This window comes from Hymenobacter negativus, assembly GCF_017571495.1.
GTDB lineage: Bacteria > Bacteroidota > Bacteroidia > Cytophagales > Hymenobacteraceae > Hymenobacter > Hymenobacter negativus.
Genome location: NZ_JAGETZ010000008.1, coordinates 171,415 through 228,946, shown reverse-complemented (window position 1 = coordinate 228,946; position 57,532 = coordinate 171,415). Strand labels below are relative to the sequence as shown.

General features: G+C 61.3%; 50 protein-coding genes, 1 tRNA gene and 1 pseudogene (2 of these 52 running past the window's edge). 31 read left to right on the top strand and 21 right to left on the bottom strand.

The window, feature by feature from the left end; all coding sequences use genetic code 11:
- From J4E00_RS17490 to J4E00_RS17480, 3 genes are all read right to left on the bottom strand, one after another.
- Window positions 1–282, bottom strand: the 5' portion of a protein-coding gene (locus J4E00_RS17490; RefSeq protein WP_208176489.1) for a lipocalin family protein. The gene continues 144 nt to the left of window position 1, outside the view; the window shows 282 of its 426 coding nt (coding positions 1–282); its start codon is at window positions 280–282; the stop codon falls past the left edge of the window.
- A 79-nt stretch (window positions 283–361) separates the two neighbouring features.
- Window positions 362–751, bottom strand: coding sequence for a hypothetical protein (locus J4E00_RS17485; RefSeq protein ID WP_208176487.1), 390 nt, complete (start codon window positions 749–751; stop codon window positions 362–364).
- A gap of 12 nt (window positions 752–763) precedes the next feature.
- Window positions 764–940 carry a hypothetical protein gene (locus tag J4E00_RS17480; RefSeq protein WP_208176485.1) on the bottom strand — a complete coding sequence of 59 codons (177 nt, stop codon included), beginning with the start codon at window positions 938–940 and terminating at the stop codon, window positions 764–766.
- 113 nt (window positions 941–1,053) lie between these two features.
- Here J4E00_RS17480 and J4E00_RS17475 point away from each other — a divergent pair, with 113 nt between their 5' ends.
- The 12 genes from J4E00_RS17475 to J4E00_RS17420 all read left to right on the top strand — a co-directional run bounded on the left by J4E00_RS17475 (window position 1,054) and on the right by J4E00_RS17420 (window position 10,117).
- On the top strand, window positions 1,054–2,352 hold the full coding sequence (locus J4E00_RS17475; RefSeq protein WP_208176482.1) for a Clp protease ClpP: 1,299 nt from the start codon (window positions 1,054–1,056) through the stop codon (window positions 2,350–2,352).
- 67 nt (window positions 2,353–2,419) lie between these two features.
- Window positions 2,420–3,454: a hypothetical protein gene (locus J4E00_RS17470; RefSeq protein ID WP_208176480.1), complete on the top strand. Its 1,035-nt coding sequence runs from the start codon at window positions 2,420–2,422 to the stop codon at window positions 3,452–3,454.
- Window positions 3,455–3,527: 73 nt separating this feature from the next.
- A complete protein-coding gene (locus tag J4E00_RS17465) occupies window positions 3,528–4,109 on the top strand; it encodes a hypothetical protein (RefSeq protein WP_208176478.1) in 582 nt (193 codons plus the stop codon).
- A gap of 1 nt (window position 4,110) precedes the next feature.
- Complete coding sequence (locus J4E00_RS17460; protein WP_208176476.1) at window positions 4,111–4,776, top strand: hypothetical protein; 666 nt, start codon at window positions 4,111–4,113, stop codon at window positions 4,774–4,776.
- A gap of 83 nt (window positions 4,777–4,859) precedes the next feature.
- Entirely contained in the window at window positions 4,860–6,284 is a 1,425-nt protein-coding gene (locus J4E00_RS17455) for a hypothetical protein (protein ID WP_208176473.1), read from the top strand.
- Window positions 6,281–6,883 (top strand): hypothetical protein, encoded by a 603-nt coding sequence (locus J4E00_RS17450; RefSeq protein WP_208176472.1) that lies wholly within the window; start codon window positions 6,281–6,283, stop codon window positions 6,881–6,883. Before J4E00_RS17455 ends, J4E00_RS17450 begins: the two co-directional genes overlap by 4 nt.
- Complete coding sequence (locus tag J4E00_RS17445; protein WP_208176471.1) at window positions 6,880–7,536, top strand: hypothetical protein; 657 nt, start codon at window positions 6,880–6,882, stop codon at window positions 7,534–7,536. The genes J4E00_RS17450 and J4E00_RS17445 overlap by 4 nt, the downstream gene beginning before the upstream one ends.
- Before the next feature lie 3 nt (window positions 7,537–7,539).
- Entirely contained in the window at window positions 7,540–7,971 is a 432-nt protein-coding gene (locus J4E00_RS17440) for a hypothetical protein (protein WP_208176470.1), read from the top strand.
- A gap of 112 nt (window positions 7,972–8,083) precedes the next feature.
- Window positions 8,084–8,392, top strand: a complete 309-nt coding sequence (locus J4E00_RS17435; protein ID WP_208176469.1) for a hypothetical protein — start codon at window positions 8,084–8,086, stop codon at window positions 8,390–8,392.
- A 32-nt stretch (window positions 8,393–8,424) separates the two neighbouring features.
- Entirely contained in the window at window positions 8,425–9,102 is a 678-nt protein-coding gene (locus tag J4E00_RS17430; RefSeq protein WP_208176468.1) for a hypothetical protein, read from the top strand.
- Window positions 9,103–9,122: 20 nt separating this feature from the next.
- On the top strand, window positions 9,123–9,617 hold the full coding sequence (locus J4E00_RS17425; protein WP_208176467.1) for a hypothetical protein: 495 nt from the start codon (window positions 9,123–9,125) through the stop codon (window positions 9,615–9,617).
- Complete coding sequence (locus tag J4E00_RS17420) at window positions 9,521–10,117, top strand: CHAP domain-containing protein (RefSeq protein WP_208176466.1); 597 nt, start codon at window positions 9,521–9,523, stop codon at window positions 10,115–10,117. Before J4E00_RS17425 ends, J4E00_RS17420 begins: the two co-directional genes overlap by 97 nt.
- A gap of 255 nt (window positions 10,118–10,372) precedes the next feature.
- Here the strand turns inward: J4E00_RS17420 and J4E00_RS17415 are convergent.
- A tRNA-Ile gene (locus tag J4E00_RS17415) sits at window positions 10,373–10,446 on the bottom strand.
- Between the two features lie 98 nt (window positions 10,447–10,544).
- On the opposite strand from J4E00_RS17415, the gene J4E00_RS17410 reads away from it, so the two are divergent.
- The 4 genes from J4E00_RS17410 to J4E00_RS17395 all read left to right on the top strand — a co-directional run bounded on the left by J4E00_RS17410 (window position 10,545) and on the right by J4E00_RS17395 (window position 14,137).
- The gene (locus J4E00_RS17410; protein WP_208176465.1) at window positions 10,545–11,204 is read left to right on the top strand and encodes an HAD family hydrolase; all 660 of its coding nucleotides are present in this window, start codon (window positions 10,545–10,547) and stop codon (window positions 11,202–11,204) included.
- Window positions 11,167–12,432 (top strand): site-2 protease family protein, encoded by a 1,266-nt coding sequence (locus tag J4E00_RS17405; RefSeq protein ID WP_317196641.1) that lies wholly within the window; start codon window positions 11,167–11,169, stop codon window positions 12,430–12,432. The genes J4E00_RS17410 and J4E00_RS17405 overlap by 38 nt, the downstream gene beginning before the upstream one ends.
- 288 nt (window positions 12,433–12,720) lie before the next feature.
- The gene (locus J4E00_RS17400) at window positions 12,721–13,359 is read left to right on the top strand and encodes a hypothetical protein (RefSeq protein ID WP_208176464.1); all 639 of its coding nucleotides are present in this window, start codon (window positions 12,721–12,723) and stop codon (window positions 13,357–13,359) included.
- 52 nt (window positions 13,360–13,411) lie between these two features.
- Window positions 13,412–14,137: a TIGR04283 family arsenosugar biosynthesis glycosyltransferase gene (locus tag J4E00_RS17395; protein ID WP_208176463.1), complete on the top strand. Its 726-nt coding sequence runs from the start codon at window positions 13,412–13,414 to the stop codon at window positions 14,135–14,137.
- A 141-nt stretch (window positions 14,138–14,278) separates the two neighbouring features.
- Here J4E00_RS17395 and J4E00_RS17390 read toward each other — a convergent pair whose 3' ends face one another.
- Together J4E00_RS17390 and J4E00_RS30295 are read right to left on the bottom strand one after the other, a co-directional pair.
- The gene (locus J4E00_RS17390) at window positions 14,279–18,280 is read right to left on the bottom strand and encodes a M4 family metallopeptidase (protein ID WP_410779761.1); all 4,002 of its coding nucleotides are present in this window, start codon (window positions 18,278–18,280) and stop codon (window positions 14,279–14,281) included.
- A 342-nt stretch (window positions 18,281–18,622) separates the two neighbouring features.
- Window positions 18,623–18,925, bottom strand: a pseudogene (locus tag J4E00_RS30295) (hypothetical protein); the annotation flags it as partial.
- 260 nt (window positions 18,926–19,185) lie between these two features.
- Here J4E00_RS30295 and J4E00_RS17385 point away from each other — a divergent pair.
- The 7 genes from J4E00_RS17385 to J4E00_RS17355 all read left to right on the top strand — a co-directional run bounded on the left by J4E00_RS17385 (window position 19,186) and on the right by J4E00_RS17355 (window position 24,661).
- Entirely contained in the window at window positions 19,186–19,566 is a 381-nt protein-coding gene (locus tag J4E00_RS17385; protein WP_208176461.1) for a hypothetical protein, read from the top strand.
- A gap of 245 nt (window positions 19,567–19,811) precedes the next feature.
- The gene (locus J4E00_RS17380) at window positions 19,812–20,594 is read left to right on the top strand and encodes an MbnP family protein (protein WP_208176460.1); all 783 of its coding nucleotides are present in this window, start codon (window positions 19,812–19,814) and stop codon (window positions 20,592–20,594) included.
- Window positions 20,595–20,641: 47 nt separating this feature from the next.
- Entirely contained in the window at window positions 20,642–21,655 is a 1,014-nt protein-coding gene (locus J4E00_RS17375) for a hypothetical protein (protein WP_208176459.1), read from the top strand.
- A 194-nt stretch (window positions 21,656–21,849) separates the two neighbouring features.
- Window positions 21,850–22,230: a hypothetical protein gene (locus J4E00_RS17370; RefSeq protein WP_208176458.1), complete on the top strand. Its 381-nt coding sequence runs from the start codon at window positions 21,850–21,852 to the stop codon at window positions 22,228–22,230.
- A 96-nt stretch (window positions 22,231–22,326) separates the two neighbouring features.
- Window positions 22,327–23,121, top strand: a complete 795-nt coding sequence (locus J4E00_RS17365; protein ID WP_208176457.1) for an MbnP family protein — start codon at window positions 22,327–22,329, stop codon at window positions 23,119–23,121.
- 7 nt (window positions 23,122–23,128) lie between these two features.
- Window positions 23,129–24,187 carry a cytochrome-c peroxidase gene (locus J4E00_RS17360; protein WP_208176456.1) on the top strand — a complete coding sequence of 353 codons (1,059 nt, stop codon included), beginning with the start codon at window positions 23,129–23,131 and terminating at the stop codon, window positions 24,185–24,187.
- A 123-nt stretch (window positions 24,188–24,310) separates the two neighbouring features.
- Window positions 24,311–24,661 carry a hypothetical protein gene (locus J4E00_RS17355; protein ID WP_208176455.1) on the top strand — a complete coding sequence of 117 codons (351 nt, stop codon included), beginning with the start codon at window positions 24,311–24,313 and terminating at the stop codon, window positions 24,659–24,661.
- Between the two features lie 80 nt (window positions 24,662–24,741).
- Here J4E00_RS17355 and J4E00_RS17350 read toward each other — a convergent pair whose 3' ends face one another.
- The 4 genes from J4E00_RS17350 to J4E00_RS17335 form a co-directional block, all read right to left on the bottom strand.
- On the bottom strand, window positions 24,742–25,155 hold the full coding sequence (locus J4E00_RS17350; RefSeq protein ID WP_208176454.1) for a hypothetical protein: 414 nt from the start codon (window positions 25,153–25,155) through the stop codon (window positions 24,742–24,744).
- Window positions 25,156–25,316: 161 nt separating this feature from the next.
- On the bottom strand, window positions 25,317–32,537 hold the full coding sequence (locus J4E00_RS17345; RefSeq protein ID WP_208176453.1) for an FG-GAP-like repeat-containing protein: 7,221 nt from the start codon (window positions 32,535–32,537) through the stop codon (window positions 25,317–25,319).
- A 364-nt stretch (window positions 32,538–32,901) separates the two neighbouring features.
- Window positions 32,902–34,092, bottom strand: coding sequence for a phosphoglycerate kinase (locus J4E00_RS17340; RefSeq protein WP_208176452.1), 1,191 nt, complete (start codon window positions 34,090–34,092; stop codon window positions 32,902–32,904).
- Between the two features lie 174 nt (window positions 34,093–34,266).
- Complete coding sequence (locus J4E00_RS17335; RefSeq protein WP_208176451.1) at window positions 34,267–35,121, bottom strand: N-acetylglucosamine kinase; 855 nt, start codon at window positions 35,119–35,121, stop codon at window positions 34,267–34,269.
- 200 nt (window positions 35,122–35,321) lie between these two features.
- Here J4E00_RS17335 and J4E00_RS17330 point away from each other — a divergent pair, with 200 nt between their 5' ends.
- From J4E00_RS17330 to J4E00_RS17310, 5 genes are all read left to right on the top strand, one after another.
- The gene (locus J4E00_RS17330; protein ID WP_208176450.1) at window positions 35,322–36,341 is read left to right on the top strand and encodes a N(4)-(beta-N-acetylglucosaminyl)-L-asparaginase; all 1,020 of its coding nucleotides are present in this window, start codon (window positions 35,322–35,324) and stop codon (window positions 36,339–36,341) included.
- A 56-nt stretch (window positions 36,342–36,397) separates the two neighbouring features.
- Window positions 36,398–37,117, top strand: a complete 720-nt coding sequence (locus J4E00_RS17325; RefSeq protein WP_208176449.1) for a copper homeostasis protein CutC — start codon at window positions 36,398–36,400, stop codon at window positions 37,115–37,117.
- Between the two features lie 297 nt (window positions 37,118–37,414).
- On the top strand, window positions 37,415–40,159 hold the full coding sequence (locus J4E00_RS17320; RefSeq protein WP_208176448.1) for a D-alanine--D-alanine ligase: 2,745 nt from the start codon (window positions 37,415–37,417) through the stop codon (window positions 40,157–40,159).
- Window positions 40,160–40,299: 140 nt separating this feature from the next.
- Window positions 40,300–41,061: a PASTA domain-containing protein gene (locus tag J4E00_RS17315; RefSeq protein ID WP_208176447.1), complete on the top strand. Its 762-nt coding sequence runs from the start codon at window positions 40,300–40,302 to the stop codon at window positions 41,059–41,061.
- Window positions 41,062–41,196: 135 nt separating this feature from the next.
- Complete coding sequence (locus J4E00_RS17310; protein WP_208176446.1) at window positions 41,197–43,125, top strand: T9SS type A sorting domain-containing protein; 1,929 nt, start codon at window positions 41,197–41,199, stop codon at window positions 43,123–43,125.
- A 137-nt stretch (window positions 43,126–43,262) separates the two neighbouring features.
- Here J4E00_RS17310 and J4E00_RS17305 read toward each other — a convergent pair whose 3' ends face one another.
- Window positions 43,263–43,778 (bottom strand): fasciclin domain-containing protein, encoded by a 516-nt coding sequence (locus tag J4E00_RS17305; protein WP_410779760.1) that lies wholly within the window; start codon window positions 43,776–43,778, stop codon window positions 43,263–43,265.
- Window positions 43,779–44,765: 987 nt separating this feature from the next.
- On the opposite strand from J4E00_RS17305, the gene J4E00_RS17300 reads away from it, so the two are divergent.
- From J4E00_RS17300 to J4E00_RS30290, 3 genes are all read left to right on the top strand, one after another.
- Window positions 44,766–45,368 carry a flavin monoamine oxidase family protein gene (locus J4E00_RS17300; protein WP_208176445.1) on the top strand — a complete coding sequence of 201 codons (603 nt, stop codon included), beginning with the start codon at window positions 44,766–44,768 and terminating at the stop codon, window positions 45,366–45,368.
- Window positions 45,369–45,419: 51 nt separating this feature from the next.
- Complete coding sequence (locus J4E00_RS17295) at window positions 45,420–46,301, top strand: flavin monoamine oxidase family protein (protein WP_208176444.1); 882 nt, start codon at window positions 45,420–45,422, stop codon at window positions 46,299–46,301.
- A 170-nt stretch (window positions 46,302–46,471) separates the two neighbouring features.
- Window positions 46,472–46,735 carry an ATP-dependent Clp protease proteolytic subunit gene (locus J4E00_RS30290; RefSeq protein WP_410779759.1) on the top strand — a complete coding sequence of 88 codons (264 nt, stop codon included), beginning with the start codon at window positions 46,472–46,474 and terminating at the stop codon, window positions 46,733–46,735.
- On the opposite strand, the gene J4E00_RS17285 is transcribed toward J4E00_RS30290, so the two are convergent.
- The 10 genes from J4E00_RS17285 to J4E00_RS17240 form a co-directional block, all read right to left on the bottom strand.
- A complete protein-coding gene (locus tag J4E00_RS17285) occupies window positions 46,708–48,879 on the bottom strand; it encodes a prolyl oligopeptidase family serine peptidase (protein ID WP_208176443.1) in 2,172 nt (723 codons plus the stop codon). The genes J4E00_RS30290 and J4E00_RS17285 overlap by 28 nt on opposite strands.
- Window positions 48,880–48,942: 63 nt before the next feature.
- Window positions 48,943–50,031, bottom strand: a complete 1,089-nt coding sequence (locus tag J4E00_RS17280) for an OmpA family protein (RefSeq protein ID WP_208176442.1) — start codon at window positions 50,029–50,031, stop codon at window positions 48,943–48,945.
- Between the two features lie 153 nt (window positions 50,032–50,184).
- Complete coding sequence (locus J4E00_RS17275) at window positions 50,185–50,343, bottom strand: hypothetical protein (RefSeq protein WP_208176441.1); 159 nt, start codon at window positions 50,341–50,343, stop codon at window positions 50,185–50,187.
- The gene (locus tag J4E00_RS17270; RefSeq protein ID WP_208176440.1) at window positions 50,324–52,060 is read right to left on the bottom strand and encodes a beta strand repeat-containing protein; all 1,737 of its coding nucleotides are present in this window, start codon (window positions 52,058–52,060) and stop codon (window positions 50,324–50,326) included. The genes J4E00_RS17275 and J4E00_RS17270 overlap by 20 nt, the downstream gene beginning before the upstream one ends.
- 39 nt (window positions 52,061–52,099) lie before the next feature.
- On the bottom strand, window positions 52,100–52,696 hold the full coding sequence (locus J4E00_RS17265; RefSeq protein WP_208176439.1) for a DUF6252 family protein: 597 nt from the start codon (window positions 52,694–52,696) through the stop codon (window positions 52,100–52,102).
- Between the two features lie 96 nt (window positions 52,697–52,792).
- Window positions 52,793–53,602 carry a hypothetical protein gene (locus J4E00_RS17260; RefSeq protein ID WP_208176438.1) on the bottom strand — a complete coding sequence of 270 codons (810 nt, stop codon included), beginning with the start codon at window positions 53,600–53,602 and terminating at the stop codon, window positions 52,793–52,795.
- Window positions 53,603–53,709: 107 nt separating this feature from the next.
- Complete coding sequence (locus J4E00_RS17255) at window positions 53,710–55,401, bottom strand: hypothetical protein (RefSeq protein ID WP_208176437.1); 1,692 nt, start codon at window positions 55,399–55,401, stop codon at window positions 53,710–53,712.
- Window positions 55,402–55,449: 48 nt separating this feature from the next.
- Window positions 55,450–56,310 carry a prolyl oligopeptidase family serine peptidase gene (locus J4E00_RS17250; protein WP_208176436.1) on the bottom strand — a complete coding sequence of 287 codons (861 nt, stop codon included), beginning with the start codon at window positions 56,308–56,310 and terminating at the stop codon, window positions 55,450–55,452.
- A gap of 50 nt (window positions 56,311–56,360) precedes the next feature.
- Complete coding sequence (locus J4E00_RS17245) at window positions 56,361–56,867, bottom strand: DUF6252 family protein (RefSeq protein ID WP_208176435.1); 507 nt, start codon at window positions 56,865–56,867, stop codon at window positions 56,361–56,363.
- 183 nt (window positions 56,868–57,050) lie between these two features.
- A protein-coding gene (locus tag J4E00_RS17240; RefSeq protein WP_208176434.1) for a lipocalin family protein crosses the window boundary here: on the bottom strand, window positions 57,051–57,532 show its 3' portion. 49 nt of this gene lie beyond the right edge of the window; only the last 482 of its 531 coding nucleotides appear in the window; its start codon lies beyond the right edge, outside the window; it ends in the stop codon at window positions 57,051–57,053.

Genomic DNA, 57,532 nt, shown 5'->3' with positions numbered 1-57,532 from the left:
GTTGTTGGCGAAGGTATAGGTACCGCCCTCCGTTGTGATTCTTCGGGGGTAGTGATTCTTGACGATGAACACACCATTAGCCAAATACTCGACCGTAATCGGGCTGGTAATCTGCACGTTATTCGTAGTGGCAGGCGCACCATTACGTGTAGTCACGATGGTTTCGCTTTGAAGGTTCCAAGTGCCTAGCAGCGGCGTAGCCGCTGGCTGCCCGTCATTCGATTTCGAGCAGTTGCCAAACATCAGGCTGGCAACCAGTAAGACGGGTAGAATCTTTTTCATGACGCCAAGCTACGAAAAAGCCCCGACTAGGTAGCCGGGGCTTTTGCTATAGTTCATTCTGTAGCGGCGCTCCTAGCCCTTAGCTATGTCGGATATTGCCTGACATGGTTTTCACGCGCCCAGCTACGGGGCCACAGTGCACGCTTCCAGACATTGACTCTACGTCTCCATTCACCGAGCCATCCACCTGAATGCTGCCCGAAGTCGATTCTACTTTACCGCCCACCATGCCGCCGACTCGAACACTCCCCGACTGTGTTTTTACGTGCTGACAGTCGCCGGTGATTTGTACCTGGTTGCAGGCATCGACGCTGAGGGATTCGACGCTGCCATTTACGCTGATGTTAATTTCCTTTTGTTCGGCTGCCTCACCAGTGACTTCCTTCCCGTCGATGAAGACGCGGTTATTGATAACTGAAATGCTACGGCCGCCGCTGTATGTCTTGCCGTTGATAGTAACACTGTTCATGCTAAAGGAATTTTATGCCGCCTTGCCAGGCTGCGGTTTGGGTGGGGGAAAGTGTGGCACCATCACCAAGGTGCGGTCAGCAATGGCTTTCAGAAACGGAGCCAGTAAGTGCGAGTAGGGCACGCCCTGCTCTGCCGCCAGCTTCCGGATGTCTTCTTCGATTTTCGAGGCGCAATATACTTTTAGCATAAGGTTTGGGCCCTAGTTGGGCCTTGACAGGGACTAAGTTGGGACCAAAACTAGGAGGGCCCCAAACCCAGCGAAAACCTTTGTTGCACAGCGCCCCAACGGCGCTTTGCAACATGCCCGAACTCCTCATTCCCGTAGGCGAAAACATCGGTCCCGGCTTCATTGACTGGGAGGAATACGAGTACGTGCCCGGCTTCACCGTCGACGACATCCGCATGCGGCTGGAGTACGCCGCCTACCAGGGCCAGGCAGTGGATAGCATCACGCTGCAGATGGGCATCAACTACGGCGGCTCGGTGCGGCACGCCATCGAAATCTACAACTACGTGCGGGCCCTGGGCATTCCGGTCACCTGCCACGTCATGAGCATGACGGCCAGCGCCGGCACCATCGTGGCCCTGGCCGCCGATGAGGTGATTCTGGAGCAGACCGCGCAGTGGATGGTGCACCGCCCCCTCTACACGGACGGCACCAGCTCGCAGCGCTCGGAAGAGCTGCGGGCCGATGCCGACCGCCTCGACCGCGACACCCAGAACATGGTCGACATCTACGTGGCCCGCAGCGGCCAGAACGAAGCCGCCGTGCGCCAGCTCGTGAGCGTGGACCGCTTCATGACGGCGCAGGAAGCGGCCGACTTCGGCTTCGTCACCACCGTCAAGCCCCTGGCCAGCAAAGCCCCCTCCTCGGCCCAGACCCAGGCCCGCCTGCGCTCCTACAAAATGGCCGTGGCCCGCGCCGACAAGCGCCGCAGCAAGGCCCGCACCGCGCCCACTCCCAACGCAAAACCGGCTTCGGCCTCTTCTAAATCCCCCCGCCCCATGGCTAAAAAAGTAATTCCGATTGCCAAGGCAGTCGCTAAAACCGCTGTGCCCACTGCGCAGCAGAAAGCCAATGCGGCCGCTGTCGCGGCCCTGGCCAAGTCCCTTGGCGTGAAAGCCACTATTGAAGGCGTTGAGGCCGCCGACGACGAACCCGATGCCGCAGTAGAAAGCACCGAAACCGACCAGGACGGGGCCCTGCTCTACCACGATGGCCCACTCGCAGAGGGCTCGGCCGTGTTCTACGACGAGGCCTTGACCGAGGTAGCCGAAGACGGCGAGTATGGCCTGGCCGATGGCCGCACCATTGTCGTCACCGATGGCGTGGTGGAGAGCATCACCGAAGCCTCGGCCGAAGAGCAGGAGGACGATGCCCCCGCCAGTACGGCGGCCATCACGGCGGCAGTGCAGGCAGCAATGGCTCCCGTGATGAAGAAAGTGGAGGACCTGACGGCCACCGTCGACCGCTTCAAAAAGCTGGTACCGGAAACGCCCACGCCCCGGGCGCGCGCTGCTTCCAGCTCGCAGACCGACCCCAAAGGCGGCAAGGCTGGCGGCAACAAACCGCACCCGATGGATAAGGCCAAGACCTAAGCCACACGCGCCTACCCAACCAATCATTGCCGCCCGCCGGCCCCACTCATTTCCCTACCCCTAGACGATGGCTTATTTCGCGAACCCTATTACCTACGGCGGCAAGCAACCCACGGCCGAAGACCTCAAGGCCAAGATGCTGCTGGAGCCGCCCACCGAGCAGCTCGACCTCAAAACCCTGGGCTTCCAGATTCAGGAGGGCATCAAGTCCAGCACCACCGACTACTCGCTCACGGCCGCCCGCAAGGTGACGCGCCGTGACACGGGCTGCGGCAGTTGGACCCCGACCGGCGACTTGCTCACGATGGGCAGCAACACCATCGTGGTGTGGCCGCTAAAAATCGAGCTGGAGGAATGTGCCGACCGCTACGACGGCACCATCCTGGAACTGGCCAAGAAGAAAGGCCACGCCACCGACAACGACCTGACGGGCACCGTGCTCGAAGAAATCGTGCGCGAGGCCTTGAGCCCGGTGGTGTACGAGGACATGCTGCGCATCCTCTTCCTGGGTGACCGCACGGCGGCCAGTGCCGACTACAACCAAATTGACGGCTTGCGCAAGCAGCTGCTGGCCAAAGCCACCGCTGGCAAAGTGACCAAGGGCGCGGCCATCGTCGCCGCGGACATTGAGGACGACGACAGTGGCCCCACCGCGGCCATCAAGGTGCTGGAAGACCTGCACAAAAAGCAATCGAAAAAGCTCAAAAACGTGGCCCGCGCCAACAAGGCGTACTACGTGGACGAGAACTTGTACGACCAGGTGGAGATGGCCTACATCAACTACGGCAAGGGCACCACGGTGCTGGAGTCGGGCAAGGTCCAGCTCTTCAGCGGCGTGGATGATATCCGCTACCGCGGCATCATCGTCAAAAAACTACCGACCTACTTCCAGTACGCCAGCGAAGACCTGCCGGCTGGCCAGTCCCCGCACCTGGCGTTCCTGACGGTGCCCACGAACATCATCGTGGCCATGGACCAGGAAAGCGACTTGAGCGAAATCACGATGTGGTACGGCATCAAGGAGCGGCTCAACTACACCCGCGTACTCTACCGCCTCGGTACTGGCTTCGCGTTCGATGCCATGATTGTCTTCGCCATTTAAGCGCGGCTATCCTATCCCATATGTCACCCGCCCCGGCCGCTAGGTCGGGGCCATTTTTAAGGAGAACCCAGCCATGGCAGACATCTGCAACCGCATCAGCAAAAATATCAGCTCCCGTAGCTGCGCCACCGCCGGCGGCACGGCGCGCAACAGCTGGACGTTTCAGGCCGACCAGTTCACCGGGGCCTTTACTAAGAGCGGCACCACCGGCGCGATTTCGGGCTTCACCCTGAAGCCCGATGAATTGGGCATCAAGGGCATCGGCCGCCCGAAGAAAGGCAGCGGTAGCTCCAAAGGCACGCAGGCCGACACCGGCAGCACCGAGGTCGAGCAAACGCTTATCCAGGAGTACAAGTTCGGCAACCAGCTGGAGCTCGACGCCCTGGAGGAATTCTTCAAGGGCGAAGCCAAGGTGACGTTCCAGGAACTGGCCAACGGCGCCATCCGCATTTTCTTTAAGGAATTCGGCAACGAAAGCGGCACGGCCGAGGAAGGCACCGGCGTGCTGTTGCCCGACGAAAGTCAGGTGATGAAGGTCACCCTGGTAGGCAAGGAGCCCAGCTTCCCGGTGTTCTTCGAGGCCCCCATCAGCGGCCAGCTCTCGCAGCTGGCCAGCAGCCGCGCCTACCTCGACGCCCTGGTACAGCCCGACTAAGATGCGCACGGCCTACACCCCGGAACTGCTGGCCCGTGCGCAGGCGTGGGTCAGTTTGCCGCTTAATGATAAGCGCTATCAAGCGGGCATGACGGAGCTATGGGCGCTGTATGCCGCCATCACCCAAACGCCGGTCAGCACGTGCCGGCAGTGCCAGTATTCAGATTACGCGGCCATCGTAGTCGCCTACGTCCGCGAAGCCACCACCTTTTTACACCCTGAAACCGTGTCAGACACCAAATACACCCTTGCCAACGGCTACGAGAACGAGCAGTTTGTGCACGAAAAATACGCCACCACCATCACGGGTGAAAACCTGACGGACGAAGCGGCTGAATTCTTCATTAAAAACGGCTTCGCCCACGCCATTATCCTCAAAGCCGGCCAGAATGCCGACGGCTCGACAGGTGAGGTAGACACCAAGGCCAGCAAAGCCGACCTGCAGGCCCGCTACAAGGAGCTGTATGGCGAGGATGCGCCCAAAAAGCACACCGTTGACAAGCTGACGGCCGACATCCACACTAAAGAGGGCGAGAATGCCCTTGCCGACGCCCGCGCTGCCTACGAGGCAGCCTTCGGCGAGACCGGCGACCATCGCCTGGGCGTCGAGAAGCTCAACGAGCTGACGGCCGCCAAGCTGGCTGAGCCCGCCGCCCCGACCGAATAGTCTACCCCGCGCCCATTGCCTGCAAAGCCCGCCTCCTAACATGGTAGGCGGGCTTTTTTCCTGAACCACTCCCGCTTTTCGCCATGCCTCCGCGCCCCCGCTCCACCCCTTCCACCCTGGTACGCACCGGCTACAAAGCCGAGGACGTTGCCCCGGCCCTGCCGGATGGCAAAACGCCTGATGCCATCAAAATCGAGCCCTGGGGGGCCAACAACCTGCAGCCGCAGGACGTGCTGCGCGTGCTCTACGACTCGGGTACGGCCGAGACCTGCACCGAGCGCCTGACGCAGTTCATCAACGGGCGCGGGTTCGCCAATCCGGCCACGGCCCGGACCATGGCCAACCCCGAACAGACTATGAACCAGCTGCTGGCCGAAGCGTCCGGCTACGCGGCGGCGGGGTTCGGGGTCGCTTATATCGCGCGCTACACCTTCGGCGGCACCGACCCCGAAGTGTACGTCGCGCCGGTGGACTGCCTGCGCAAAGAGAAAGAGGGCGGGCTGGGGCGCTACGTCATCAACCACAAGTTGGCCGTGGGCAAGATGCCCGCCGGCGAGAACCGGGTGTACCTGCCCTACGACCCGCTGGCTACAGCGGAGGAAATCAGCGACGAGGTGATTGAGGCCGCGGCCAGCGAGGCCGGCTACTGGGGCCACCTGCACTGGCCCTTCGGCCGCAAGGTGGGCCGCAACCTGTACCCGGTGCCGACCTGGTGGAGCGCCAAGGAATCGGTGGAGTCCGATGCCGAACTGCCCAAGTACGAGCTCAAGCAGCTGCGCAACGGCTTCTTTCCGGATGCCGTGTTTACGCTGGTGGGCAAGAAGTACGCGCCCATTGAGGATTCCAACTGGACACCAGCAGAGGGCCAAACCGAAAAGGACCGGCCCTTTATCCCGTCGCCGGACCTGACGAATGTCATTCAAACCATCACGGCCCTGAAGGGGGCCAGCACGCAGTCGAGCGTGTTCGTAAACGTGGTGGAAACCGAAGACGAAAAGCCGCAGCTCGACTTCATTGACAAGGGCCCGAACTCGAAGGGACTCACCGACATGACCACCCGCATTGAGGGCCGGGTGTACCGCCGGCTCGGGGTGCCGCCGGTCCTGTGCGGCGTAGCGGAGCCGGGCCTGCTGGGCAGCAACCAGCAGATTGTGAACTCGATTAAGCTCTTTGGCCTGACGGTGAACCCCCGCCGGGCCCACTGCACCGAGCCGCTGCAGCAGTTCTTTCCCCTGCTGGATTTCACGGTCCTGCCCCTCAACCCGGTCGAGTACATCGACCCGGCGGTAGCCACCAAGATGACGGACGATGAGCTCCGCGCCATTCAGGACCTGCCCCCCTTGGAAAAGCCGAAGGACAGCGAGGCCGAGCGCACCATCAAGGCGCTGAATGGCCTCTCGCCCCTCGTGGCCACCAAGGTGCTGGAAGAGATGACGAGCGAAGAAATCCGGGGCCTGATATCGCTGGGCCCCAAAACGAAACCAGTTCCCAAGCCGCGCGCCAAATGAAGCTCCTCATCACCAAGTTCGACCTACCGGATTACGTCAAGTTCACATCCAACACGGCTGACTCCCTCATCAACCCCGACATCCGGGACGCCCACGAGTTCGACGTGCTGCCCCTGCTGACCCCGGCCGAGGTACAGGTCGTGGCCACGTACGTCGGCTACCAGCAGGCCGTGGCCGCCTTTCAGGTGATGACGGAGGCCGACCAGGCCACGCACCCGCTCACGCCGGAGCAACTGGCTTATGCGGCGTACCTGACCCTGCCCGAAGCCGAGCAGCCGCTGGATGTGCTCTACAAGCCCTATCAATTCTACCGGGCCGTGCGCGGCCTGCTCTGCCACGAGAGCTACCGACGCTTCCTGCTCAGCCACGGTCTGCACCAGACGCCCAACGGGTTCGAGGTGATTTCCGACGGGGGGCACCAGCCCATCAGCAACCAGCAGCGCACCGAACTGCGCGGCGACGCACAGGCCAAGTGCGCCACCTACCGCAGCCGGCTACTGGTGACCCAGCGAGCCTTTAGCGGGGTGCCCATTGCCACGACCTGTCCTTCTTCCACCCAGCGCCCTGGCAACGGGGGCCTGATGACCTACGCCGTATGAGCGCGCAACAATTAAAAGACTTTTTCCGGACCCTGATTAAGGTGGTGGCCGGTGGGCCCGCCGTGGGCACGCCCGGCAAAAACCGCGCGGCTGGGGTCTTGCAAGCGCTCGATGCGCTGGTGGATTTTGTGACCGCCAACGCGGGCGGGGGCGGGACCGACGCCGACGCCCTGCCCGCGCCCGAAGTGGGCGGGGTGCGCACGGTCAGCGTGGCGTTCACGCTGGATGTGACCCCCGGCGTAAAAGACGGACACGGCTTTGATGGACCGAACCTGGGACCCGCCGACCGCAACTACTTGGCGGGCAATTGGCAGCTCCGCAGCTTTGGCAGCAATGCCAACTACTTCGGGTTTGCCGACAACGACGCGACCGCCATCATTCGGAAGGATTACCTCGTCGCCTACGTGCAGCAGGCGATACAAAACGAGCTATCCTTCCGCTTCACGCAGGGCAGCGCGGACTTTGCCGAGGAACTTATCAGCAGCGCTTTCGCAGGCACCTACGGCACACAGGGCAACAGCGGCGTGAGCAGCATCATCTACCGAGTGAACGCCGCTATTAGGCCGCTTCCGCTGGTGCTGGTAGCCGGCGACCTGCTGCGCGTGGAAATCGTGCGGAGCGGGGCCACCGCACTCGTCGAGCTTAAACCCTAACGTATGCGCCGCCGGATTATTCAAGCACCGTTCAACGGTTTCGGGACCGCCGGGCTATTCGAAGAGACCGATTTGCGCGTCATTGTGTCCACAGAGGGGGGCGGGTGGCAGGTGGGAGACGGCAGCGTGCACAGTGGCGGCTACTGCTACTACACCACCCGCAACGGGGCTACAGCTACCTGGTCGATGTGGTTTGATGTGCCCATGCGCTTTGACCTCATTTCCATTTTGGCGGCCGGGCTGGGCTCGATAAGCGTGTCAATGGATGGCACTACGCTGGGCACCTTTAGCCAGGCCGCGCCGACCACGGTCAACGCGGCCACGGTCTGGACTTCGCCGGTCATTCAGCCCGGCCCGCATACCGTCGTGGAGACGGTCATTTCGGTGGGCGGGCAGGTCAGCATTGTGGACGCCATTTACTTCTACCCTGCCTGATTTCCCCCATTCGTGACATTCTCGAAGCCATCGGGCTTGCCATAGCCCGCGGTTGAAGAATACCTACCCCATCGCCTACTAACCCGCCTTCCCGCTCTCTTTCTGCTACCCAATGGCTGCCCTCAAAGTCAACCCTGACAACTCCATTACCCTGCCCTGGCCCTTCGTGGCCATCCTCGTGACGCTGCTCATCGCCTGCGGCACCTGGGCCAGCAGCATTCGCTCCGACGTGGCCGACCTGAAGGCCTGGCGCACCGAGCACACCAAGCAGGCGGCCGATAACCTGGCCGAAATCCGGGCCGCCATCAAGCAGACCAACGACCTGGTGACGGCCACCGCCGCGGCCAGCACCAAGCAGAATGCCGAGCTGCAGGAAACCCTCACCACCGTCCGCATCCAGATGGCTGCCCGCGGTCGCTAACTCCTTTTCCTTTCCACCATCCCTCCTCCACCATGAAAAACGTGTTTTACCTGCTGCTCCTGCTCGTCTTGAGCAACTGCGCCTCCGTTCAGGAGGCCCGCCAAAAACGCCGCATTGCCAAAGCCGAAAAGGTGCTGGCTGACTACAAGGCGGCTACCCCGCCCGCGCAGCAGCTCGCCGAGTTGGTCGGCAAGCACCCGGAACTGGAAGGGCAAAAGGTGCGCATCGTCACGAAAACCGACACGGTGCGCATCCCGGGCGCTACCATCACCGTGCGCATCCCGGCCGAGAGCAGCCCGGCCACTGATAATATCCTGATTGATTCGCTCATGCGCTCAGCGGCTACGCAGCTGCACGCCAAAGATTCGCTGGCCTACGCCTCTCGGCTGCGGGCCATTCTTGCCGCCCGGCCCAAGCTGCGCCGCGATACGCTGGTGCAGGTGCTCGGCCCGCTCACGGTCCGGACCTGGGTGGATGGCAAAGGCCTCCCCCACACCACCGTCACCAGTGCCCCGCAGAAAGTCGCCTACGAGAAAGAGGTCCACGAAACCGGGCCCATTCTGGTGAAAAAGGAGCTGGCCTGGTGGGAGCGCTTCCAACTCTTTATCAAGGACGCCGCCGGCATCATCATCGCCATGCTCGTGCTGGTCGGCGGCATCTGGCTCTGGTTTTTCATCAAGCGGCAACGCCAACAACAGCCCATTCCCTAATTCTTCATTCCTCACTACTCATGCCCATAACCCATCCCCCTGCCTCCCGAGGCCCCCGCATCCTGCTCATGGTGGCCCTGGCCGCCGCCGTTTTCTTTCTGGCGCCGCCGGCGCTACGTCAGTTCACGGCGTACTTCCACCTGCCCCTCGCCGGCTCCTTCGACCTGGGCACGCTCAACGTGCCCGTGCTGGCCGCCGTGCAATTCTTCGCGGCCGTGAGCATGGCCTACGTGCCGTGGCGCTTCCTCTTCCCCGGCCTCTACGGCTACGTGCGCGACTGCATGGAGGGCAAGCTGTTCGAAAACCTCACCGCCGACCTGCTGGGCCAACTGCCTGCGCCCACCGAGTGGAACACGCAGGCGCAAACCCAAATCAGCGCCGAGCGCCGCCGCATTTCTCAATTCCAATTCACCATCCGATGCGTCCGATTTCTCTTTTCCTTGCTGCCCTTCTTTGTCTTCCTGGTGCTGGCCACGTCCATGGTCAGCAGCTCGCTAACGGTCGTTCCGCATTAAGCCCGCAACGGGCCGCCCTACGCACCTGGGCCCACGCCCAGCTGCAGGTACGTGAAATCGGCAAGACCAACCGCGGGGCCGCCATCGACCAGTGGCAACGCGCCGCCGGCAGCTACGCATTGGGCACGTTCTGGTGCTCGTGGTTTGTGTCGGCTGGCTTCCGTGCCTGCGGCGTGCCCACGGCCTACTTCGGCCGGGCCCGCTCGTGGTTTGACAAGGCCCACGTCGTGCTCGACCACGGCCGGCAGGTCGCCAGCCAACCGGCCCCACAGCCCTACGACCTGGCAGGCTACGAATGGGGGCAGCCCAACGTGAGCCACGTCGGCTTTCTCGACCTGTGGGGCAGCACGGCCATGTGCCAAACCATCGAGGGCAACACCGGGGGCGGCAAGCAAAGCCGCGACGGCGACGGCGTGTATAAAAACTGGCGGCTCAAGCGGCAGGTCGCTTACGTGGCCAATGTCGTCGACAAACCCGGCTATGGGCGGAAGCGCGACTAACGACGTGGACTACCGTATTCAGCAGTCGGGGCTTTTTTTATGACTTCCAGTAAGCTTATACTTGACCAGTACATGACAACATAGGCAATACCCAACGCCTATAACTCTGGCCATGCAAAAGCCAGCGCAACCGCTAGTACTGCGAAATATGCCGCTAAACTGGATTAAAATTCATGTTTTGTCTCATCATATCGCCTGCAAAACCGGGTGCAATAATTAAAAAAGCCTCTCTACGTGCTGTAGAGAGGCTTTTTGTGGGCCCACTTGGAATCGAACCAAGGACCTGCTGATTATGAGTCAGCTGCTCTAACCGATTGAGCTATAGGCCCGGTGCTGGAGGTAGTCATCTTTCACCTCAACCTTGCCGTTTCCGGCGCTCCAACGGAGCAAAAGTACGACCTTCGCGGACGGAAAACCAAGTCAGCCCATGCTTCCCAACCTACTATTTGATTTTGGCGGTGTCATCATCGACATCGACTACGCAGCTACGCCCGCCGCCATGCGCCGCCTAAGCCGGAGCGGCAGCACCGTGGAATACACGCAGGCCCAACAGGCTGAGCTGTTTGACCGGCTCGAAACCGGCCACCTCTCCCCAGCCGAATTCCGGGCCGGCCTGCGCGCTGCTTACGACCTCGACGCCACCGATGCCGAACTGGATGCTGCCTGGCATGCCATGCTGCTCGACGTACCCGCCGAACGCCTTGCCCTCATCGGCGAGCTGCGGGCGCAGGGCCACCAAACAGCTCTCCTCTCCAACACGAACTCCCTGCACATTGGCGAGATTAACCAGCGGCTGGCTCGGCAATACGGCTTCAAAAACGGCATTGCTGACGTACTGGACCGCGTTTTTTACTCACAGGAAGTCGGCCTGCGCAAGCCGGGTGAAGAAATATTCCGGCACGCGCTGGACGAAATGGGCTGGCGCGCTGTTGATACCCTGTTCATTGAGGACAGCCCGCAGCACATTGCCACGGCTCGCCGCCTGGGGCTGCAGGTGCTGCACCTGGCCCCACCTCTCACCCTCGTCACCGCCCTGCCCGAAGCCCTCCGTGCCTTTCCCCGAGAATACGCCCCCGCCCGCTCCTGACCCTGATTTTACTGGCTTACCGACCCACGCGGCGGGCCCGCCGCCACTGGCCAAAGCACCAGCCGAGCTGGCGCGGGCCCGGCGGCTGTTTCGGCGGTTCGAGCGGCCGGCGCCCTCGCCGGGCCGCACGGCAGCGCTGCACATCGGGCTGTTTCTGATTACGCTCGTGACCACTACGCTGGCGGGCATTCAACTCACGCGGGGTGCCGTCGACTTTCTGCCGATTGAGGTATTCTCGTTGCGCGGGGCAGCGCTGTGGGCGGCATTGCGGCCCGGGCTGTGGTTTGCGTTGCCGTTTCTGGGGGTGCTCACAGTGCATGAGTTTGGGCATTATTTCACGGCGCGCTACAACCGGGTGCGGGCGTCGTTGCCTTATTATATCCCGTTTCCGATGGGGCTGGGCACGTTTGGGGCCGTCATCCGGATTCGGGAGCGGATTTTTTCGCGACGTGAGTTTTTCGATATCGGCCTGGCTGGGCCACTGGCAGGCTTTCTGGTGGCAGTGCCCTTGCTGATTTACGGCTTCACGCACTTGCCACCGCTGGATTATCTGTTTGCCATTCACCCGGAATATGCCCGCTTTGGAGCTAACTACGCGCAGTATGTGTACCCACCAAACACCTCCGCGCTGACCCTGGCCCGGCCGCTGCTCTACCAGTGGCTCGAACGTGCCTTTGCCAACCCGGTCCTCCTGCCCCACCCCAACGAGCTACTACACTACCCCGTGCTGCTGGCTGGCGAGCTTAGCTTATTCTTTACGGCGCTCAACCTGCTGCCCATGGGCCAGCTCGACGGCGGCCATATTCTGTATGGCTTGCTAGGGCCGGGCCGATTCAACCGAATGGTGCCGGTGCTGTTCGTAGGCTTCATTTTCTACGCGGGGCTGGGACTGTTTTCACTGCACGATGACTGGCAGACCTGGGCCTACGGGGGACCGGTATACGCCGGTTACCTAGCCCTGATATTCTGGCGGGTACTGCCCCGGCCCCAGCACGGCCTACTGCTGGCGGCGGGCATCTGGGCGGCGCAGCTGGGGTGCACGGTGCTGTGGCCCGGCATCATCGGCAACCCCGGGTGGCTAGTGTTTGGGCTGCTGCTGGGACGCTTCACGGGCATCTATCACCCGCCCGCACCTGATGAGCGCGAGTTGAGCCGGGGCCGCCAGCTGCTGGGCTGGGTGATGGTGGTTATTTTTGTGCTTTGCTTCACGCCGAGCCCGTTTAGCTGATGGTTTAGTGGCTGTCATTCAGAGGGCATCATGCCGGGCATAGCCGCGGCATCTTGCGGGCCGCTACTAATTCATCCGTCAGTCATCCTAAGCAGCGTGTAGGACCTTACCAATAAAGGATAGTTTGTAGTAATTCAATTGACCCATCGACGATAAGCCCTTGCGTAAGCTCACAATGACAATCAGACGGCACGCACGCAAGATGCCGCAGCTACGCACGGCGTGACGTTCTTTTTTCAATCCATTGCCTCCCCTTCCCCCTTTCTACCCTTCTCATCCATTTTCTGAATGATTTTCACCCAAAAACAGCTTTTCCAGGGCAGCACAGTTATTGCGCTGCGTGCCGAAAGCCTTTACGTCTGCAAGCGCAATCCTCAGGGTGTTGCCACTCTCGAAACCGAAGTGCCTTACGAAGAGATTCTTCCGGTTAAGTCCGGTGAGCATCGTCATATCCCCACCAGTCAACTGTTGTTCACGGGCCTGCTGTTGGCGCTTTTGGGCTACGGGCCGTGGCGGGAGTGGCTGGCCACGGGCACGGCCTCGGCGGCCTTCTACGGCTGGTGGGCGGTGTTGGTACTTAACCTGCTAGCCAGCTGGTTGCGCTTCGAGCAGCAGTGGTGCACGTTCCGGCTGCAAACGGCTCACATGGTCGTCACGCTGGCCGGGCGCCCCTGGCAGCGCAAGCAGTTTCGCACACTGGTAGCGGAGCTGGAGCGCCGCACCAAAACCTACCTGCGCGGCGAGTACGGGCAGGTCAACCCCCTGGGCTTCATCGAGCCGCAGCTGCGCCGGGTGGCTTGGCTGCGCGACCTGGAGGTGCTAACTGCCCCCGAAGCCCGGGCCCTGAGCACGCGCCTGACCGGCCGCTGGGGTGCCGACACGCTCAAAAGTATGGGCCAGGAGTTGGAATCACCGTACCTGAACTAGCCAGCTCCGGCCGCTGAATTGTTAGCCGTATATGGTTCAGCCCCTTGTTTCGATGCTTCCTGCCCAAACGGCTACACCAGTCAGCATTATCATTCCGACCTACAACGAAGCGGTAGAAATTGAAGCGCTGCTGCACCACCTCCGCCGGGCCGGCACGGCTACTGATATGGCCGTAGAAATCATTGTAGCCGACGGCCAGAGCACCGACGCTACAGCGGCACTAGCGCGGCAGGCCGGAGCGCGTGTTATCGTCTGCCCCCGCAAAGGCCGGGCGCTTCAGCTCAATTACGGCGCCAAGCGGGCAACGGGTAGTATCCTGTATTTTCTGCACGCCGATACGCTGCCGCCCGTGGGCTTTCTCGACGATATCCGGCGGGCCGTGGCGGCGGGTTATGGCTGTGGCTGCTACCGGCTGGCCTTCGATGAGCCGCATTGGTTTTTGCGAGCCAATGCTTGGTTTACGCGCTTCAATTTCGACGCGGTGCGGTTTGGCGACCAGAGCCTGTTTGTAGATAGAACTGTATTTGAACAGGCCGGGGGTTTCCGCGAAGACCTGTTACTAATGGAAGACCAGGAAATCATCGTCCGCCTGAAACAGCACACCCGGCTGCGGGTGCTGCCAGGGCCCATCGTCACTTCAGCCCGCAAGTACCGGGCAAATGGCGTGTTTCGGCTCCAGGGCACTTTTGCGCTACTAGCGCTGCTGTATTATCTGCGCGTGCCACAACCGGTGCTGCTGCGGCTCTACTGTCGGCTTATCCGGCAGGACAAGATGTGAAGGGAGTATCTGCTGGTTGTTGTTGTCGTGTCGAGCGCCGCCCACTGGCTACACTGATGGCTACCATTAGGCAGGGAATTCAACGAAAAAGCCCCGACCAGACGGCCGGGGCTTTCGCGCATTTAACATTCCACCAGCTGTTTACTCTCTTGTGACGCGTAGGGTTTGGATTTCGCCATCGAGCACCACGCGTACTACGTACACGCCAGCGGCCAAACGGCCGGCTTCGGGCAGGGCCACGGCGCTGAGGCCCGTAGGCACAGCAAGTGCGCGCTGCACCAAGAGGCGGCCGGTGAGGTCATACACCGCGACCGAGGCGGCGGGCTGGGGCCGGGTAGCTTGCAGGGAAAGCGAGAAGCCATTGGCCCCAAACGGTACCGGCAGGGCCTGCACAGCAAAGCTGCCAGCGGCCGGATTACGCACGGGCAGGATGGCAGTGGGCGTGCTCAGCGTCCAGGTACCCGAGATGCTGGAGGCGCCTTCTACGTAGTTCAGGCTGGTGTTTTGGGCAGTGCGGACAATGGGCGTCCAAGGGCCCGAGAGGCTGCCACGGTAGAGCTGCAAATCAGCTTCGGCCAGGCCATTGAGTTCGGCGTCGCGGTAGCCTACGCGCACGGTTCCACCCACCACAACGGTTGGAATAAAGCCAACCTCATAGTAGCGCCGGATGCTGGTGCGGGCCGGAGCCTGGCCAATGGCCTGGTCGGTTTTGCGGTTTACCGTTACCTGGACAGCACTGGAAGCCTGGCTGATGCTCAGGCCCAGCCCGCCAAAATCCTGGTTGCCGCTCGTGGCCACCATACCAGTCGCCCGCACCAGCCCCGACACATAAGCATCGGCTGTTTCGTTGATGGTTGCGCCCTGCGTCAGGACCAGCGTGGCAGCCTGCGTTTTCAGGATGCCGCGCTGGGCTACCAAGGCCGTGCCCACGGTCAGGCTCTGGGCCAGGCGGGCAGTGTCGGCTGCAGCGGGCAGGTTCACCAGCAGGCGGGGCACGTTGATGGCGGTAGTGATGGGCGCGTTGAGGGTTACGGCTGCACCACGCAGGCTCAGCGTGCCGTTGGTACCGGCGATGGTGGCACCGTTTTCCAGGGTTAGGCTGCCGTATACTTCCAGCGTGCCGCCGTTGAGGGCCAGCGCAGTACCGGCGCGCACGGTCAGGTTGCGCACTTGTACCAAGCCAGCGCTAAGCACAGGCTGACCAGCGGCCGTGCCAAGCACTTCGGCATCGGTGGTTGGGGTGGGCAGGCAGGTCCAGTTGGCGGCCAGGGCGAGGTCGGTGCTCTGGCGCAGGCGCCACTGTGGGCCGGGAGCCACGCGCACGTTCACGGTATCGCGGAAGGTGCAGTTACCCGCCGTGGTGGTCCCAATGTAGCGATAGTGGCCGGGTGTGGTGGGCACAGCCGCCAGGACGTTGCTGCCCGTAGCCGTAATGCCGTTGGGGCCGCTCCAGGTCACGTTGTTATCGCGCGTCACGATGCTCCAGGCCGTGACTGGCCCCACGTCCGTCGGGCCGCCATCCACCACAAACAAGTTCCAGGTGCCCGCCTGAGGGGCGTTGCGTAGCTTGGCAAAGCCGGTGGGCTCATCTGCTTTCCAAACGCCGGTGAACGGGGCCGTACCGGAATTCAAGGCACGGGCTCCGACCGAATCCACGAATAGCGTGTTCTGGTAATTCTGGCCGGCTCCGCCGTTCATGTTGCTGAGCAACACGCGGGTGCCATCGGGCGCTTCCACATACAGCTTCAGGTCGCCGGTGTAGGTATGGGTAATGCTCACGCGGATGCCGCGCAGGTCGAAAAAGCTTTCGTTCGAGCCCGTTACGACCAATGGAATGCGCACCCCGGCGGGGTTGTTGTCGGGAATCTGCACGCTGCCCGTGAACTGGTACGGGCCACTCAGCTGGTTCTCAAATAGGCGGCTACGCAGGCGGGCGGTGCTCCCGGCGCAGGCCACGGAATCGGTCCCGGTGGGCGCGGCAGCCGTGGGGCGGTAGGCCATAACGGTCACGGTTTGCTGGGCAGCACAGTTTGAAACCGGCGTGGTGGTACGCACGGTGTAACGCAGGCGGCCGGCGGTGGTAGGCGTGGTGTTTATGCGCTTGCCGGTGCGGGCAAAGCTGGCCGGGCCGCTCCACTGGTAAGTCTGGCTGGCCACACTGTCGTCGGCGGTCACGCGCAGGTTCACGGCACCAAAGGCCTGGCCGCGGCCGGCGCACAGCTCCGTTTGCAGGGCGGCGGCCGTGAGCACGGGTTGGCTCACAGTGACGGTCAGGTCCTTAACACTGGTGCAGCCAAAGAAAGGGTCCGACGCCAGCACGGTGTATTTATAGGTAGCCGTGCCACCGTTGGCCGGTCCGGCCGGGCTAGTGGTGGCCACCAGGGCCGCTACCTCCACGCCCGGGCCTACCCAACGCACGGAAGGCACATCGGCGGCCAAACGGTTGAAAAGCAGTTCCACCTGCTCCACGGTGCCGGTGCTGCCGGCCTGGCCATCCCGGGCTTCCAGGTTGATGCCCAGCACCGTGCCACTCACCAACATACCGGCGAAAGGCGCCGCCGCCTGGTAAGTGCCCGTGAGGCTGCTGCCGGCGGTGGCCGGCAGGGCATTGGGCGTGGTATCGGTAAAGGTGAGGTCGTAGGTAGCCGGGCCACTCGAGGTGGGCAGCGCCGTGGCCAGGTTCTGGTATACCGTGCCGCTGGCCGTGCGAATAGCCAGCCGCAAGGCCACCTGGCCGGGCTGGGCGTGCGTGAGGCGAACCCGCACCCCGCGCAGGTCGGCGTAGCTGCGGTAGGTGTTTTCGAGACCGTGCTGCAAGGTGGTACCGTTCGTGAGCGTGGTGCTGTACAGGGGCACGGCGGTGTAGGCCGTGGCGCCATCGGGCAGGGCCACCGAGGTGGTGTTGCGCATGCGGCGGGTGGCCGGGAAGGTGGCCGTAGCCGTCAGGGTCAGGACGTCGCCGGCGCACAGGGCCGTGCCCGAAGCCGTAGCCGCGAGCACGGGCGCATCATCGGTGGGGCACTGGGCCTGGGTGGTGGCGGGTGCGGTGCTGTCGGTGCCCAGGCCCACGGCGTACCAGGCATCGGTCACGGCCACTACTTCGGCCGAGTTGGCTCCGTACAAGTCCGTGGCAGCCTGAATGGTGAACACCCGCGCCGAACGGTAGTCGGAGTTGGCCGTGAGGTAGAGGCGCTCGGCCCGATAGGCAATGCGGGCCGCTTTGGTGATGCCAATTCCGGTCACATTGTAGGTTTGCTGCTGCTCGTTTACGCCGGCTTTGCCTACGCTCAGAATGTAGTACCAGTGGTTGAGCACGCCCGAGTTGGTGTGCACGCCGCCATTATCAGCCGTGCCGAAAGCCCAGCGCTGGCCCCGGTAGTTGGCCGGGCAGGGCGAGAGCACGCCAGTACTCAGCGGGTTGCTCATCGAGCGCAGACCACCCGAATTGATAGTGATGTCCTCGCCCACAATCCAGGTTTGCTTGGTGGGGTCTACGTAGTTTTCGATGGTAGCACCCCAGATGTCAGAAAAGCCTTCATTCAAAGCTCCCGACTCGTTCAGGTACACCAGGCCGGCCGTGGCCTGGCACACGCCGTGGCCGGTTTCGTGGGCGCACACGTCCAGCGCCGTGAGGGGCCGGAACAGGGTGGCACCGTCACCGTAGCGCATGGCCGTGCCGTTCCAGTTGGCATTGTCGTAGTTGTTGCTAAAGTGTACGTAGTTAATTAGTTTGCTACCCAGGCCGTCCCAGGAGTCGCGGCCGTGTACAGTCATCCAGTAGTCATACACCTGCGTCGACCCAAAATGCGCGTCGAGGGCGGCGTTGTCTTTGGCGGTGTTATCGAATTCGGCCACCGTCCAGTTGTTGTCGACGTCGGTGAAATCAGTGCCGGCCGTCAGGTTGGTGCCGTTGCGCAGGTTGTAGGTTTCGATGCCAGCGGCGCGGGTGTAGTCGCGCAGGCGGTAGCTGCCACCCGACAGGTCGGTAGCTACCTGCCGCGTGCCCATGTAGCGCGTGGCAAACGTACCCGTGGCCGGCGTGGCCACGCGGCGGACGCCCGCCGGCTTCACCGCCGGTTTGGCGTGGGCCGCACCCGCCGCTACCAGCCCCTTGGCGTGCTTAATGATGGCATCCTGCAACACCACCGCGCCTGTGTGAGCATCCACGTATACCCAGGCCCGGCTCTCGGGCTGCTGGGCGTAGATGTTGAATTTCCAGGCCAGCACCAGCGGGCGCTGGGTAGCGGCAGTGTTTCGGTAGTCCTCCACAATCACCAGCTCGCCGCTGGGGCGGTAGGTGGCGGCGGGGTTGTTCTGCTCGCGCTTCAGGCCGGCCTCTTCGGCAGCATCGTCCCACATGTAGCGGCGGGCACCCACGGCGGCCAGGCCGGCGCGCAGCGCCGTCGCGGCACTCAGCGAGGGCTTGGTGCTCAGGCTGGTTGGCACAGGCTTGAACTCTCCGCTCAGCACGCCGGCATCGCGGTGCACGGTGTACTGGCCGTGCTCCACTTTCACCCCGTTGTAGTACTGCTGAAACCGCTCGTGGCGCTGGCCCAGGTCGTCGGTTTCGGTGCGCAGGGCGCGGAGGTCGTCGGCGGGGCGCAGGCCCAGCTCCTGGCGCAGCAGCTGGCGGCTGTCGAGAGGCAACGCGCGCTGGGCAACAGCGGTTTTGGCGGGCAGCCGCCGGAGCTGCGGCGCGCCATCAGTGGGCAGGCTTTGGGCAGAAACCGTGACGGCAGCCAGCAGCGGCAGCGCGCTCAGCAGCCCGGCGCGTAGGGGTTGAATCATGCGAGGAGTGAATGTGAGATGAAAAGCAGTTCCTAAAGATACAGGTCTGCTGGCAACATTATTTTTGTGTGAAAACCGGCTGGCTTTCTGGCCCCGATTCTGCCTTTCCCGGGTGGTAGTCAGTTAGCTGGTTGGTTTCTTCCAACCTTTCTCGCACCGTCAGGCAACCGCCCGGCCCGCCGCTCCGATTTAGCAGAAACCGAATTCGTGATGTAACTTTTGGCTGTCGACGTACTTTTGCCGCTGTAACCCCTTCGCTTGTGACGCGCTTTCTGGCTTATTTCCTCACCGCCCTGCTGCTGCTCCAAACCCTGGGGCAGGAGGTGCTGGTGGTGGACTACCAGCTGCACAAAGCCCAAATCACGGCCCGCTACTGCGTCAACAAAGCCCGGCCGCAGCTGCACTGCAACGGCAAGTGCCACCTGGTCCAGCAGCTGCGCAAAGCCGACGGCGGCGACAAAAAAGCCCCCGCCCTGGCCCTGGCCAAGGTCAAATACGACGTGCTACCCACCCCGGCCCTCGTGCTGGCTGCGCCCCAGCGCTGGCCCTTGCCCACGCCGCGCTTCGCCAGCCGCTTGGTGGCTAGCTGCCCGGCGGGCAACGGCCCGAGCGTGTTTCGCCCGCCCCTTCTATCCGTCTGATTTTTGGGCCCACTGCCTCCCGCGCTGCCGGAGGCCCGCCCCTTGCCGATGCGGCCGTGCTCACGGCCGCCCGGCGCGCAGTGCGCTTAGCCTGAGTACTCAGTCATAAACACGCAGCAGGTAGCCAGACAGCTTATTGCCATTCAATAAGTTGCTGCCTCACTCCTTGCTGCCTACAGCTGAATACTTGCTTGTGCGCTGCTATCTAAATCAGTATGTGATACTTCCCTCTTGACTTTCCTCCGATGAAACAGTTTTCAATCGCTGCTTTTGCCTATTCCCTCGCCTTTGCCGCGCTCACCCTCACGGGGTGCAAAAAGGACGAGCCCGCAGCCGCCACCACCGGCGAGTTTACCCTGCACATGGCCAATGTGGTGGGTACTGCCCCGCTCGCACTGGATGTTGCCACCTACCAGAACGCCAACGGCGACAACTTCACCGTCAGCACGTTCAAATACTACATTTCCAACGTAATACTACGCAAGTCGGATAATTCAACCTACGCTGTACCCAATAGCTATTTCCTGGTCGACCAGTCCAAAGCCGACTCGCAGGACCTGCTCATGAAAGACGTGCCGGTGGGCGACTACACTGGCATCACCTTCACGGTGGGCGTCGACAGCGCCCGCACCAAAGCCGGCAATTTCACCGGTGTGCTCAACGCCAACAATGGCATGTACTGGGACATGAACGGCCCCGAGTTCATCAATGTGAAGCTGGAAGGCCGCTCGCAGCAGGCGCCCTCCACCGGCCTTATCTTTCACATTGCCGGCTACAAGCATTCCACCACCAACACCATTCGCACCGTCACGCTGCCGTTTCCGTCGAGCAGCCTGCTCATTCGCACCGACCACTCGCCCGAGATTCACACCAATGTGGACGTGCTGAAAATGTTCACCGGCGCAAACGGGACGAATATCATACGCTTTGCCGACATCTACAACACGATGGGCGGCCCCAACTCGGTGAAGGTGGCCGATAACATTGCCGCCGGCATGTTCACCGTCGAACACATTCACGCCAACTAGGCCCTTTGGCGGCGGCAATCTGCCGCCGCCTAATCCCGGTTTTTGCGATGAAAACGCTCTTCTTGTTCCTGACGGGGGCTTTGCTCCTGCTGGCACCGGCTCCGGGCCGGGCCTGTGATATCTGTGGCTGTTTCATGGGCATCACGCCCTACGACAACCAAAGCGGCATCAGCCTGATGCACCGCTACCGCATCTTCAACGGCTACCACGCGCTGGGCCAGACGCCGCAGTTCTTTCCGAGCGGGGCCCGGCCATTTTTTCCCTCGCCCCTCAACGGCGACGCGGGCTACGCGCACGACCACAAAGGCGACCCCACCGATTTTGAAGCCTTCCGGGTAATCGAGCTGCGGGCCAAGTACTTTCTTTCGCGGCGCGTAGAGCTGAACGCCTTCGTGCCCTACGTGATGAACACCTCGCAGATAAACGGCCGGCAGCTCAATGCCGCCGGCGTGGGCGACGTGACCATTTTTGCCGGCTACCACCTCATCCGGGCCATCGAAACGGCCGGCGTGCAAAGCCGGCTCATCGTGGGCGGCGGGGTGAAGTTGCCCACTGGCGAGTACACCCGCCAGAACGCCCGGGGCCAGCGGTATGCGCTGCTCAACCAGGTGGGCACCGGCACCACCGACGGCTTCCTCTATGCCAATTACATCGGCAGCTTCCACAGCTTTGGGCTGAGCGTGAACAGCAGCTACCGCCGCGCTTCGGAAAATACGTTCCGCAATAGTCTGGCCCCCAGCACGGCTACCTACGCCAGCTTATTTTACCGCGTGCCGCTGGGCGAAAACTGGCAGATTTACCCGTCGGCGCAGTTTTTCTACGAGAAAACCAAAGGTGAAATGCTGGAAGGCCAGCTCACCGGCGAGCACGCCATGAACAATGCGCTGCTGGGCCCGGGCCTGGACTTTTACTACAAGAACGTGTCGCTCAACACCAGCTTCCAACTGCCCATCTACACGGCCGAAACGGACCACCCGGCCAGCGCCGGCCGCTTCGTAGTTTCGGTAGGCTACAGCTTCAAGCAGACCAAATACCTGCTTCACGGCAAGAACGGCGGCTAATTTTGCGTAGCGCCGGAGCCACTGCCCCGGCGGTCTGGCCAATTGCAAAGCCCTATCATGCCTCAAGGAATGGCTACTGACGTACCTAGTGTACGGAGTTGACCTGTCCGCCATTTAGTAGAATGTATATTATATTCATTATGAATAATTTTATTATACATTCGCAATTGTAACTCTTTCCATTCCCTTCGCTTGTGACGCGCTTTCTGGCTTATTTCCTCACCGCCCTGCTGCTGCTCCAAACCCTGGGGCAGGAGGTGCTGGTGGTGGACTACCAGCTGCACAAAGCCCAAATCACGGCCCGCTACTGCGTCAACAAAGCCCGGCCGCAGCTGCACTGCAACGGCAAGTGCCACCTGGTCCAGCAGCTGCGCAAAGCCGACGGCGGCGACAAAAAAGCCCCCGCCGAAGCCCTGACTAAGGTGAAGTACGACGTGCTGCCCACCCCGGCTCTCGTGCTGCCCATGCCCTGGCGCGGGCGGCCGCAGGCGGAAGTATTTCCCACCTTGGTGGGGGCGCGGTGTATGGCAGGCACTGTTTTGAGCGTGTTTCGCCCTCCCCTCCCGCTGGTTTGATTGCATTGGTTCGACCGTGCGCACGGCGAGCCGGCGTGACCACCGCCCTGGGCCGCCTATATCATTCAATACCCGCTTTTTACCTGTCATTTTCCGATGAAACGTTTTTCTATTCCTGCTTTTGCTTCTTCGCTGGCTTTGGCCGCACTTTTCCTGTCTGGCTGCTCCAAAGAAGATGAAGCAGTGCCCGCCACCACCGGCACGGTTGCCCTCGAATTCGACCAGATGGTGGGCACGGCCCCGCTGGTTCTCAGCACACAGACCTATACGACTACCGGCGGCGACCAATTCAGGGTCAGCACTTTCCGGCAGTACATCTCCAACATCAAGCTGACCCGGGCCGATGGCAGCCAGTATACCCAGCCCGATAGCTACCACCTGCTGGATGCCGCCGTGCCCGAATCGCTTGAAATAACCCTGACCGATGTGCCAACCGGCGACTACACGGGCATTTCCTTTACCATCGGGGTTGATAGCGCACGCAACGTTTCGGGGGCACAAAAAGGAGCTCTAGACCCCAGCAATGGCATGTTCTGGACCTGGAACTCGGGCTACATCTACACCAAGCTGGAAGGCTATTCGCCCCAGGCGCCCAAGCCAGCCGGCGTAGCCGAAGGCGGCCTCACATTCCACGTTGGGGGCTTTAAAACGCCCAGCAATGCCATTCGTACGGTGTCGCCGGCCTTCCCCAGCGGCACCAAGCTGCTGGTGCGCGCCGACCACAGCCCGGAAATCCACCTCAAAGCTGATATCCTGAAGATGTTTGCCGGCACGACCCCGGTCCGGTTCAGCTCGCTGTCGTTCATCATGTCGGCCGGGCCCAATGCCGTGCTGGTGGCCAATAACTACGCCCAGGGCATGTTCACCGTCGACCATATCCACGCCAACTAATTTGGCTATGCAACGCACACTAGCTACCCCGCTGGCCTTTGGGCTGGCAGGGCTGCTGGCGGCCGGCTGCCACTCCACCAATGGCGAGGAGCCACTGCCGGTTGCAACCGTGCCCGGGACCACCGTGCCGGCCAATTTCCCGTCCCCGGTATACGCAGCCAGCACCAACCAGCCCGATGCGGCAACCTTTGCCCTGGGCCGCACTCTGTTCTACGACCCACGCCTGTCGCGCGATGCCTCCGTATCGTGCGGCAGTTGCCACCAGCAGGCCGGGGCCTTTGCCCAGATAGACCACCGCCTGAGCCACGGCGTGGATGACCGCCTGGGCACCCGCAATTCGCCAGCCCTGCAAAACCTGCGCTGGAAGTCGGAGTTTTTCTGGGACGGCGGGCCTAAAAACCTCGAAACGCTGCCCCTGGCTCCGCTCACCAACCCGCTTGAGATGGACGAGACCTTGCCCAATCTCCTGGCCAAGCTCAACGGTGACCCTACTTATCGACAGCGCTTCGCGGCGATATACGGGCCGGGGCCCATCACGTCCTACCAGTTTTTGCGGGCGCTGGCCCAGTTCACGGCCGCACTCACCTCGGCCAACTCGCGCTACGATAAGTACGTGCGTGGCGAAGCCGGTGGGGCACTTACCGGACCTGAGCTGCGCGGCAAGGCATTGTTGGCGCAGAAATGTGCCAGCTGCCACGCCACCGACTTATTCACCGACGAAACCTACCGCAACAACGGTCTTGATGCCTCGTTCCAAGCCGACTCGGGCCGGGCGCACATCACCGGCCGCGCTGCTGACTTGGGCCGCTTCAAGGTGCCGAGCTTGCGCAACATTGCCCGCACCGCCCCCTACATGCACGATGGTCGCTTTGCCACCCTGCCCGAGGTGCTGGCTCACTACGACCACGGCGTGCTGGCATCGGCCACGCTGGACCCCGCGTTGCGCCCAGCCGCCGGGCCGCTAGGCATCCGCCTGACTACCGCTGAGCAAGCCGACCTTATTGCCTTCCTGCACACGCTCACGGATGAGGAGTTTCTCCACGACCCGCGCCTGGCAGAGCAGTAACCGTTCATGCAGTTTGCCGCAAGGCCAATAAAATACGCTTCCTGGCACAAGCTGAGCACTAGAAACCTCGGCCCAACCGACGCGTAGGACAGGCATCCAAGTACCTTTCCACCCCTTTCCGCTATGAGCATTTCCCTAAATTCAGCCGCTGTTACGTTTGCCAAAAAGCTTATTAAAGACGGCAAAATCAAGAACGACGAAGGCCACTGGGGCCAGCACAATCCCGGCTCGAACGAAGAAAACGCCTTCCTCAAAAAGCACGAGATGGAGGAATACGCCAGCTGGCACCTGGGCCTCGACAAAAGCATGGGTGAAGACACCAAGGGCCGCTACAAATTCCCCTATGGCGACTTCAAAACGGTGCACCGCGACGGCCTGATTGCCGCCAAGGAGCGCGCCGCCCAGCAAGGCTACAGCGACATCGAGAAAGCAGCTGACGAGTTGCTAGCACTGCTGGAGAAAGCAGCAGCGTAAGGCCCTTAATTTTTTGCCATTCCATAAAAAAAGCCTTGGCTGCGTATGCGCCAGGGCTTTTTTATATTGAACTATTGGTTCTAATGCAGATGCACATCATCCAAAATCAGCTCGGGGTTGGGCAGATAGCCGGCCGGGAAGTCCTGCACTACGGAATGCTCGTAGTTGGTAGCCCAGGCCGTTTGTGCGGCTTGAGGCACCAGTTGGTAGGTGAATTTGAACTTAACTCCGGGCCGAAAAACGGCGGTATCAGCCAAGCTGAACACCTTTACCTGGGTATAGTCGCGGCCGCCCAAACCCGGCACGCGGAGTGGCGAGGCCAACTGCACAATCCAGCGCACGCGTGGGTTCTGGCCGTCGGCATCGTAGGTGAGGTCGTAGCGCACCACCTGGCCCCGGGCCAAAAAATCGGGGCTGGCATCGGGGCCGATGCTGGCGCGCTGGCAGCTGCCCAACCCAAGGGCCAGCAGTAGTAGTGTAAAAAGCTTATTCACGTAGCAGGCAGGAAAGAGGTGTATGTGCCGATGACCAGACGAAGCCCTGGAAGGTTGCTCCCCATGGACAAACTTTATGCCTCGCTTATTTTCGAGCACATAAAAAGGCCCCGGCTGCACAAGCAGTCGGGGGCCTTTGGAATGGTCCAGGTGAAGATGGCTTAGTCGACCAGTAGCTTTTTCACCACCAGGCCGGCTTCGGTTTGCAGATGCAGCGAGTACACGCCAGCCGCCACATTGGTCAGCGGCAGCACGTGGGTAGCCGGGCCGACGGGCAGCACCTGCTGCACCACCACGCGGCCCAGGGCATCGACCAGCGCCGCATTTACCGGCTTGCGCCCTAAGGCGGCGGGCAGCTCTACAAACACCGTTTTGCTGGCCGGGTTCGGGAACACCGCCACCTGTGCCGCCAGCGCGGCCGAAGCCGCGCCCAATACCTGCTGGCCAAACACCAGCTCAAAACGCGGGGTGGTGCTGGTGGCATTCAGGCTGAAGGAGTAGGCTGGTTGCAGGCTAAGGTCGGTGAGGGTGCCCAGTTGCATGTCGCGCAGGAAGGGCTGCGCGCCTGGCACGAAGTTGCTCAGCTCAGTAGCCGTGAGGGTGTAGGTGCCGGTGGCCGGCACGCGCACGGTGAGCGGCACCGTTACGGGGGCCACCGCAAGGGGCAGGCCGTTAATGGCCAACTCGGTGCCAACGGCCGTAGTCGAAATATTCAGGCCCGTGGAGTTGGGCAGCTTCACAGCATCGTATTGCGTATCAACGCCCGCCGTGGCACCAGCTTCAAAATACACGAATGTTTCGTCGGTGGCGCTAGTGCTGGCACCGCGAATGGTCAGCTGGAGGCGAGAGCGGTTATCAGTAGCCGTGCCGCGCTGGAAGGCCGTTGCATCGGGCGTAGTCAGGCGCTGGCTGTTGTGGAATGTGAGGCTGCCACTGGTCTGGCCAGGGCTCACCCGCGTAAAGAAGCCCTGCGCTACAGGAATAATCGGGTTGCCGCCAACGCCATTCACATAGGCACGGTACTGGCCGTTGTATTGGCTGGTGCTGCTGAACACGTAAATAGCCGCGTCGAGGTTGGGCCGGTCGCCCTGGGCTACCAGGCTGTAGTCGAGCGGGGCCGGATACGGGTTGCCCAGCAGCTGCCAGCCGGCATCAGGTGCTGTGGCTCCCGTGTTGCGGCTGAGCCCAAGGGTGCGGTCCCCGTTGTTGAGTGTGCCGACAAAATCGACCAGCTGCGAGGCCCCGATGTTTACGGTGTAGCCGCGGCCCACCGCCAGGGGGTCACCCAGAGTGGTTGGCGAAAACCAGCCTTTATCGAATGCATTCAAGCTGTTAGCTGCCGAAGCCAGGCGAGCCTGGTCATAGCCAAATACCGTTGGAAATGGCGTTTCGAGCGAGGGAGTAGCCGAGGTGTTGTAGGTCAGATTCACCACCGGGGTGAAGCCGGACGTGGCCAGGTCGGCCACGGTGGTGCTGGCTACTGGTGCACTGTAGTGGCGGTAGCCCAGGCCAGCGTTGAGCGAAGGGTCGATGTAGCGCTGCACGGTAGTTGTGCCGTTCACCACGCCACTGTTGTTCACCACCAGGGCCGTGCCGCTGGCGGCCGACAGCAGGGTGAATGGCTGCCCGCCGGTGGTCAGATTGCCGTCGAGCGTGAGCACGCGCTGTATTGCAGTGGCTCCGCTCAGCGTAGCGCCGGCGGTGCCCACACTCAGATTCCAGAAGCTGGTGAGGCTGCTGCCGCCCACAGTTTGTGCCGCCGCGCCGGTCAGGGCCACGCTGCCACCCGATGCGCTGAAGGTGCCATTGTTCACGAACCCACCTTTCAGGTCGAGGGTGCCGCCGCTTTGGGTCAGGCTGCCGCCGGTGGCCAGCGTCAGGGCTTTGGCAGTGGCAGTACCGGAAGTCAGCACCGGATAGCGCGGGGCACCGGCCGGAATGGTGGCATCAAGCGTAGCCGTGGGCACGCCGCCGGTCCAGTTGGCCGCCGTAAACCAATCGGTGCTCACGCTGCCGTTCCAGACCGCCACTACAGCCGGGGCATTGTAGGTGATGCTGAACTGTGGGGCAGCCGTGTTGCCATTGCCGGCCGCGTCCTGGGCCACATTAGCGGCCACGTTCACCGTCACCAGGCCCGACGCAGTGGGCGTTACGCTGAACGTATACGTCGTGCCGCTGACAGCCGTGAAGCCGCTCAGCGTGCTGTTGGTTACGGTCACGTCGCCGGCCACAAAACCCGTCACAGCCTCCGAGAACGTCACCGTCACCGGAATCGGCGTGGTGCTCGTCGGGCTACCGGCCGTGCTGCTGATGACCACCGTCGGAGCCGTCGTATCAATCGTGAAGGTATTGGTGTTGCTATTGGCGCTCACAGCACTGCCACTGCTCTGGGCCGTGGCGAATACCGTGTGCGAGCCCTGGGCAAGCGCTGAGGGCTGGGTAAAGCTCCAGTTGCCCGCAGCATCAGTTGTCACAGTGCCACTAAGTGGGCTGCTGTCCACGTACACCTTTACGATGCTGCCAGCAGTGGCCGTACCCGTATAAACCGGCTGGCTGTTGCTGAAGGTACTGCCATTGACTGGGGTTATCACTACTGGGGCCGCCGTGGCCGGCTGGGTAACGGTGAAGTTGGTAGCTGAAGTCCCCGTGCCATCGGACGTCGTCACGGTGATGGGTCCGGTGGTCGTGCCTGCTGCAACAGTAGCCGTAATGCTGGTGGCCGAGTTCACGGTGAATGAGCTGGCGGCCGTGCCATTGAAAGCCACCGCCGTAGCTCCGGTAAGGAGTGTCCCGGTGATGGTCACCACGGTGGTGACCGGCCCGCTCGGTGGCGTAAAGCTGATGATGGTGGGGCCGGCCTGGTTCAGACGGACGCTGGCGGTAGTGGTGTTCTGATTGGGGGTCACGAAGTCCAGGTCGCCATCGGCATCCAGGTCACCCAGCGCTACGTTGTAAGGGCCACTGCCCACGGCTATGGTTCGGGTATTCGTGAAAGTACCGGTGCCGTTGTTCAACCACAGCGCCACGTTGTCGTTGGCGTGGCTGCTCACCAGGAAATCCAGGTCGCCGTCGGCATCCACATCGCCTAGGGTTACACCGTAGGGATTAGTGCCCACGACCAGGCTCTGGCTGCTCCCGAAGATGCCGGCGCCGTTGTTCAGGCTCACGCTTACCGTACTGCTTGAGTTATTAGCTGTCAGGAAATCCAGGTCGCCGTCGCCGTCGATGTCGCCCAGTGCTATGTTAATAGGGTCGTTACCCACGGTAATGGTTTGAGAACCGGAAAAGATGCCGGCCCCGTTGTTCACCCGCACGTTGACGGTGGTGCTGGTATAATTGCTGACGACCATGTCCAGGTCGCCGTCGCTATCCACATCGCCTAACGCTACATCGTAGGCGTTAGCACCAGCCGCTACGTTCTGGCTGCCGCTAAAACTACCGGCACCGTTGTTCAGGCGCACGCTCACTGTGCTACTGCCGTAATTGCTCGCTAGCAGGTCCAGGTCACCGTCACCATCCACGTCGCCCAGAGCAGCATGGTAAGGCGAGGAACCCACCCCTACTTCCTGGCTACTGGAGAAAGTGCCCGTGCCATTATTCAAGCGCACACTCACTGTATTACTAGAGACGTTGGGGGTGAGCAAATCCAGGTCACCATCGTCATCAATGTCCCCCAATACAACCTCGGCAGGGCTAGTGCCCACGGCTACCGTCTGGCTGCCGCTGAAACTACCGGCACCATTGTTCAGGCGCACGCTCACCGTGCCACCGCCGAAATTGCTCGCCAGCAGGTCCAGGCTGCCATCACCATTCACATCTCCTACTATCACACCAGCGGAAGCATTCCCTATGCCGGGGTCGGAGCCGGGTTGAAAGTTGCCCCGGCCAGTACCGCCTACGGCTGCCATAAACTGCGCTACCTGCGGAGTGGCCAGGCTGCCCCCGCCACTGGTAGCAGCCGTCGTGATGGTGCTGGACACCAGTTCCCCAGCCCGAAAATCGGTAGTCGGGTTCAATGTCAGGGTGCTGCCGCTGACGGTGGCTGTGCCGCCGCCCACGCGGTTCAGCTGTCCGCCCCGCTGGGCCGAGTACACTTTCAGCGCCCCTTGCGTAGCGGCGTTGTTGGTTAGGTTCTGGTTGAAGGTAATGGCTACGTTACTGGTCTGTGGAGCACTTTTCTCGTTGCGTGTCGGGCTCAGCGCCGTAATTGTCAGCGCCGAAGAGGCGTTGTAGGTGATGCTGAATTGGGTGGCAGCAGTGTTGCCGTTGCCGGCCACGTCCTGGGCCACATTGGCCGCCACGTTCACCGTCACCAAACCAGAGCCGACAGGCGTTACATTGAAAGTATAAGTAGTGCCATTGACGGCCGTGAAGCCGCTGATGGTCCCATTGATTACGGCCACATCGCCGGAAATAAAGCCCGTCACGGCTTCCGAGAACGTCACCGTCACCGGAATGGGCGAGGTGCTCGTGGGGCTGCTAGCCGTGCTGCTGATGACCACCGTCGGAGCCGTCGTATCCACGATGAAGTTATTGGAATTGCTGAACAAGCTCACGCCCTGGCCGCTGAGCTGCGCCGTAGCCCGCACCGAGTGTGGGCCCAACGTCAGCGCGGTAAACTGGCCGAGGCTCCAGGTACCACCCACAGCCGTGACCATGCCAATGCTAGCGCCATCCACATACACCGTCACGGTGCTGCCTGCAGGAGCCGTGCCGCTGTAGGTGGGGGTAGTGGTGTTGAGGCTACTACCGTCGGTCGGCGTGTTTACCACTGGGGCGGCAGTCACCGTCAGGCTAAAATTGATGCTGAACGGCGCGGCGGCGGTGTTGCCGGTACCAGCCCCATCTTGGGCTACGTTGGCGGGCACATTTACCGTTACCGGTCCGATAGCCAACGGGGTTATGTTAAAGGTGTAGGTAGTGCCACTGCCACTGAAGCCGCTGATGTTCCCATTGGTCACGGCTACATCGCCGGCCACGAAGCCCGTCACGCTGCCCGAGAACGTCACCGTCACCGGAATCGGCACGGTGCTGGTGGGGTTGCTGGCCGTGCTTGTGATAGCTACCGTCGGGGCCGCAGCGGTGGTAAAGCCCACCGTGGCCGGGCTGGCAGTGAGGCCGCCTGCGCAGTTGCTCACAATGTTGACCGTGTAAGCCGTGCCGGCCGTCAGTCCCATCAGGCTTACTGGCGAGGCACTGATGATTTGCGTGGTGCTGGCCGGTGTGGTGGTCACGGTGTAGCCGGTGGCCGTGCCGCTGGCCGCAAAGCTCACCGAAGCCGAGCTGCTCGTAATGCTACCCGCTACCAGATTGGTGGGGGCATCGCAGATAGCCGCGGGCGTGATGGTGAAGTTGGCATTTGAAATATCGAAGAAGTAATTGCCGGCCGCTTCCACCATCACGCGGGCCGTGCTGGTGCTGATGTTGGGCACCGTTATCGGGGCCGAGCCGTCGTTGGCCGTGCCGCTGAGCAGCGTGGTGGGATAGGTCAGTCCGCCATCAGTAGAGAGCAGCACGTTGACGGTGGCACAGTTCACGCCGTTGGCGCTGGTGCCTGCCACGTTCCAGGTCACGGTCTGCGTCGAGCCCCCGGCCCAGGTCAGGGCTATGTTCGGGCTGGTCACCAGGAAAGGACCAGCCGCGTTGGTCACGCTCAGCGTTACGTTGCTGCTGTAGTTGACGCCGCCCACCACGCCGGCCGCGCCGTTGTGCTGGTCGCGGGCCGTGCAGCGAAAGGTGAGCGTGCGCGTCACCGTCGGCAGGCGCTCCGCGCTGGTGCTGGTATTGCTGATGATAGCGGGGAGGCGGGGAAAGTAACGCGTGGGCGAGGCCACGGGCAGGAAGGAGCGGAACAGCGGCACGTTGTTGTTGGCCACCTGTGCAGCCGTCAGGGCAACGGAGGAGCCCAGGTCCATTTCTTCCCAGCTGTACGTCAGGGCATCCCCATTGGCATCGGTGGCGCTGGCCGTGAGGCGGAAGGGCGTGCCGATGGGCACAACCCTGGCCGCTGGGACGCCCACGGTTGGGGCAGTATTGCCGGTAGCGGTGGAGGTACCGCAGGCGGTAGTGGCAATAAACGTCGCCATTTCCTGAAACGAGCCCGAGTGGAAGTACGCATCGGAGTTGTTCTGCAGGTCATCGGGGCTGCAAATCCCGGCATAGGCCATAATGGTGCTACCCGAGCCCGGCTCGTAGGCCGTGCTGGTGTTGACGTTGCCGGCGCAGAATCCATTAGGACTGTTGAAGGTGTGGTTGCCGCCGAACTGATGCCCCATTTCGTGGGCCACGTAGTCAATGTCGAAGGCATCACCCACGGGGCTGCTGGTCCCGGTTTCGCCGCGGGCTTTGTTGTTGGTGTTGCATACCACGCCTAACCCCGCATACCCCCCCCCGGCCGTGCTGAACACATGCCCGATGTCAAAGCCGGCCGTGCCGATGACGTTCGTAACATTGGTCTGGTTCTCGCCGAGCAGCGCGCTTGGGTCGTTATTGGTGTACGGGTCGGTACTGGGGTTGGTGTAGATGAGGCTGCTATTGCCGGCTATCAACTGCAGGCGCACGGCCAGCTCTTTCTCATACACGCCCACCACGCGGTTGACGGTCGTCACAATGGCCGCCTGGGCCAGGGCCACCGTGCCACCCTGAAACTGGGTGTACTCGCCAGTGGCCGCCACCGCCAGCCGGAAGGTGCGCAGCGTGGTTCCAGTAGCAATTAGGGTACGTTGCAGGGGCCCCTGACTGTTAGCAGCGGCCCGCGCCTGGCTCGCGGCCACATCGGCGGCCGAGGGGCGGAACTGGCAAACAGGCACGGCCCCGGCCGCGGCGCGGTTCATGTCGCGGCGGTAGAAGCTCACGCAGTGCAGCGGGTCAAGGCGGGTGGTAGGGTCGATGTAGACGGTGCCGCTGGCAGCCGATAAAATCTGGGCGTGAAAGCCCTGAGGCGTCAAATCCAGCTGCACAGTGGCGGTGGGGTCGTCGAGGCCCACCCCGCGGTAGGTCCGGATTTGCGGAAACTGCGCCGCCAATGCCGGGGCCATCACGGCTGTTTCCACCACGGCAAAGCGCCCGGTGCTGCCATCGGGCAACGGCAGCGCCAGCCGCAGCGGCGCTGCGCCGGCCTGGTTTTCAGATGGGGCACTGGTTAGGGCCACCCGCAAGCCTGCCGCATCCAACGACAGCGGACGGACGTGCAGCAGAGCCGGTGCCCCCGCCGACCGTGCCGCTACGCGCTGGGCTTCGGCATCGTCGCGAAAAAAGAGGGGCGCGGCTTGTTGTGCCTGCGCCCCCAAGGTATTCAGCAGAAAAAAGAGCAGGCCATAAGCCCACCGATGTCGCCGCGTGGGCGAATTAGACTGATGAAAAGAAGAGTCAATGTGCTTCATAGAAATGAGCCGCTTGGTAAGATTTTAAATCAAGCATCAAATATATTACCTATTCACAATGAAGCTGTTCAGCCTCACCCATATCGTTCAACCCACTATTTAAATTTGGGCCTACCCGTTCCCATCCCGGAGAGGCGTCACACTTATATATAATATATTGATTTACATAAATATAAACCCATCACAACTCCTCAGTCGCACCAAGATTTGGGGCCGCACCCCTAGGGTTTTTATTATTTTCCACACTGATTTACTACCGATTGACCACCCTTCCAAAGTAAAAAATGTGCAAGTGTTATGAATAAAAAAGGTGCGGGATAAACCCCGCACCTTTTTGCGTAATCAAGAAGAATAAGTGCTGCGCTTAGCCCAGCGCCGTCACGCCGGGCAGTTCCTTGCCTTCCATATACTCCAGCAGCGCGCCACCGCCGGTCGATATGTAGCTCACCTGGTCGCCAAAGCCGAGCTGCTGCACCGCGGCGGCCGAGTCGCCGCCGCCAATGAGCGAGTAAGCACCAGCCGCTGTGGCTTCGGCGATGGCCTGGGCCACGTATTCGGTGCCGAGCGAGAAATTGCTCATCTCGAACACGCCCATCGGGCCGTTCCAGAGGATGGTTTTGCTGTTGCGAATGACTTCGGCAAACTGCTCGCGGCTGTCGGGGCCGAGGTCAAGGCCCATCCAGCCGTCGGGGATGCTCAGGTTAGAGGCCACATCGGTATTGGCGTCGTTGGCGAACTTATCGGCAATGATTGAGTCGCCGGGTAGCATCAGGTTGACGCCCTTGTCCTTGGCCTTCTGAATGAGCTGACGGGCCAGGTCCACCTTGTCGGCTTCCAGGAGCGAGCTGCCCACATGGCCATTCTCGGCCACGGCAAATGTGTAAGCCATGCCACCGCCAATAAGCAGGTTATCAACCTTATCGAGCAGCTTTTCGATGATGAGAATCTTGTCCGAAATCTTGGCCCCGCCCATGATGGCGGTGAAGGGCCGCTCGGCCTGCTCCAACACTTTTTTGGCGTTGTCGATTTCGGATTGCAGCAGGTAGCCGCCCACGCGGTCCTGCGGGGCAAAGGAGTTGGCCATCACAGCCGTGGAGGCGTGGGCGCGGTGAGCCGTGCCAAAGGCGTCGTTCACATACACGTCGCCCAGCTTGGCCAGTTTGGCGGCAAAGGCCGGGTCGCCGGCTTCTTCCTCCTTGTAGAAACGCACATTGTCGAGCAGCAGCACCTCGCCGGGTTGCAGGGCGGCGGCTTTCTGCGCCGCTTCCTCGCCCAGCACGTCGCCGCCGAACTGCACCTCGCGGCCATACTCCTGCGAGAGGCGCGCTACCAGGGCCTGCAGCGAGTATTTCTGCTCGTAGCCGCCTTTGGGCCGGCCCAGGTGCGAGAGCAACACCACGGAACCGCCATCATTCAGGATTTTCATCACCGAGCGTGTGGCCATGCGAATGCGTGTATCGTCGGTGATGTGCAGGTCCTTATCGAGCGGCACGTTGAAATCGACGCGCATCACGGCGTGCTTGCCAGCGAAATTGTAGGTATCGAGGGTGTTCATGAGGGGAAGTGAAACGTTGGAAGTATGCGGTTATTAAGAGGTACAAAAGTGCAGTTGTTTCGCAGATTTCTCTGCTTTACTGTCGGGAGTTGCCCGAAGTTGGGCAGAGAGTAGCGCGGACGCTGTAGTCCGCGTCCCTGCGCCACCTGAACGGTTATCGTTCCGGGACGCGGACTACAGCGTCCGCGCTACTTCGTGGTAGCGCACCAGCGTATCAATTGGAGCTTCCAAAATCTGGCCCACGGCCATGCCATGGCCGGCCGCCGCCGCCGCCAGCGCCTCCCGAAAATGGTAGCCCACCGAGCCCACGCAGTTGAAGGTGTAGCGCTGGTAGTCGGGGTACTGCGTCACAATTTGCTCGAAAAATGCTTTGAAAGCCTGCGCCACCACGCCCTGGCAATACGGCTCGGCGTAATGCTTGCCCGCAAACCGGGCAAAGCTGGCTAGGAAGCGGTTGGGCATCGGCTGGTTGTAGAGTCGGTCGAGCACCTCGCTCACTTCGCCCAGCTGATAAGTGGCTTTGAAATCCTCGGCCAGGCCCGCAGGTAGCCGGCCGCGCAAGTAGTCGCGCAGCAGCAGCCGGCCAATGCTGGTGCCCGAGCCTTCGTCGCCCAGCGAGTAGCCCAGCGACTCCACTACCTGCGTAATGCGCTGGCCATCATACAAACAGGAATTGGTACCCGTGCCCAGGATGGCGGCAAAACCGGCCTCACGTCCCAGCAGCGCCCGGGCCGCCGCCAGCAAATCCTCATCCACCGTTACCTGCGGGGTCTGCGGAAACACCTGCCGCAAGGCCCCGGCTACTATTTCCGCCTTGGCCGCTGAGAGGACGCCGGAGCCGTAATAGTGAATGGCCGAAATGGCTGCCTCCCGCACGGCAGCGGGCACGCTACGGGCCAGCGAGGCGGCAATGGCGGGCGTATCCCAGAAATAGGGGTTGTAGCCTTCGGTGCTGAAATGGACGGGGGCGGGTCCGCCCAGCAGGCACCAGCTGCACTTGGTCGAGCCGCCGTCGGCGATGAGTATCATAGAAGGCGAAAGTACGGGGAGTTGGCGCGTAGCACTATCTTTCGGCGATAGTCGATGCCTGTTTGAGCCATTCCCGAACGTCATGCCGCGCATAGCAAAGCGCCTTTACTGCTTAGTTGGGCAACTGAGGTAGTGGCAGCGGGCAAGATGCTTCGCGACGCGCGGCATGACGTTCGGTTACTCACTTTTTCTCCCAATCCATGTCATCTCGCCGGAAATTTCTACACACTTCCGCCGCCGGCCTGGCCGGGCTGGCCGCCGCGCCCCTTGCTGCCGTAGCCCTGCCCGCTGCCCCAAAGGCCAACAAACCCATTGTCATTTCGACCTGGGATGCGGGCGTGAACGCCAACAAAGGCGCCTGGAAAATCCTGGGCGCCGGGGGCTATGCCCTTGATGCCGTGGAGGCCGGCGTGATGGTAACCGAGTCGGAACAGGGCTGCTGCGTGGGCCTGGGCGGCCACCCCGACCGCGACGGCATTGTGACGCTCGATGCCTGCATCATGGACGAGAAATTTAACTGCGGCGGCGTGGCGGCGCTGGAGCGCATCAAGCACCCCATCAGCGTGGCGCGGCGCGTGATGGAGCGCACCCCGCACGTGCTCATCGTGGGTGAGGGCGCGCAGCAGTTTGCCTTGGCCCAGGGGTTCCCGCTCGAACCGCAGAAGCTGAGCGCCGACGCAACGGCGGCCTATAAGGAGTGGCTCAAAACCAGTCAGTACAAGCCCATTGTCAACATCGAAAATTCCGGTCGGCAGCGGCCTACTGGCCCCGTGGGCGACCGCCAGAACCACGATACCATTGCCATGCTGGCCCTCGATGCGCAGGGCCGTCTCAGTGGCAGCTGTACCACCAGTGGCATGCGCTTCAAGATGCACGGCCGGGTGGGCGACTCGCCCCTCATCGGCTCCGGCCTGTTTGTGGACCCGGCCGTGGGGGCCGCCGCTGCTACTGGCCAGGGCGAGGATGTGGTGCGTATAGCCGGGGCCCATACTGTGGTGGAGCTTATGCGCCAGGGCCGCACCCCGCAGCAGGCTTGTAAGGAAGCTATTGAGCGTATTGCTGCTATCAAGGGTGCGAAAGCCAAGGATATTCAGGTGGCCTTCATCGCACTTGATAAAAACGGTCAGACGGGCTCCTATGCCCTGCAAACGGGCTTCAACTACACCGTGAGCACCACCGATACCCCGCGCCTGATTGACGGCGAGTTTCTGCTGAAATAGGTAATTGTCTGTCTTCCACCTGTCATCCTGAGGGCAGCTAAGAACGAAACAACCCCATGACCCGGACGTTGGAAATCTGCGCTGCTTCCCTCCCTTCCGCCTTGGCGGCGCAGGCGGGCGGTGCCCACCGCATCGAGCTGTGTCAGAACCTGGAACAGGGCGGCATCACGCCTTCCTATGGGCTGATTCAGGAAGCACTGGCGCAGCTGAGCATCTCGGTATTCGTCCTGATTCGGCCCCGGCCGGGCGGCTTTGCTTACAACGCCGACGAGCTAGCCATCATGCGGGCCGATGTTGTTATTTGCCGCGAGTTAGGCTGTGCAGGCGTGGTGCTGGGCGCGCTAACTCCAGCAGGCCGCGTCGACGTGGCCGCCTGCCGCTCCCTCATAGCCGCTGCCGGACCGATGGAAATCACCTTTCACCGTGCCTTCGATTCCTGCGCCGACCAGGCCCAGGCACTGGAAGATATAATTGCGCTGGGCTGCCAGCGCGTGCTTACCTCCGGGGGGCAGGCCACGGCCGAGACAGGGCAAGACCAACTGGCAGCGTTGGTGACGCAGGCCGCCGGGCGCATCAGAATTATGCCGGGCGCGGGCGTTTCGGTAGCCAATATCCAAGCACTGGCCAATCACACCGGCGCCCGGGAGTTTCATACCAGCGCCAAGCGAGTGGTGCAGGCCAATCCAGCCGATGGTCTGTTTCAGACGGAACGCTTTGAAACCGATGCCGCTTTGGTAGCCGAGCTGGTGGAACTGCTACACGGCCTGGGGAAATAGTGTAGAGAAGCGAAAGTGGTGTCTCCACACCGCTTCGGTCTTAATTCGAGGTCTATACCTCTGCATCACGAGGCAGACCGTTTTGCTTTACCTTTTTCGCACTTCTTAGAAAAGTAAAGCAAAACGAACGCCTCCATTTGCTTTACCTTTTTTGAATAGGTCAGAATCGTAAAGCAAAATCTGTTCAGTTGGTAGTTCGTACTCGGTAGGGCTGGACAATTTGCGGCTTTGAATAGTTGATGGTGCGGTGGCCCGGACTACAAGTCCGCGCTACGGGTTCTTACCTTTGCTGTACTTATGAAAATCGGTATTTTTTTCGGGGGCACTTCGCGCGAGCGGGAAATTTCTTTCGCCGGCGGCCGCACCGTGTTTGATAATCTGGACAAGGCGCTGTTTCAGCCTGTGCCCATCTTCGTGGACAGCCTGGGGCAGTTCATTCTGCTCGACTGGCAGTTTATCTACAAAGGCACCATTCGGGACTTCTACCCGCCCGTGAGCTCGCAGCCGCCGTCGTTGCACCACTTGCAGGTATATATCGAAAGCCTGGGCGAGCTCAGCCACGACGAAAAGTTCGAGGCCATTGCCAAAGTAGGCCGTAAGATTGACGCCGAGCAACTGCCGCTGCTCATGGACTTTGCCTTTCTGGCCCTGCACGGGCCGGGCGGCGAGGACGGCGCCATTCAGGGCATGTTGGAGTGGCTGGGCATTCCGTATTCGGGCTCGGGCATTTTGCCGTCGGCATTTGGCATTGACAAAGTCGCGCAGAAAAACCTGCTGAAGGCCACTGGCCAGCCCACGCCGGATTTCCGGGTTCTGACGGCGGAAGCCTGGGATTACGCAGCAGTTGGGGCCGGCTACTTAAAATCACTGGTGAAACAGCTGGGCTTGCCACTGGTGATAAAAGCGCCGCATCAGGGCAGTAGCCTGGGCATTAGCATTCTGAAAACCGAAGACCCAGCCGCTTTCGAAGCGGCGGTGCAAAAGGCATTGTTTCGGCGAAAGGTGGCCCGGGCTGAATGGACGAGCCTTACCCAGGCGGCCCAAGTGGCCTGGGTGCGCCAGCTGGCTGATATTCGGGAGGGGATTGGCCTGCCGGTGGTAGCCGTTACCGGCAAGGCTGGTCATGGCGCCTATTTTTCCATTGCCGACATTCAGCAAACCACCATCTACCACCCGGAAAGCCTGCTGAACTTCTTGAACCTAAGCTTTGAAGAAGGGGCCGATACCGTGAGCTTGGAAAGCACGTCGGGCGAAACCCAGGTTCTGATTGAAAGCTTTGTGGCCGGCCGGGAGTTTAGCTGCATTGTTATCGAAAACCAGCACGGCGACCCGCTGGCTCTGCCGCCCACCGAGATTGTGAAGGGCGAGGAGATGTTCGACTACCGCTCGAAGTACCTGCCCGGCCTGGCCCGCAAAGTCACGCCCATCGACTTGCCCGAGGACAAGATTCAGGAAATCCGCAAAGCGTGCGAAAAGATGTTCCGCACCTTCGGCTTCCAGGTTTATGCCCGCCTCGATGGCTTTTACACCCCCGATGGCCAGATTTTCCTGAACGACCCGAACACCACATCAGGGATGTTGCCGGCTTCGTTCTTCTTCCATCAGGCAGCCGAAATTGGCCTCAATCCCAGCCAGTTTCTGACCTACCTCATTCGGACCTCGCTGGCGGCGCGCCAACGCGGCGGCCTGAAGCCGGTGCAGCTAAAGCGGCAAATGCAGCTGCTGGATGAGGCCGTGGAGGCCCGCCAGAGCGAAGCCACCGAGCGCATTCGCGTGGCCGTGATAATGGGCGGCTACTCATCAGAACGCCACATTTCGGTGGAAAGCGGGCGCAATATTTACGAGAAGCTCAGCTCCTCGGCCAAGTACGCGCCGGTGCCGGTGTTCCTCACCGGTTCGGCCCAGGAGCACAAGCTGTACGTGCTGCCCGTGAATGTGATGCTGAAGGACAACGCCGACGACATCCGCGAGAAAATTGAGCATGCCGAGGCCGGCGAGGCCCCCCACCCCATCCTGGAGCGCATCCGGCGCGAGGCAGGCACCATCACCAGCACCTACGCGGGCCAGGCCCTGGCCCAGCCGCGCCGCATTTCGTTTGAAGAGCTGGCCCAACTGGCTGATGAGGTATTCATTGCCCTGCACGGCCGGCCCGGCGAAGACGGGGCCCTGCAAGTGGAGCTGGAAAAGCTTGGCTTGCCCTACAACGGCTCGGGCGTGGCCAGCAGCAGCATTACCATCAATAAGTTCGAAACCAACAAGCGCCTGCGCGAGGCTGGCCTGCTGGTAGCCGAACACCGCATGGCCAACAAGCTGGAGTGGCAGGCCGACGCCGAAAGCTTCTACCGCTCACTCGAAACCCAGTTCCCCTACCCTTTCATTGCCAAGCCCGCCGACGACGGCTGCTCTTCGGCGGTGAAGAAAATCAAGAACCGGGCGGAGCTGGAAGCCTTCTGCCAGCTTATTTTCCGCTCCGAGGAAGACCTCCTGCCCGCCCCGGCTGAGGTGCTGCACCTAGGTTTCAAGGAGGAGTTTCCGCAGAAGGATGCTTTCCTGGTCGAAACCCTCATCAGCCGCGACGGTGCCGCCCATTTTTTGGAAGTGACCGGCGGCCTGCTGACTTCTTACGACGAAGACGGCCTGCTCGACATCGAAGTATTTGAAGCCAGCGAGGCCTTGGCCACCGGCGAGGTGCTGAGCCTGGAAGAGAAATTCCTGGCCGGCGAAGGCCAGAACATCACCCCCGCCCGCTACGACGTGGACCCCGTGGAACGCCAGCGCATCAGCAACGAGGTGAAGGCCGTGCTGCGCCGCGTGGCCGAAGTGCTCGACATTCAGGGCTATGCCCGGATTGACGCCTTTGTGCGGGTGCGCCAGGAGGGCGAGGTGGAGGTGCTCATCATCGAAGTAAACTCGCTGCCCGGCATGACGCCGGCCACCTGTATCTTTCACCAAACGGCGCTGGCCGGTTACACGCCATACGAGTTTATCGACCGGATTCTGGAGTTCGGCAAGGCGCGGACGGCTAAAATGGTGACACAATAGACCATCGTGATTGAACGCTATGCAGAGCGGAGCGAAGCATCTTTACCGCCACAGTAACTGATTACTTGTGCAGTAAAGATGCTTCGCTCCGCTCTGCATGACGTTCTTTGGATTCCTAATACAGTACCAACGTTACCCAAATGGCTTTTCTGACTTCCAATACCCCGCTCGACGTTGTGAAGCACCTCGTGCTCATTGCCGTAGCGGGCCTGCTGCTCGTGCTGGGCTTTTTCTACGTGTACCTGCCCGTGAGCACCCACCACGGCGAAACCATTACGGTGCCCAAAGTGACGGGCATGAACGTGGCCGACCTGGAGAAATACCTCGACGAGCGCAACCTCAACTACTTTGTGGATGACTCCAGCTACAGCCCCAACATTCGGCCCTTCACGGTGCTGGTGCAGGACCCCGCCCCGGGCGAAAAGGTGAAGGAAGGCCGCAAAATCTACCTGCAGGTGAGCATGAAAAACCCGCCGGTGATTAAAATGCCCACCCTCACCGGGGGCTCGTCGAAGAATGCCATGCTCATCCTGAAAAGCTATGACCTCGTGGTGGGCCAGATTCAGTTGGTACCCGACCTGGCTTCCGGCGCGGTGCTCAAGCAGTTGGTGAACGGCAAGGAAATAGCGCCCGGTGCGCCTATTGCCAAAGGCACCAAGGTCGACCTGGTGGTGGGCGACGGCCAGGGCAACCAAACCTTCGCCGTGCCCAACCTCATCAACATGCCCGAGGACGAGGCCGTGACCCTGCTTGTAGGCCAGGGCCTGGTAAAAGGTGAAGTGTTTGAGCAGCCCGCCGAAGAAGGTCAGGCGGCGGGCACCGTAGTACGCCAGCGCCCCGTAGCTGGCCCCGATGCTACCATTCGCATGGGCCAGCTCGTAGATATCTGGGTGGCTAAATAGGTAGCTGTTCGTTGCGAGTTGTCCACTGCTAGTCTGAATAGGCTGACAACAGACGACTCGCAACGAGCAATGAACGCCACGCGGCGCACTATTTCCCCTGCTGCCATCGTTAGGATGGCTTAATCCCTTTCCGATATGATGACACGATTCCGCACGTATTGCCGTTGGGTACTGCCGACACTGCTATTTGCTGGCCCGGTGGCGGCCCAGCAGGCCTTGCCCATCATTCCGCTGACCTCCGACCCCGCCCGCGCTGCTTATGTGCCCACCATGGCCCAGCAGGCGCAACAGCGGGGCACGGCGCTTTCGCTGCCCTTCTTCGACGATTTTACCTCTCCGCTTGAAGGGGCACCCAGCATCTTGCGCTGGCAAGCCAAAGGGGGCGCACTGGTATCAAACCGCTTTGCCCTGGCACCTCTCACCCGGGGCGCGGCCACGCTCGATGGCCTCACGGCCAAAGGCCTGACCTATAGCGGCGGCGCAGTCACCAGCCCCAATGCTACCCTCGACTCGCTAATCTCGCAGCCCATCAACCTGGCGGGCCTCACGCCGGCCAGTAATGTGGTGCTGAGCTTCGCCTGGCAGGCCGGCAGCGTTGTTGGCCTGCCAAATAATAACTCATTACAGACGCCGGTTCGCCTGGAGCTGTTTGTCAAGACGAATACCAGCGGTACCATTGGCTGGGAATCCAAATGGTCGGTTGTCAGCAGGGGGCGCACGACTCCCTTTCGCCAGCAAACCATTGCCCTCGACCAAACCAAATACCTGCACGGCGACTTTCAGTTTATGCTGGTCGCCACGGGCAATACCACCGTCAACAGCGATACCTGGAGCGTGGACTACGTGCTGCTCAACCAAGGCCGTACCCTCACCGATACCGTCTTTGTAGATGCCGCTACCGGGGCCGGGCTGGTGGGCGGCAACCCTTCGGGTGGCCTACGCAGCCCCCTGCGCCGGTTTTCATCCATGCCAGTGTGGCAGTATAATGCCGCCACCACCAGCGAGCTCAACCCCGCAATGGGCGTAAACGTGACCAATTTGGACACTGGCCCGCCGCTGTCCGTCACTACCACTGGTAAGGTGCGCGAGCTGCCAAGCGGTGCGCCTATCGGCACCTGGCTTCAGGATGTAAACACCATTCCTACCAACACTCGTCAGAGCGCCCGGACCGGTGATGCGAGCGCGGCCCCACTGCCTACGACAGCCACAGCGAAGCGCTTTCGCTACAGCATGTATATTGCTTCCAGAGAACCAGCTACTTCGCCCACCATTGCCAACGATACTATCTCCCGCGACCTGGAGCTGAGCAACTATTACGCTTACGACGATGGCACTGCGGAAAGCGCCACTCAACTCTTTCCCTATACCACTGGGCAACAGTCAGCCTTGGCGTACCGCTTCGACCTCAACCAGCCCGACTATGTGCGGGGACTGCGCCTGTATCCGGTGTTCACAAGCGACCTAGCGGCCCGTCCCATTACCGTCAGCATCTGGGACGACAACGCTGGGGTGCCTGCACTGAATGCGCGCGCCACCAAAACCTACACCATCCAATATCCCTACCCCACCGGGTGGGACTACTATCAGGTTGATTTTGACCAGCCGGTACGTGTAACCGGCTCCTTCTACGTAGGTTTTTCGCAGCCTTCCACCGGTCGATACCTTCAGTATGCTACTGACCTGAACAGCACCTATCCAGCTCAGCATTTTTTCCGCCGCGACAATACGGGTGCCTGGACCGAGCTTATACCGACCACAACCAGTGCCGTTGTCTTGATGCGCCCCGTGATGACGAACAGCAACCCCACCGCCACTGCATCGGCCCAGGAAGCGGCCGCTTATAGCCTCTACCCTAACCCCGCGCACAATGCAGTGACCATTTCCGGGCCGGCGTTTGCCCGCGCCGCTGTGCTCGACGCACTGGGTCGCAACGTATGGGAACAGCCCACTGCCCAAGCTGGTAAGTTCGAATTGGCTTTGCCCACGCTCCCGGCTGGTGTATACACGGTGCGCCTGACGCTGCACGACGGCCACACCGTAAGCCGCCGCCTGTTGCTGGAATAAGGATATAATTGCTCATAAAAAAGGCTTGCCAGGTATCTGGCAAGCCTTTTTTGTTTTAGCGTTGGAGTCCGGCTGGCATTCTGAGCTGCAGCCAGCACTCAGAACAAGAGCTCTTGCTCAATGAGACGGAGGTGCGCTTAGTTAGCTGGCATCAGTACCGTATCGATGACGTGGGTCACGCCGTTGCTCGAAATCACGTTGGGAATAGTCACGGTGGCCATACCGCCTTTGGCATCTTTTAGCATCACGCTGTTGCCCGATTTCATCACGGTCAACTGCTCGCCTTCCACGGTGGTCAGAACCTGACCATTCTTCAGGTCGGCGGCGGTGAAGCGGCCGGGGATGACGTGGTAGGTCAATACCTTGGTGAGCGTGGGCTTCATGTCGGGCTGCACCAGTGAGTTTACCGTGCCAGCAGGCAGCTTATCGAATGCCGCGTTGGTGGGCGCAAATACGGTGAAAGGACCCGCGCTTTTCAATGTTTCAACTAGGCCGGCGGCTTTCACGGCACTTACCAGCGTGGTGTGGTCGGCGCTGCCCACGGCATTATCCACAATGTCTTTGTCGGGGGTCATCATGGCGCCGCCCACCATTACGCCTTTGCCACTCATGCCGGCCATTTCACCTTTGCGGGGCTTGGTGGTAGCTTTCATCTTGTCACCGGCGTCCGACTTGCCTTTGATTTTCATCTTGCCATCGTCCGCCATCTTGGTTTTGGTGGTCATGCCGTCGGCTTTGGTTTTGGTTTTTTCGTCGTCGCTCTTGGTCTTCATGTCCTGAGCAAAGGCAGGGGCGCTGAAGGCAAAGGCAAGAGCGAGGGCAGCGAAGAATGGTTTCGTGGTCATGGGTTTTAGTTGGGGTGAGAGAATTTGTATGGTTCAGCTATACGGCCAAATCGCTGGTTTTGATTTACCCAATCCATTCCGCTGACCGCGCCCCCCCAAACCGACTGCTGCTGATTGCCGATACGTTTCCAGCAACTCAAGCTACCCCAACGTTAATCACTCAGTTTTTTCAGGTTTTGTACACAAACCCGGCACACGAATTTTCCCACAATGTACGCAGTGGCGCAGGGAGCTTTTCCTAGCTAATTACGACAGCAAGGATGCGATATTCTACTCATCCGGCTCTTGCAGAATGAGAGTGGGCTCTTAGCCACCGGCCGTAAGCAGGGTGCGGAGTGCATGCCACCCCCTAATCCTAGCATGCCGCAGGTACGCTACCCCGAAACGTGTAAAACTACGCGAGCAAAATACGTAATTCTACTTGATAAGCGCCCCAGCCACCGGCGGATATTCGCACTGCTAACTCAATGAAATACAATGAGAATTGGTTTGATAAACGCTAGTAACAGGACGAGCTGTGTGGGTTTCTAAAGAAGCTGGCTATCACTACGGGGTCTTGGATTATAGCTAGCCATGACACCTGAAGCCAAGCCAAAACCTCATTTAGAATTCAGGAGGCTTCTTCCACTGGCCCGTCATCATTTGTTAACACTATACGTGTTAACAATGGCTCTGTCGTAGCGTCAGTTTGACGTTTCACTCATTCTGTTGATTTTGCTTACCCTCATCTCCTCACCTTACCAGCTTCTTAAATCGACACCAACCATGCGCGCAAATACATCCTGAAAGGATTTGTTGCCGGAGTTACTTCCGGAATACATCCAGAACAAAGAGGGGAAGATGGTGCCGACCGAGCAGACCCGAAACCTGATGAATATCATTCAGAACGGTATTCCAAAAGCAAAATCTCCGAAAAACGTGGCCATCATTGGAGCGGGAATGTCGGGCATGGTGGCAGCGTCGCTGCTGGCGGCGGCCGGGCACAAGGTATCGGTCTTCGAGGCCAGTATGCGGGTGGGCGGCCGCATCAAGACTATTCGGGAGCCGCTGCGCAACGGCCAGAGTGGTGAGGCCGGGGCCATGCGACTGGTTACATCCTACCACTTGGTGTTTGAGTATATCAGCAAGTTTGGGTTGAAAACCTTTTCATTTATCAACCACGATGTCAAAGGCAATGAGTTGATTTACGTCAACGGCATCAAAATCACCCGCACAGAATACGAGAAAAACCCCGACCAACTGCTGTTCCGAACGGTAGGCTCGGAGCGCGGGAAAACGGCAGACGTCTTGTGGAGTGAAGCCATCAAGCCCCTGCTAGACCGGGTTACGGCATCAAATACGGTTGAGACCTGGGCAAGGCTCATTGAAGAATATGACCAGTATTCGGTTCGGGGCTAACTGAAGGCGAAAACCAAGCTGTCGGAAGGAGCTATTGAAATGATTGAGGTGATGCTCAACCTAGAATCTCGCTCCAACCTGGGCCTCATTCAGCAGATTGTCGAAACCATTGACCACGACCCGAAAGCGACGTACTTCGGCATCGGCGGCGGGATGGACCTGCTGCCGCAGCGGTTTTACGAGTACCTCCAGCAGCAGGGCGTCCAGGTTTATTTCAACCACATGCTGACCAAGCTGGACCGCGGCACGAAAACAACCCTGCATTTTGAAGCCGGAAAGCCCCAGGCTGGCAACACCATGCTGGGGCATGGAGTGGCTGCCCCACCTGCCCTGCACAAGACGGTAGCAGCCGACGAAGTCATTCTGACCATTCCATTCCCGGCAGCCCGGGTGCTGGATGTCAATCCGGCCTTCTCGCCGCTGAAGCGAAAAACCCTCCGCGAGCTCAACTATAACGGCGCGACAAAGGTGTTTCTGCAGTTCCGTGACCGATTCTGGGAGACGAAACACAACATCTTCGGCGGCCAGGTGATTACCGACCTGGCTTCACGGTTCATTTACTTCCCAAGCACCGACTTTGGCGGGAAAGACGGCGGTGTGGTGATTTCTTCCTTTGTATGGGCCACAGAGGCCGCTATGTGGGTTGCCTTCACCGACGAATCACGCGTGGAATACACACTCAACGACCTGGCTAAGATATTTGGCGAAGGCATCCGCGACTCCTTCGTGGTGGGCACGTCGCAGTCTTGGTCGAACGATATTTACTCAACGGGCGAGGCCGCCATGCTGGCCGCGGGCCAGTTTATGGAGTTGGAAGGCTACGTACAACAGGCAGAAGACAACATCCACTTTGGCGGCGACGCGACCTCGTTCAAAATTGCCTGGATTGAAGGTGCAATTGAAGCGGGCATTCGTACAGCCTTGGAAATTTAGCTACCCGCACTGACTGGTGGTAGAAAGGTTATGGTGCACTGCAGGGCGAACTTTGTAATTCGACTCATGGCAGAGCATATAGTACGCTGCGATGTTGCCCCGGTTGAAAAGACCTCAATGACAGTCAGAATGGTGCGCTGGGAGTCCAGCCTAATGAAGCTGATGTTGCCTTGGAATGCGAGAGCGTACTTCTGGCGCAAAATTTCGACAAAACTTACCAGGAAATCTACGACAACTCGGAGCTTGACTACTGCTACTGGATGCGCGCCGACGAGGCCAAAGAGTACGGCTTGATTGACGAAGTACTGGAGAAGAAGGCTTCATTTCAGGTTTATTTAGATATAAAAAAAGCTCCTACTGAATCAGCAGGAGCTTTTTTTATGGTTGCCTGCGTAGCGAAACGGGGCTATTTCACTGCTGTAGTGGCAGGCTGAAATGCGGGGTGGCCGGCCTGCCAGAGGGCGAAGGCGTACATATTGGCGAAGTTGCGGAAGGCCACTTTTTTATCTTCGGTGAAGTGGCCGTTGTCGTAGTTCACCTGCATGAGCACGGGCTTGCCGGAGGTGCTGGCGCCTTGCAGGGCCGCAGCGAACTTGCCGGGCTGCCACACAATCACGCGGGGGTCGTTCATGCCGCCCACACAGAGCACGGCGGGGTATTTGGTGCCGGGCACGACGTGGTTGAAGGCATCCATTTCATAGAGGCCCATGCACTGCACCGAGTCTTTCACGGTACCAAACTCGGGGGCGTTGACGGGGCCGTTGGGCGAATTCTCGAAACGCAAAGCATTGGAGCAGCTCACGTTGCTAATGGCGGCGGCGAACAAATCGGGCCGTTCGGTGATGGCCCGGCCGATGAGGACACCGCCCGCACTGGTGCCCATGCCAATGAGGTGCTGCGGGCTGGTGTAGCTATTCTTCACGAGGTAGTCGCCGCAGGCGATAAAGTCCTTCCAGGTGTTGGGTTTGGTGGTCTGGTAACCGGCGCGGTACCACTTGTCGCCTTTTTCGGAGCCGCCGCGCGGGTGCGTTTCGGCCCAAACCACGCCTTGGTTAAGCAGGGCCAGGTTGCGCCGGCTGAAGTAGGGCGTGGCCGAGTTGCCGTAGGCGCCGTAACCGTCCATCAGGCACACGGCGCTGCCATCCTTTTTCAGGCCTTTGCGGTAAATGAGCGAGAGCGGCACCATGGTCCCGTCGTGGCTGGGCACTTCCAGTTCTTCCACCACCAAATCGGCCACGCCCGGGTAGTTCATGGGCACGTGGAAGGCGCTGGTGACCAACTTTTGGGTAGCCGGGTTGTAGTCGTAGAGCGTGCCGGGGTCGTTCCAGGACATCACGTACACCAGCGCCTCGTTGCTGCTGCTGGGGTCGTAGAACTCGATGCCGGTGGTGCCCTTGGTTGTTAGTGGCACATCGGCCCATTGCTTGGTAGCGGGGCTATACTGCCGGATGTGCTCATTAATGCCGTCGCTTAGGGTCACGAACAAATAATCTTTCGTGGCACTGAGGCGGGTAATGTTCTGAGTGCTTTCGGGCAGCAGCACGGTGGCGGTGGCGGGACTGGGCGCAGCAGCATCCGTCATGAGAATGCGGCCGTTGGGCGCGCCTTTCACGCTATGCAGAAAGAGCTTGCTGCCAATTTTGGAGTAGCTGTACACGCTGTCGGTGGGCGCGGCCAGCTTCTTCCAGGCAATCTTGGGTTTGCTCAGGTCGGCGGGTGTGGTGACCCAGGCATTGATGCGGCGGTCGACTGAGCTCAGTTCGCCGTAGACCTGGGTGCGGTCGTTGGAGAAAGCCATCAGCGGGTACTGGTCGGGCCGGATGCCCATGTCGGGGTTTTTGGCCCGCGAAAACAGGTCGGGGTCCGCCTTAGGCGGGGTGCCGAGGCGGTGCAGGCGGGCTTTGGTATTGAGGTTGCCCTTGGGGTCTTTGGGGTCGGTGGAGTTGTTGGGCGTGTAGAGGAAGCCACTGTTATCGGGCAGCCAGTCGACGGTACCACCGAATACAGCCGGGATGCTCTCGGGCCGAAACGCTTTGGTAGCCACCGTCATGGTGCGCAGCGTGGACAGCTCAGCCCCGCCTTCCTGAAGGCCGATGACAACCAGCTGGCCGTTCGGGCTGGGCGTGAAGGCCGTCATGGCGTAGCTTTTCTGCTTATCGGTGGCCAGGCTCATCGGGTCGAAGAGGGGCTTTTCGGCGCCAGTTTTGCCCTCGCGCACGTAGAGCTTGCCTACTTTTTCGTTGGGCAGGGTTTTGCGGTAGAAGTAGCGGTTGCCGCGCTGCTTGATTTCGCCGTAGCGTACGGCCAGCAGCTTGTCGTAGTCCTCGAAGGTTTTGATGAGGCGGTCGCGCCCCGGAATCTGGTCCAGCGTCTGGTTCGTGTAGTCGCCCTGAGCCTTGAACCAGGCCTGCACCTCGGGGTTGTTGGTGTCTTCGAGCCAGCGGTAGTTGTCCACCACTTTCTTGCCGAAGTACGTGTCCGTGACCGGGCGCTTGGGCGTGGCGGGCAGGCTTTGGGCCACGGCCGGAAGTGCCCCAGCGGCGGCCAGGGCTACCAATCCGAATAAGCTCTTTTTCATGACAGATAAGCGTGTAAGATGATGGGTTGAAAAGCCGGCGCACCCACTGGCCGCCAGCGGGCGCTACAGCTTAACCAGCTCGACGCGGCGGTTTTTGGCTTTGTTGGGCTCGGTGCTGTTGTCGACCAGCGGCTTGGTCTGGCCGAAGCCGGAGGCCTGCAAGCGGTCGGCGGCAATGCCCTGGGCTGTGAGGTTGGCCACCACGGTGCGGGCGCGGGCTTCGGACAACTCCTGGTTGTGGGCAGGAGTGCCGGCGTTGTCGGTGTGGCCCTGCACGGCCAGCTTGAGGTCAGGATTTTGGGCCAGCAAGGCGATGATTTGGGCAATGGTAGCCTGCGCATCGGGCTTGAGGGTAGCCTGGTCGGTGTCGAAATTGAGGTACAGCGCCACGTGGCCGGTGGCGTCGAGCGCTTTTTTCATTTCGGCGGCGGGCAGCACGGAAGCCTGCATAGGCAAGGCCTTTTTCTCCACTACCGTCAGCCAATAGTTTTCGTGGTCGTCGTAAATCTGGTAGGGCTCCACCCAGATTTCCTTGTCGGGCGTGCGCAGCATGTACACCCCGGCTTTCTCCGAGTTCCACATGTTGTAGCGGCCCCGGTGGCGGCGCTCGTCAAAGTTCAGCTTTGCGTCCTTGAACTTCTCCATGTTACCCTCCCACACGGTCACACCGCCCAGGTCGTGCACCAGCTTCTCGTAGGTTTTCTGCACCTGAAAGAATGAGGCCCCATTCCCAACGGCCTTAATAGTGGCAAGACGGCCCTCCACGGGGATGATTTTGACACCGTCGAAAAACTCGTACCGGTCAAAGGCAGCGTCCTTCATCAGGTCCTTCACTTCCTCCGAGCGTACCTCACTGTCCTTGATGGTGCCCTTGTGGTAATTGTCGAGCAGGGTGAAGTAGGGAAACGCGCCCAGCTTCGGGCTGACAACGGGCACCGTGCTGGGGTCGAAGCCGGCCGGAGCCGCGGGCGCCGGGGTTTCGGCTGCGGCAGGCGTTTCGACGGGGGCTGGCTTGGGGGTGGGCGCGACAGCTACCGGAGCCACGGGCGTGGCAGCAGCGGCCTGCGCATCCGGCTTTTTATCCGATGAGCAAGCGGCAATGAGCAACAACGGGCTGAGAAGCACCGCGCGCGAGAAACGAATAAAGGTCATGGAAAATGGGATGTTGAGAAGCAAAACAGGAGTAGTTACAATGCTTGGATAAGACTTTTTCAGAGAAGACCTAGACTGAAGTGCGCTGCACTGCAACCCAGTATATTATTCCTCTAAAATACACTATCGCAAGTAGATAAAGAATGAGAAATCTCACTCAGGCTGCTGGTTGTTGACGGCGTTATAGGTGGCCACGTCGACTTCCCCACCGGTGGGGAAGTCGACGTGGTTAGTGTGATGCCGAGGGTGGTGCTGGTGGCCCCGGTGGCTCACGGCCGTGGCGGCGGATTGGCTAGGGGCGGTACACCACAAAGGAGAAGTCGGCCTCGGCTAGGTCGAAGGGCGTGCTCAGGGCGCTCACATGCACTTCTATCTTGCCGTTGGGCTGGCCGTTGGCGGTGGCCGTAAACTCGGCGTTGGGCCTGCCCGGCACCCCGAAGCGGCACGTCGCCTGGCACACGGCGTTGGTCAGGTCGACGCCGGTGAGGTTGTTGATGGTGACCGTGTAGATTCCGTAGCCGGGCAGGTTCTGTAGTACCGAGAAGTTGCCGGTGCCCCCCAGGACGGTGCCCGTGCGGCTGATGCGCCCGTAGGCAGCGGGCAGCAGGTTGGCGGTGCCGGTAGCGAGCGAGTTGATTTCCTGCAGCTGCGAGGCCCCGGTCACTACCAGCGCCGGGTCACTGATGCCGCTGGCCTGCCGGATGGTCATCACCGGACCCGTGCTGCCGGTGCCTTTGATGAAGCTGCCGGCCGGTCCGCTGCCAGTAGCAAAGGCTTCTACTGCCGTGGCCCCGGTGCCGGCCACCGCCTGCACGGCACTGCCCATCACCCCGTTGACCACCCCGTTGCTGCTGGCGTGGAGGCCAATGCCGCCATTGCCCGTGCTGATGGCCCACATACCGATGACCCCGCTGCCGTAGACGCCAATGCCCGTGACAGTGCCCGAGGCCTCGCCCTGCACCCCATGGCCGCTAACGGTTTGGCCCAGCACGCCCACGCTGGTGCCGCTGCCCACGCCCTGCACGCCGGCTACGGTGCTGCTGTTGGCGGCCGTGCTACCATACGCGCCCACCCCGCTCGTGCTGCTGCCGATGACACCGTAGGAGTCGGTGGCCGAGCCGCTGACGCCGTAGCCGCCGCTGGCCGAGGCGATGCCGCGCACGCCGTAGCCGCCGGCCGTAAGACCGATGACGCCGCTGCCGCCGCCGCTGCCGCTCTGGTCGAGCCCGCGCACGCCGGCCGCGTTGCCCGTGGCCCCGCTGGTGATGACGCCTTCCACCCCGATGCCGTCGGTGCTGGCGCTTTGCTTCACGCCCCGGATGGCGGCCTGGGCCGAGGCGGCCGTGTTCACCGCACGCAGGGCCGGCCGGTCGCCGCCGCTGCTCACATGCAGGGCCGTCGAGTCGTTATCCGGGTTGTTGTTGATAAACTCGGCCACCCGGCCCGTTTGGCCGGGAATGTTGAGGGCGGGAAATGCGGCGGCTTTGGCACCCCGCACGGCTACGCCAGTGGCCGAGGCGCCGGTGAGCCCCGTGCCGGCTCCGGTACTGCTGCCCGACACGCCCACACCCGTGCTAGAGCTGCCGCTTACGCCCGCGCCGCTGGTGCTGGTACCACTCACGGCCGAGCTGAGCGTGGACGTGGCCACAATAGCCGCTCCAATGCCGGTGTTGCTCACGCCAAACGCATTGCCAATGCCGGAGTACGTGCCCGAATAAGGCAGGCTGAAACTACCGGGAGCCGGGTCGATAAACACCCAGCCGCCGGTGCCCGCGTAGTACCAGAAGCCGGTTTGGGCGCCGCCGCTGACTGTGCCATCGGTTTGGTACACCATCAGGCCCTGTGGGGGCGCAGCAATGGCTAAGCGTTGGGCTTCGGTGAGGCGGGGAACGAGCAAGCCTTTATCCGAGGCCCGAATGTCGAGGGCTGCGTTGGCGTTGGGTGTGGTGGTACCAATGCCAATGCTCTGGGCATGAGCAGCCGCGGGCAGCAGGGCCAAGCCGGCCGCGATGCGCAAAAGTAATTTCATAGCAAGAGAAGTTGAAGCAGATAAAAATTAGGGTACTGGCTATATTCCGTTGGGAGCGACTTGCAGCTTGGTCAGGCGGAACGAGCCAGCCGTTACGGTCTGGGTAGCTGGGGAAGCCGTGCTCATGGACTTGGCTGTGAACTCGAAGGTGCCGGCGAAGCGCTGGGCCTGCGGGTTGCACTCAGTGAGCGTGAGCGAGCCATTGGCGGCGGCCGGCCCGAATTCGGTGCTGTAGCTGCGGGGCGTAGAGGCCTCAGCCGGCGGCAGCACCAGCTGGCCCGAAACCACGCTGAATGAGTTGCCGCTTTGCGGGAGCGGGTAAGTACCCGGCTTGGCGAAAGTGGTCGGAATGGAAAGCGTGAGGGTGCGTTCGCTCAGCCCTTGCCCCTCGGCTACTATGCCGCCGTTGATGCTGATAACGGGCAGGGTTTGGTAGCGAAAGGCCGACACATCGGTGGCCTTGTACACCTGCCCATCCTGCGTCCAGGTCACGAAGTCCGCGTTGGGGTCGGCGGGGGCAGTAGGTGTTTCGGCCTTATCAGTTGTGGTGGCGGGCTGCTCGTGGTTGCAAGCGGTGAGCAGCAGCGCGCTGATGCACGCTAAGGGCCCAAAAACCAGAGAAAAATTACGGCGCATTCTGGGGGTTGCGTTAGGGTGGTTGGGGAGAGGCCCGAAGGCCCGATGAAGCGATTTATAAGCCGAAAGCAGCAGGGATGAGCACGACGGGTGGGCCTACTTACTGACCGGCTCGAAGGAAGCCGTTACTTGGTCGAACACCTTCTGCAAGGGAGCGAACTGCGCGGGGGCCCGCGTGGCCGAGAAGCCGTAGCGCCGGCCGTCGCGGTAGGCATACACGCTCACAAGCTTCAGGCCAAAGGCGGCATTCTCGACCCGGTAAGCGGGTAGTCCGGCCCCCACTTTGGCGGGGCTTACCTGCGGCGCGGCGCCACCCGCACTGCGAGCCGCGCTTTGCACCACGGCCGTAAACTCGGCCTGGCTCAGAGCGGGCTTGCCGGCGTGGGCAAATACCATGAGCTGGTCGTTCGGGTCGCTCAGGCGGTAGAGCTGCAAGCCGTTCATGCGCCCGAGCTGCGCGGGCGGAGTGGTGGCGGGCATGCTCTCACTTTCCTGCGGTCCGGCCGGCTGGTCCGGGCGGTCGGGCAGCATGCTGCTGATGCGGAGGTAGCTATAAGCCCATCCCGCCGGCACCTGCACCGAAAAGTTGGCGCCCGGCACCCGCACCCGCTGCCCACCGCTAGCCACGGGGCGCGCCACCGCAACCGGCACTGCAGCGGTAGCGGGCCGGGATGCGGGCGCCGGCGCGGCCGGTGTGGGCTTGTCTTTACGGCGGCCAAACAGGCCTTTTACCCCGGCCCCAATGCCATCAATTCCGGCATTGACGCCGCGGCTGATTTCGCCATTGGCACGGCTGTTCACAGTGCCTTCGGCTGTGCGCGTGGCTTGGTCTTTGGTAATTACCTGGGCAGCGCCGGCCCGGGCCAGCAGTACCCCGGAGAGTAGGAGAAAGAAAGGACGTTTCATAAGCAAGTGGAAATTGAAAGGCGGACAATGAACTACTTATCGTGCTCTGCAGAGGGCAGAGAGCTACGGAGTGGGTGGTAGGGCAGCGCCCCACGGACAGGGACAGCTCAGGGTCGGTACACCATGAAAGAGAAGGCGTCCTGCGCGCCGGCCGGGTCGAAGATGAACTGCACCTGGCCCGCGCTGCCGGCAAAGCCGAAGATGGGCGCGTTCGAGCCGTTGGGGGTGGCCATGATGGTGGCCGAGCCAAAACTGGTGGTGTTTAGCCCCGAGGCCGCTGTGAACGTCACGGTGTATAGGCCGTTGGTTTGTGAGCAGGTGAAGTTGCCGGTGCCCGAGGCCACACTGCCGTTGGCCTGGATGCGGCCATAGGCCACGGGCAGCAGGTTGGCCGCGCCGGTGGTGGGCGTGTTCACTTCCACGGCACGCATGGTGCCGCCCACGTCGAGCAAGGCCTGGGGATTGTTGGTGCCGATGCCCACGCGGCCGTTGCCCTTGATGCGCATGAGCTCAGCACCGTTGCCGTTTTTGCCGCCGGCATAGAACACGTGGTTGTCGGTGGCGGCAGCCACGTGGTAGTTGAGCTGGGCGCTACTCACCCCAAAGCCGTAGTGGTCGGTGCCGCTGTTGGCGTCGTAGAGCGTGATTTTGGCTTCGGTCGTGACGGGCGAGATGCTCAGCCGGGTGAGTGGAACAAGGCTGCCGATGCCCACCCCGCTCCCACCGGTAAGCACCAGGGTGGGGCCGCTGCCGTTTTGGGTGACCACAGCGGCCGCGCTGCTGGTGTTGGCCTGGGCGCTGAGGGCTCGCGCTCCGTTGGTGCCCACGGCCCGTACCGCGGTGCCGCCGGTGGCACTGGCTTCGGCTTCTACGCCCACGCCATTCGTGCTGCTGGCCGCGCCGTACACGCCCCGCCCGCCCGCACCGAAAGCCAGGCCGCGCACACCCTGGCCGGTTTCGGTGCGGCCCATCACGCCGGTACCGGCATTGTTGGTGTTATCGCCGATGACGCCGGCCTCCAGCAAGGCACTGGAGTTGCCCACGCCACGCACGCCCGTGCCCGAACCGGACTCTCCCAGTATGCCGACATCGGAATTGGACGCGCCGTAAACGCCCACACCTGAAGACGACTGCCCGCTAACTCCGTAAAAGGAGTCGCTGAGGCCGCCGAGCCCCGTTCCGCTCGTAGCAGTGCCCAGCACGCCGACACCGGCAGCCGTTTTGCCCAGCACGCCGATGGCCTGGTCGCTGGTGACGTTGGTATTCTGGCCCACCACGCCAGCCTTGGATTCATCGGCGGCCGCGGTGCTGCCGAACACACCCGTGCCGCCCCCCGCGCCCACAGACAGCCCCCACACCCCAATGCCGCTGCTGGTGGTGCCAAAAACGCCCGTGCCGCTGGTGGTGCCCGAGCCGCGGAGGCCCGTAGCCGTGGCCCCGCTGGCATTCACCCAAAATCCCACCTCATTCGCGCCCGAAACCGTGCTGAAGTACGGCAAGGTGAGCGTGCCGCCGGCGGGGTTGGGGTCGAGGTAGACCCAAGTGCCCGGGCTCCCGCCAAAATAGTAAAAGCCTTCGGGCGCATCCGTTTGGTAGACCATCAGGCCCCGCGGGGGGCTGCCGATGGCTGAGCGCTGAGCCGCCGTTAGCCGGGGAATCAGCAGGCCTTTATCGGCCGCCTGAATGTCCAGCGCTGCTTTGGCATTGGGCGTGGTAGTGCCCACCCCCACCTGAGCGCGGGCAACGGTGGAAGTCAACAGCAACAGCAGCAGGGGGCCAAACAGCAATGGTCGGTTCATGGCGCAGTTGGAAAGCGTGGAAAGGAGGAATTAAGGCCCGGAGACGTACTAGTGCTTGGTGCTAGCCGCCGCATTGGCCGGAGCGGTGGGCAGCTTTTGAGCCAGCAGCCACTGCCAGAAAGTGGCGTCGGTGTACACGTTGTCAATAATGAAATGGCCCTCAGCAGGGTACTCCGTGTACTTGGCGGCGTGGCCAGCGGCTTTGAGGGCGGCTACCATCTGGCGTGATTCCGCCACAGGCACTACCTCGTCTTTGGCTCCGTGAAACACCCAGACGGGCGTGCTTCCTAACGCTTTGGCAGTGGCGGCATAGGTGTACAGCGGCTGGGTTTTATAGGCCGTGAGCGAAGGCGACGGGAAAGCCTGGTCGAACCAGCTAGGGACCAATACCCCGCCGGCCATCGGAGCGATGGCAGCAAATTTGCCCGGGTGCTGCGCAGCTATGCACCAGGTACCGTAGCCTCCCAGCGACAGCCCCGTGAGGTAGAGCCGGCTGGGGTCGGCCTTGAATTCTGCCACAGTTTGGTCCAGGGCTTTCAGGGCCTGCTCGGCTCCTTCGCCAAACCACAGCTCGGGCGCGGCTACCTGCGGGAATACGGCCAGGAAAGCCCCAAACCGTTCCGGCTGCTTGTGCGAGTAGAGCTGGATGACGCTGCCCAGACCGTGCCCCATCTGCTGCTCATTGTCCTGGCCCCACTCCCCTACTCCGTGCAGGTACATTACCACCGGGTAGGCTTTCCCAGGCTTGTAGTCTTCGGGCACGTACACGCGGTAGGCATAGGTCCGGCTCCCCACGGTGACCGTGCGCTTTAAGAAGCCGGTTTCGGGGCGGCCGGCAGGGGCATTTTGTGCCCGCGTGAGGGGGCTCAGCAAAAGCAGCAGGGCCAGTAAAAGAGCAGAAGTCTTCATGGTGATGTGTTAAGCGTTATCGTTCATCCGAAACAGTGCCTGAGCCACCCCTACCGGAACTTGGTGAAGCTGAAGCTGCCGTTGGTCACATTTTGGGTGCCGGCAGCGCTGGTGTTGGGGATAGCACCGGCCGTGAACGTGAAGGTGCCGCTGATTTTCTGGGCCGTTTTGTCGTACTGGCTCACCGTAATGGTGCCGTTGCTGTTGGTAGGGCCGTAGAGGGTGAGGTATTGCGTCCCCTGACTGGGATTGCTGCCGTTTAGGGTGATGCCCCCGGCGGGCAGGTCGTCCAGCACCGAGCCTTTGCGCAGCTCGTACACGCCCGGCCCTTTGGCATTGATGCCCTGCAGGCTCAGCGACACGACGTTGTTGTTGTCTTTGGAACCGCCCGTGATGATAATTTTATCGCCGGAGTCGACAATGGCCGAAGCCCCCAACGTGCTGGTGTAGGAGGTGCCGTTGTGGGTCCAGGTCACGGAGCCATCGCCGGCACTGGGGACAGAATCATCAGAATCTTTCTTGCAAGCGGTGAGCGAGAGGCAAGTAGCAGCGAGCAAAAGAAGGGAATAACGGAGGCTGGTTTGCATATGCAAGGAGTGGAATAGGTGGATGGATAGGTAACAGTTGTTATCCGGACTCCAGCGAAGGAGCTTACTATGGCTGAATAGCTAGCAGCAATTCCAGTAAATGCGAACGTGATAAGGTCCTTCGCACTGCTCAGGATGACCGGTGGGCGCTGCCTAGCGGGGCACGCAGTTGCTCTGGTAGCGGAAGCTGGTGAGCTGCGCGACAGGCACCGTGGGGGTGTTGGCAGGGAAGGTGAAGTTGCCGGCCGATAAAATGAGGTAAGGCAGGATATCGCCGGAATTGGGAGCCAAGGCAGTTTGTATCTGGGTCTGGTTGTAATTCACGCCAAAGGCCAGCTTGTTGCTGCTGAGTTCGAACAGCTCGAAGGTTTGGGGATTATTGCCCGCCCCGGTGGTTTTGATTTGGGTTTCGTTGTTGGCAAAGGCCCAGGTCCCGGTTTCGGGAGCGGAGGTGCCATCCGTCACGGTCAGGGTGCCGTTGGCCGCAAACTGATAGGTTGTGGTATTGGCTGCGCTCGGCGTGTAGTTGCCCGCCACGCCGTTGAGGGTCATGGTCTGGGACGACTCCTTCCAGGTCACGCCCGAGAGCATGGCGGTTTTAGAAGGCGCATTTTCTTTGTCTTTTTTACAGCCTG

What these genes read in the sequence shown, in the direction of transcription:
- J4E00_RS17485 (WP_208176487.1), bottom strand. Translation starts at nt 751, where the DNA reads ATGAACAGTGTTACTATCAACGGCAAGACATACAGCGGCGGCCGTAGC.
- J4E00_RS17480 (WP_208176485.1), bottom strand. Translation starts at nt 940, where the DNA reads ATGCTAAAAGTATATTGCGCCTCGAAAATCGAAGAAGACATCCGGAAG.
- J4E00_RS17475 (WP_208176482.1), top strand. Translation starts at nt 1,054, where the DNA reads ATGCCCGAACTCCTCATTCCCGTAGGCGAAAACATCGGTCCCGGCTTC.
- J4E00_RS17470 (WP_208176480.1), top strand. Translation starts at nt 2,420, where the DNA reads ATGGCTTATTTCGCGAACCCTATTACCTACGGCGGCAAGCAACCCACG.
- J4E00_RS17465 (WP_208176478.1), top strand. Translation starts at nt 3,528, where the DNA reads ATGGCAGACATCTGCAACCGCATCAGCAAAAATATCAGCTCCCGTAGC.
- J4E00_RS17460 (WP_208176476.1), top strand. Translation starts at nt 4,111, where the DNA reads ATGCGCACGGCCTACACCCCGGAACTGCTGGCCCGTGCGCAGGCGTGG.
- J4E00_RS17455 (WP_208176473.1), top strand. Translation starts at nt 4,860, where the DNA reads ATGCCTCCGCGCCCCCGCTCCACCCCTTCCACCCTGGTACGCACCGGC.
- J4E00_RS17450 (WP_208176472.1), top strand. Translation starts at nt 6,281, where the DNA reads ATGAAGCTCCTCATCACCAAGTTCGACCTACCGGATTACGTCAAGTTC.
- J4E00_RS17445 (WP_208176471.1), top strand. Translation starts at nt 6,880, where the DNA reads ATGAGCGCGCAACAATTAAAAGACTTTTTCCGGACCCTGATTAAGGTG.
- J4E00_RS17440 (WP_208176470.1), top strand. Translation starts at nt 7,540, where the DNA reads ATGCGCCGCCGGATTATTCAAGCACCGTTCAACGGTTTCGGGACCGCC.
- J4E00_RS17435 (WP_208176469.1), top strand. Translation starts at nt 8,084, where the DNA reads ATGGCTGCCCTCAAAGTCAACCCTGACAACTCCATTACCCTGCCCTGG.
- J4E00_RS17430 (WP_208176468.1), top strand. Translation starts at nt 8,425, where the DNA reads ATGAAAAACGTGTTTTACCTGCTGCTCCTGCTCGTCTTGAGCAACTGC.
- J4E00_RS17425 (WP_208176467.1), top strand. Translation starts at nt 9,123, where the DNA reads ATGCCCATAACCCATCCCCCTGCCTCCCGAGGCCCCCGCATCCTGCTC.
- J4E00_RS17420 (WP_208176466.1), top strand. Translation starts at nt 9,521, where the DNA reads ATGCGTCCGATTTCTCTTTTCCTTGCTGCCCTTCTTTGTCTTCCTGGT.
- J4E00_RS17410 (WP_208176465.1), top strand. Translation starts at nt 10,545, where the DNA reads ATGCTTCCCAACCTACTATTTGATTTTGGCGGTGTCATCATCGACATC.
- J4E00_RS17400 (WP_208176464.1), top strand. Translation starts at nt 12,721, where the DNA reads ATGATTTTCACCCAAAAACAGCTTTTCCAGGGCAGCACAGTTATTGCG.
- J4E00_RS17395 (WP_208176463.1), top strand. Translation starts at nt 13,412, where the DNA reads ATGCTTCCTGCCCAAACGGCTACACCAGTCAGCATTATCATTCCGACC.
- J4E00_RS17380 (WP_208176460.1), top strand. Translation starts at nt 19,812, where the DNA reads ATGAAACAGTTTTCAATCGCTGCTTTTGCCTATTCCCTCGCCTTTGCC.
- J4E00_RS17375 (WP_208176459.1), top strand. Translation starts at nt 20,642, where the DNA reads ATGAAAACGCTCTTCTTGTTCCTGACGGGGGCTTTGCTCCTGCTGGCA.
- J4E00_RS17365 (WP_208176457.1), top strand. Translation starts at nt 22,327, where the DNA reads ATGAAACGTTTTTCTATTCCTGCTTTTGCTTCTTCGCTGGCTTTGGCC.
- J4E00_RS17360 (WP_208176456.1), top strand. Translation starts at nt 23,129, where the DNA reads ATGCAACGCACACTAGCTACCCCGCTGGCCTTTGGGCTGGCAGGGCTG.
- J4E00_RS17355 (WP_208176455.1), top strand. Translation starts at nt 24,311, where the DNA reads ATGAGCATTTCCCTAAATTCAGCCGCTGTTACGTTTGCCAAAAAGCTT.
- J4E00_RS17345 (WP_208176453.1), bottom strand. Translation starts at nt 32,537, where the DNA reads ATGAAGCACATTGACTCTTCTTTTCATCAGTCTAATTCGCCCACGCGG.
- J4E00_RS17340 (WP_208176452.1), bottom strand. Translation starts at nt 34,092, where the DNA reads ATGAACACCCTCGATACCTACAATTTCGCTGGCAAGCACGCCGTGATG.
- J4E00_RS17335 (WP_208176451.1), bottom strand. Translation starts at nt 35,121, where the DNA reads ATGATACTCATCGCCGACGGCGGCTCGACCAAGTGCAGCTGGTGCCTG.
- J4E00_RS17330 (WP_208176450.1), top strand. Translation starts at nt 35,322, where the DNA reads ATGTCATCTCGCCGGAAATTTCTACACACTTCCGCCGCCGGCCTGGCC.
- J4E00_RS17325 (WP_208176449.1), top strand. Translation starts at nt 36,398, where the DNA reads ATGACCCGGACGTTGGAAATCTGCGCTGCTTCCCTCCCTTCCGCCTTG.
- J4E00_RS17320 (WP_208176448.1), top strand. Translation starts at nt 37,415, where the DNA reads ATGAAAATCGGTATTTTTTTCGGGGGCACTTCGCGCGAGCGGGAAATT.
- J4E00_RS17315 (WP_208176447.1), top strand. Translation starts at nt 40,300, where the DNA reads ATGGCTTTTCTGACTTCCAATACCCCGCTCGACGTTGTGAAGCACCTC.
- J4E00_RS17310 (WP_208176446.1), top strand. Translation starts at nt 41,197, where the DNA reads ATGATGACACGATTCCGCACGTATTGCCGTTGGGTACTGCCGACACTG.
- J4E00_RS17305 (WP_410779760.1), bottom strand. Translation starts at nt 43,778, where the DNA reads ATGAAAGCTACCACCAAGCCCCGCAAAGGTGAAATGGCCGGCATGAGT.
- J4E00_RS17295 (WP_208176444.1), top strand. Translation starts at nt 45,420, where the DNA reads ATGCTCAACCTAGAATCTCGCTCCAACCTGGGCCTCATTCAGCAGATT.
- J4E00_RS17285 (WP_208176443.1), bottom strand. Translation starts at nt 48,879, where the DNA reads ATGAAAAAGAGCTTATTCGGATTGGTAGCCCTGGCCGCCGCTGGGGCA.
- J4E00_RS17280 (WP_208176442.1), bottom strand. Translation starts at nt 50,031, where the DNA reads ATGACCTTTATTCGTTTCTCGCGCGCGGTGCTTCTCAGCCCGTTGTTG.
- J4E00_RS17270 (WP_208176440.1), bottom strand. Translation starts at nt 52,060, where the DNA reads ATGAAATTACTTTTGCGCATCGCGGCCGGCTTGGCCCTGCTGCCCGCG.
- J4E00_RS17265 (WP_208176439.1), bottom strand. Translation starts at nt 52,696, where the DNA reads ATGCGCCGTAATTTTTCTCTGGTTTTTGGGCCCTTAGCGTGCATCAGC.
- J4E00_RS17260 (WP_208176438.1), bottom strand. Translation starts at nt 53,602, where the DNA reads ATGAAACGTCCTTTCTTTCTCCTACTCTCCGGGGTACTGCTGGCCCGG.
- J4E00_RS17255 (WP_208176437.1), bottom strand. Translation starts at nt 55,401, where the DNA reads ATGAACCGACCATTGCTGTTTGGCCCCCTGCTGCTGTTGCTGTTGACT.
- J4E00_RS17250 (WP_208176436.1), bottom strand. Translation starts at nt 56,310, where the DNA reads ATGAAGACTTCTGCTCTTTTACTGGCCCTGCTGCTTTTGCTGAGCCCC.